The 45,152-nt window shown below is 71.3% G+C and carries 41 protein-coding genes and 1 tRNA gene; 21 read left to right on the top strand and 21 right to left on the bottom strand.

Annotated elements, in window-relative coordinates; genetic code table 11:
• The 5 genes from G3I19_RS09725 to G3I19_RS09705 form a co-directional block, all read left to right on the top strand.
• A partial coding sequence (locus G3I19_RS09725) for an ATP-binding protein (RefSeq protein ID WP_164262112.1) occupies nucleotides 1-1,563 on the top strand: 1,563 nt, incomplete at its 5' end.
• The gene (locus G3I19_RS09720) at nucleotides 1,553-1,987 is read left to right on the top strand and encodes a roadblock/LC7 domain-containing protein (protein WP_164262110.1); all 435 of its coding nucleotides are present in this window, start codon (nucleotides 1,553-1,555) and stop codon (nucleotides 1,985-1,987) included. The genes G3I19_RS09725 and G3I19_RS09720, both read left to right, overlap by 11 nt.
• A gap of 2 nt (nucleotides 1,988-1,989) precedes the next feature.
• Nucleotides 1,990-2,361: a DUF742 domain-containing protein gene (locus G3I19_RS09715; protein WP_164262106.1), complete on the top strand. Its 372-nt coding sequence runs from the start codon at nucleotides 1,990-1,992 to the stop codon at nucleotides 2,359-2,361.
• A complete protein-coding gene (locus G3I19_RS09710; RefSeq protein ID WP_164262104.1) occupies nucleotides 2,339-2,968 on the top strand; it encodes an ATP/GTP-binding protein in 630 nt (209 codons plus the stop codon). Before G3I19_RS09715 ends, G3I19_RS09710 begins: the two co-directional genes overlap by 23 nt.
• Nucleotides 2,965-3,534, top strand: a complete 570-nt coding sequence (locus G3I19_RS09705) for a GAF domain-containing protein (RefSeq protein WP_164262101.1) — start codon at nucleotides 2,965-2,967, stop codon at nucleotides 3,532-3,534. Before G3I19_RS09710 ends, G3I19_RS09705 begins: the two co-directional genes overlap by 4 nt.
• 50 nt (nucleotides 3,535-3,584) lie before the next feature.
• Here G3I19_RS09705 and G3I19_RS09700 read toward each other — a convergent pair whose 3' ends face one another.
• The 5 genes from G3I19_RS09700 to G3I19_RS09680 all read right to left on the bottom strand — a co-directional run bounded on the left by G3I19_RS09700 (nucleotide 3,585) and on the right by G3I19_RS09680 (nucleotide 11,802).
• A complete protein-coding gene (locus G3I19_RS09700) occupies nucleotides 3,585-5,468 on the bottom strand; it encodes a DUF2264 domain-containing protein (RefSeq protein WP_164262098.1) in 1,884 nt (627 codons plus the stop codon).
• A 76-nt stretch (nucleotides 5,469-5,544) separates the two neighbouring features.
• Nucleotides 5,545-7,998, bottom strand: a complete 2,454-nt coding sequence (locus G3I19_RS09695) for a polysaccharide lyase 8 family protein (RefSeq protein ID WP_164262094.1) — start codon at nucleotides 7,996-7,998, stop codon at nucleotides 5,545-5,547.
• Between the two features lie 35 nt (nucleotides 7,999-8,033).
• Nucleotides 8,034-9,455: a M60 family metallopeptidase gene (locus G3I19_RS09690; protein WP_164262091.1), complete on the bottom strand. Its 1,422-nt coding sequence runs from the start codon at nucleotides 9,453-9,455 to the stop codon at nucleotides 8,034-8,036.
• Nucleotides 9,456-9,658: 203 nt separating this feature from the next.
• Nucleotides 9,659-10,753, bottom strand: coding sequence for a LacI family DNA-binding transcriptional regulator (locus G3I19_RS09685; protein ID WP_164262129.1), 1,095 nt, complete (start codon nucleotides 10,751-10,753; stop codon nucleotides 9,659-9,661).
• Between the two features lie 62 nt (nucleotides 10,754-10,815).
• Nucleotides 10,816-11,802 carry a hydroxyacid dehydrogenase gene (locus tag G3I19_RS09680; protein ID WP_203599382.1) on the bottom strand — a complete coding sequence of 329 codons (987 nt, stop codon included), beginning with the start codon at nucleotides 11,800-11,802 and terminating at the stop codon, nucleotides 10,816-10,818.
• Between the two features lie 340 nt (nucleotides 11,803-12,142).
• Here G3I19_RS09680 and G3I19_RS09675 point away from each other — a divergent pair, with 340 nt between their 5' ends.
• The 5 genes from G3I19_RS09675 to G3I19_RS09655 all read left to right on the top strand — a co-directional run bounded on the left by G3I19_RS09675 (nucleotide 12,143) and on the right by G3I19_RS09655 (nucleotide 19,529).
• A complete protein-coding gene (locus G3I19_RS09675) occupies nucleotides 12,143-13,144 on the top strand; it encodes an ABC transporter permease subunit (protein WP_164262086.1) in 1,002 nt (333 codons plus the stop codon).
• Between the two features lie 85 nt (nucleotides 13,145-13,229).
• Nucleotides 13,230-14,090, top strand: a complete 861-nt coding sequence (locus tag G3I19_RS09670; RefSeq protein WP_164262126.1) for a carbohydrate ABC transporter permease — start codon at nucleotides 13,230-13,232, stop codon at nucleotides 14,088-14,090.
• Between the two features lie 83 nt (nucleotides 14,091-14,173).
• Nucleotides 14,174-15,853, top strand: a complete 1,680-nt coding sequence (locus G3I19_RS09665) for an extracellular solute-binding protein (protein ID WP_203599377.1) — start codon at nucleotides 14,174-14,176, stop codon at nucleotides 15,851-15,853.
• Nucleotides 15,850-17,310 (top strand): M1 family metallopeptidase, encoded by a 1,461-nt coding sequence (locus G3I19_RS09660; protein ID WP_164262081.1) that lies wholly within the window; start codon nucleotides 15,850-15,852, stop codon nucleotides 17,308-17,310. The genes G3I19_RS09665 and G3I19_RS09660 overlap by 4 nt, the downstream gene beginning before the upstream one ends.
• Nucleotides 17,307-19,529 carry a right-handed parallel beta-helix repeat-containing protein gene (locus tag G3I19_RS09655; protein ID WP_164262078.1) on the top strand — a complete coding sequence of 741 codons (2,223 nt, stop codon included), beginning with the start codon at nucleotides 17,307-17,309 and terminating at the stop codon, nucleotides 19,527-19,529. The genes G3I19_RS09660 and G3I19_RS09655 overlap by 4 nt, the downstream gene beginning before the upstream one ends.
• A 76-nt stretch (nucleotides 19,530-19,605) precedes the next feature.
• Here the strand turns inward: G3I19_RS09655 and G3I19_RS09650 are convergent, their stop codons facing one another.
• A complete protein-coding gene (locus G3I19_RS09650; protein ID WP_164262075.1) occupies nucleotides 19,606-20,502 on the bottom strand; it encodes a transketolase in 897 nt (298 codons plus the stop codon).
• Between the two features lie 51 nt (nucleotides 20,503-20,553).
• Nucleotides 20,554-21,228, bottom strand: coding sequence for a transketolase (locus tag G3I19_RS09645; RefSeq protein ID WP_164262072.1), 675 nt, complete (start codon nucleotides 21,226-21,228; stop codon nucleotides 20,554-20,556).
• A gap of 136 nt (nucleotides 21,229-21,364) precedes the next feature.
• Between G3I19_RS09645 and G3I19_RS09640 the strand changes: the two genes are divergently transcribed.
• Nucleotides 21,365-21,438, top strand: a tRNA-Pro gene (locus G3I19_RS09640).
• 134 nt (nucleotides 21,439-21,572) lie between these two features.
• On the top strand, nucleotides 21,573-22,433 hold the full coding sequence (locus G3I19_RS09635) for a class I SAM-dependent methyltransferase (RefSeq protein WP_203599376.1): 861 nt from the start codon (nucleotides 21,573-21,575) through the stop codon (nucleotides 22,431-22,433).
• Nucleotides 22,434-22,530: 97 nt separating this feature from the next.
• Here G3I19_RS09635 and G3I19_RS09630 read toward each other — a convergent pair whose 3' ends face one another.
• The 3 genes from G3I19_RS09630 to G3I19_RS09620 all read right to left on the bottom strand — a co-directional run bounded on the left by G3I19_RS09630 (nucleotide 22,531) and on the right by G3I19_RS09620 (nucleotide 25,517).
• On the bottom strand, nucleotides 22,531-23,604 hold the full coding sequence (locus G3I19_RS09630; protein WP_203599375.1) for a hypothetical protein: 1,074 nt from the start codon (nucleotides 23,602-23,604) through the stop codon (nucleotides 22,531-22,533).
• Between the two features lie 102 nt (nucleotides 23,605-23,706).
• Complete coding sequence (locus G3I19_RS09625; RefSeq protein WP_164262069.1) at nucleotides 23,707-24,663, bottom strand: hypothetical protein; 957 nt, start codon at nucleotides 24,661-24,663, stop codon at nucleotides 23,707-23,709.
• A gap of 98 nt (nucleotides 24,664-24,761) precedes the next feature.
• Entirely contained in the window at nucleotides 24,762-25,517 is a 756-nt protein-coding gene (locus G3I19_RS09620; protein WP_164262067.1) for a TetR/AcrR family transcriptional regulator, read from the bottom strand.
• Nucleotides 25,518-25,614: 97 nt separating this feature from the next.
• On the opposite strand from G3I19_RS09620, the gene G3I19_RS09615 reads away from it, so the two are divergent.
• Nucleotides 25,615-26,487 (top strand): SDR family oxidoreductase, encoded by an 873-nt coding sequence (locus G3I19_RS09615; protein WP_164262117.1) that lies wholly within the window; start codon nucleotides 25,615-25,617, stop codon nucleotides 26,485-26,487.
• 96 nt (nucleotides 26,488-26,583) lie between these two features.
• Here the strand turns inward: G3I19_RS09615 and G3I19_RS09610 are convergent, their stop codons facing one another.
• The 6 genes from G3I19_RS09610 to G3I19_RS09585 all read right to left on the bottom strand — a co-directional run bounded on the left by G3I19_RS09610 (nucleotide 26,584) and on the right by G3I19_RS09585 (nucleotide 33,104).
• Nucleotides 26,584-27,933, bottom strand: a complete 1,350-nt coding sequence (locus tag G3I19_RS09610) for an NtaA/DmoA family FMN-dependent monooxygenase (protein WP_164262065.1) — start codon at nucleotides 27,931-27,933, stop codon at nucleotides 26,584-26,586.
• Complete coding sequence (locus tag G3I19_RS09605) at nucleotides 27,930-29,171, bottom strand: LLM class flavin-dependent oxidoreductase (protein WP_164262063.1); 1,242 nt, start codon at nucleotides 29,169-29,171, stop codon at nucleotides 27,930-27,932. Before G3I19_RS09605 ends, G3I19_RS09610 begins: the two co-directional genes overlap by 4 nt.
• A gap of 66 nt (nucleotides 29,172-29,237) precedes the next feature.
• Entirely contained in the window at nucleotides 29,238-30,011 is a 774-nt protein-coding gene (locus tag G3I19_RS09600; protein WP_164262060.1) for a GNAT family N-acetyltransferase, read from the bottom strand.
• A gap of 111 nt (nucleotides 30,012-30,122) precedes the next feature.
• Complete coding sequence (locus G3I19_RS09595) at nucleotides 30,123-31,145, bottom strand: transporter substrate-binding domain-containing protein (protein ID WP_164262057.1); 1,023 nt, start codon at nucleotides 31,143-31,145, stop codon at nucleotides 30,123-30,125.
• Between the two features lie 73 nt (nucleotides 31,146-31,218).
• A complete protein-coding gene (locus G3I19_RS09590) occupies nucleotides 31,219-32,028 on the bottom strand; it encodes an amino acid ABC transporter ATP-binding protein (RefSeq protein ID WP_164262054.1) in 810 nt (269 codons plus the stop codon).
• Nucleotides 32,025-33,104: an amino acid ABC transporter permease gene (locus tag G3I19_RS09585; RefSeq protein ID WP_164262051.1), complete on the bottom strand. Its 1,080-nt coding sequence runs from the start codon at nucleotides 33,102-33,104 to the stop codon at nucleotides 32,025-32,027. Before G3I19_RS09585 ends, G3I19_RS09590 begins: the two co-directional genes overlap by 4 nt.
• A 765-nt stretch (nucleotides 33,105-33,869) precedes the next feature.
• Here G3I19_RS09585 and G3I19_RS09580 point away from each other — a divergent pair.
• Nucleotides 33,870-34,724 carry an alpha/beta hydrolase family protein gene (locus G3I19_RS09580; RefSeq protein ID WP_164262048.1) on the top strand — a complete coding sequence of 285 codons (855 nt, stop codon included), beginning with the start codon at nucleotides 33,870-33,872 and terminating at the stop codon, nucleotides 34,722-34,724.
• 120 nt (nucleotides 34,725-34,844) lie between these two features.
• On the opposite strand, the gene G3I19_RS09575 is transcribed toward G3I19_RS09580, so the two are convergent.
• Nucleotides 34,845-35,162: a helix-turn-helix transcriptional regulator gene (locus G3I19_RS09575; protein WP_164262045.1), complete on the bottom strand. Its 318-nt coding sequence runs from the start codon at nucleotides 35,160-35,162 to the stop codon at nucleotides 34,845-34,847.
• Between the two features lie 77 nt (nucleotides 35,163-35,239).
• On the opposite strand from G3I19_RS09575, the gene G3I19_RS09570 reads away from it, so the two are divergent.
• The gene (locus tag G3I19_RS09570; protein ID WP_164262042.1) at nucleotides 35,240-35,521 is read left to right on the top strand and encodes a muconolactone Delta-isomerase family protein; all 282 of its coding nucleotides are present in this window, start codon (nucleotides 35,240-35,242) and stop codon (nucleotides 35,519-35,521) included.
• 90 nt (nucleotides 35,522-35,611) lie between these two features.
• On the opposite strand, the gene G3I19_RS09565 is transcribed toward G3I19_RS09570, so the two are convergent.
• Nucleotides 35,612-36,124 carry a MarR family transcriptional regulator gene (locus tag G3I19_RS09565; protein ID WP_164262037.1) on the bottom strand — a complete coding sequence of 171 codons (513 nt, stop codon included), beginning with the start codon at nucleotides 36,122-36,124 and terminating at the stop codon, nucleotides 35,612-35,614.
• Nucleotides 36,125-36,266: 142 nt separating this feature from the next.
• Here G3I19_RS09565 and G3I19_RS09560 point away from each other — a divergent pair, with 142 nt between their 5' ends.
• From G3I19_RS09560 to G3I19_RS09535, 6 genes are all read left to right on the top strand, one after another.
• The gene (locus tag G3I19_RS09560) at nucleotides 36,267-37,466 is read left to right on the top strand and encodes an FAD-dependent monooxygenase (protein ID WP_164262115.1); all 1,200 of its coding nucleotides are present in this window, start codon (nucleotides 36,267-36,269) and stop codon (nucleotides 37,464-37,466) included.
• 226 nt (nucleotides 37,467-37,692) lie between these two features.
• Entirely contained in the window at nucleotides 37,693-39,717 is a 2,025-nt protein-coding gene (locus G3I19_RS09555) for a CocE/NonD family hydrolase (protein WP_164262034.1), read from the top strand.
• Nucleotides 39,714-40,619: a glycine betaine ABC transporter substrate-binding protein gene (locus tag G3I19_RS09550; RefSeq protein WP_164262032.1), complete on the top strand. Its 906-nt coding sequence runs from the start codon at nucleotides 39,714-39,716 to the stop codon at nucleotides 40,617-40,619. Before G3I19_RS09555 ends, G3I19_RS09550 begins: the two co-directional genes overlap by 4 nt.
• An 88-nt stretch (nucleotides 40,620-40,707) precedes the next feature.
• The gene (locus G3I19_RS09545) at nucleotides 40,708-41,700 is read left to right on the top strand and encodes an ABC transporter ATP-binding protein (RefSeq protein ID WP_164262030.1); all 993 of its coding nucleotides are present in this window, start codon (nucleotides 40,708-40,710) and stop codon (nucleotides 41,698-41,700) included.
• A complete protein-coding gene (locus G3I19_RS09540) occupies nucleotides 41,697-42,407 on the top strand; it encodes an ABC transporter permease (protein WP_164262028.1) in 711 nt (236 codons plus the stop codon). Before G3I19_RS09545 ends, G3I19_RS09540 begins: the two co-directional genes overlap by 4 nt.
• Nucleotides 42,408-43,061: an ABC transporter permease gene (locus G3I19_RS09535; RefSeq protein WP_164262026.1), complete on the top strand. Its 654-nt coding sequence runs from the start codon at nucleotides 42,408-42,410 to the stop codon at nucleotides 43,059-43,061. It abuts the gene before it with no gap.
• 115 nt (nucleotides 43,062-43,176) lie between these two features.
• Here G3I19_RS09535 and G3I19_RS09530 read toward each other — a convergent pair whose 3' ends face one another.
• The 3 genes from G3I19_RS09530 to G3I19_RS09520 all read right to left on the bottom strand — a co-directional run bounded on the left by G3I19_RS09530 (nucleotide 43,177) and on the right by G3I19_RS09520 (nucleotide 45,122).
• On the bottom strand, nucleotides 43,177-43,434 hold the full coding sequence (locus G3I19_RS09530) for a hypothetical protein (protein WP_164262024.1): 258 nt from the start codon (nucleotides 43,432-43,434) through the stop codon (nucleotides 43,177-43,179).
• A 202-nt stretch (nucleotides 43,435-43,636) separates the two neighbouring features.
• Nucleotides 43,637-44,257: a hypothetical protein gene (locus G3I19_RS09525; RefSeq protein WP_164262022.1), complete on the bottom strand. Its 621-nt coding sequence runs from the start codon at nucleotides 44,255-44,257 to the stop codon at nucleotides 43,637-43,639.
• Between the two features lie 91 nt (nucleotides 44,258-44,348).
• Nucleotides 44,349-45,122 (bottom strand): SGNH/GDSL hydrolase family protein, encoded by a 774-nt coding sequence (locus tag G3I19_RS09520; RefSeq protein ID WP_343235042.1) that lies wholly within the window; start codon nucleotides 45,120-45,122, stop codon nucleotides 44,349-44,351.
• Nucleotides 45,123-45,152 lie beyond the last annotated feature (30 nt).

Raw genomic sequence — 45,152 nt, 5'->3', positions numbered from 1 at the left:
CAGGCCGACCTGCGGGCCGTGGTCGACCGGCTCGCCAGAGGGGAGGCACCGCCCGGCGGAGGGGGCGGTACCGCCGGGCCGCCCCGGGGCGACGCCTTCGACCTGCTCGCCCTGGAACTGAGCCGCGCCCAGGAGGCGGCCGTGGAATCCGTGGTGCGCGCCGCGCGCATCGCACCGCCCGCGGTGACCACGGTCGACGAACAGAAGGTCGAGGTCTTCGTCAATCTCGCCCGGCGCCTCCAGTCGCTGGTGCACCGGGAGATCCAGCTGCTCGACGAGCTGGAGAACCAGGTCGAGGACCCCGAACTGCTCAAGGGGCTCTTCCAGGTCGACCATCTGGCCACCCGGATCCGCAGGCACGCCGAGAACCTCGCGGTGCTCGGCGGCGCCATCTCCCGGCGCCAGTGGTCCAATCCGGTCTCCCTGACCGAGGTGATGCGCTCCGCCGTCGCCGAGGTCGAGCAGTACCCGCGCGTCAAACTGGTGCCGCCGGTGGACGGAACACTGCGCGGCCACGCCGTCGCCGACGTCATCCATCTGCTGGCGGAACTGGTCGAGAACGCCACGGTGTTCTCCGCCCCGCACACCCAGGTGCTGCTGCGCGCCCAGCACGTCACCGCCGGACTCGCCGTCGAGGTCGAGGACCGGGGCCTCGGTATGTCGGTCACCGAGACGGACCGGATGAACGCCCTGCTGGCCGAGCCCGACCAGGTCAATGTGGGCCATCTGCTCCAGGACGGACGGATCGGCCTGTACGTCGTGGCCGCGCTGGCCCGCAGGCACGGTGTCTCGGTCCGGCTGCAGGCCAATATCTACGGGGGAGTCCAGGCCGTACTGGTCCTGCCCGCAGCGCTGCTCGGCGCCGACGAGGCCGGACTCCAGCCACCGACGGCCGCACGCACCTCCCAGACCCACCAGGTCCCTCCGGCCCACCAGGTCCCGCACATCCCGCAGGCCCGCCAGGAGGACCCGCTCGGGCCGGGACCGGGACCGGGGGCGGGGGCGGCGGACGCGCCGCTTCGGCAGTTCCCGCAGCAAGCGCCCGTGCCGGCCACGCCGCCGACCCCGCAGGAGTCCCCCCGGCCGCTTCCCGTACGGGAGCCGCAGGCCGAGCGGCCCAATCCGGCCGCAGCCCTCCCGGGCGCCCACCACGGGCCGCCGCCGGACACCGGCGCGCCGGCCGGCAGCGAGCGGTACGACAGTGCGCGGTACGACAGCGAGCGATACGACAGTGCGCGGTACGACACCGGGCCCGTCCCGCTGATCTCGCCCGCCGACCGCCCCGATCTGCCCCGGCGCCGGAGCCAGCAGCATCTGGTCCCGCAGCTCAAGGACGCGCCCGCACCCCGGACGGACGAGGAGCACCCGGCCGTCCACGATCCGGGCCTGATGGCCGCCTTCCAGCGCGGCATCAGCCTCGCCGAGGCGGAGCCCGAGCCCCACGGCCTCCCCCGGGACTTCCCCCACGACCTCTCCGCACCCGACCTCCCCACACACGGCCTCACCACGAACGACCTCTCCAAGCACGACCTCTCCAAGGAGGAGATGCACCATGGCGAGTGAAGCGCCGACCGCGCATGTGTCCGATCTCGACTGGCTGCTGAGCGGCCTGGTCCAGCGCGTCCCATTCACCCGCAACGCCGTCCTGCTGTCCGCCGACGGGCTGGTGAAGTCCGTGCACGGCCTGGACGCCGACAGCGCCGACCACATGGCGGCCCTCGCCTCCGGTCTCTACTCCCTCGGCCGCAGCGCCGGAGCGCGCTTCGGCGACAGCGGAGAAGTACGGCAGGTGGTGGTCGAACTCGACTCCACCCTGCTGTTCGTCTCCACCGCAGGTTCGGGCACCTGTCTCGCCGTTCTCGCCGGGCGCGAGACGGATGCGGCCGTCCTCGGATACGAGATGGCCATGCTGGTGAAGAGCGTGCGGCCCTATCTGGTGACTCCGGCCCGCAGCCGGGTCGGCGCATCGAGCGCCACGGGGCGCTGAACGTGCCCTTCCAGCAGGACAGCCCATGGCTGGACGAGGCGGCCGGCCGGCTGATCCGCCCGTACGCCGTGAGCAACGGCCGCACCCGCCCCACCGCCCAACTCGACCTGCTCTCCCAGGTGATGGCGACCGGGGCGCCGCTCCCGGCACACCTCGGGCCCGAGCACGCCCAGACGCTCGGGCTGAGCGAGCGGCCCACTTCGGTGGCGGAGATCGCGGCCCATCTGCGGCTGCCCGTCGTCATCGCCAAAGTCCTGCTCTCGGACCTGATGGACAGCGGGGCGGTCACCACGCGCGCGCCCCGGCCCGACGAAGACCCCACCGACCTTTCCTTGCTGGAGGCAGTGCTCGATGGCCTACGACGACGGCTCTGATCTCTTCCCCACCGCGCTGAAGATCCTCGTCGCGGGCGGGTTCGGGGTCGGCAAGACGACCTTCGTGGGGGCGGTCAGCGAGATCTCACCGCTGAGCACGGAGGAGATGCTCACCCAGGCCGGTGAGCAGACGGACAGCCTGGAGGGGGTCGAGTCCAAGTCCACGACCACCGTCGCCATGGACTTCGGCAGGATCACCCTCGACCAGCACCATGTGCTCTATCTCTTCGGCACACCCGGCCAGGAGCGCTTCTGGTTCATGTGGGACGAGCTCTCCGCCGGAGCGCTCGGCGCCGTGGTGCTCGCCGACACCCGCCGCCTCGCCGAGTGCTTCGGCGCGATCGACTTCTTCGAGCAGCGCGGCATCGGATTCATCGTCGCCGTCAACGAGTTCGACGGGGCGTTCCGCTACGGGGCGGACGAGGTCAGGGCGGCGCTCGACCTCAGGGCGGATATCCCCGTGGTGCTGTGCGACGCCCGTATCGCCAGTTCGGGAATCCGCACCCTGGTCACTCTCGTAGGCCATCTGCTCGACACCGCGCCGGAGGCCGGACCCGAACCGGGCCCGGTGGCGGACCAGGTCACCACCCAGGGAGTCCACCCATGACGTACGACCCGACAGGGCGGCTGCTGCTGACCCCCGTCGACCGGGACGCGCCCGTCCGGGCCAGGCGGCTGCGCAGACTCGGCCTCGGGCAACACCCCGACCCGGTCTTCGACGCGTTCGCCCGGCGGCTCGCCGAGGCGACCGGGGCGCCGTACTCGCTGGTCAACTTCATCGACGAGAACCGGCAGTTCTTCGCGGGGCTGCACACCCCGGCCGGTACGCACTCGGGCAGCGACCTGAGCGCGGTGGCCGCGGCCTGTGGGATCAACCGTGTGATGGCCCGCGACCACGGTTACTGCCCGCATGTGGTCGCCCGCCGCAAGGCGCTCGTCCTGGAGGACGTCTGCGACTATCCGCGGTTCGCCGGGAATCCCGTGGTCGACGAGATCGGCATCCGCTCCTATCTGGGCGCGCCCCTCATCGACCGTACGGATACCGCACTCGGCGCGGTGTGTGTCGTGGACACCGTGCCGAGGCAGTGGGGGCTCACCGGTCTGCAGACCATCAAGGCGGCGGCCGCCGAGCTGGTCGCGCAGATCCACCACCGGGAGGATGCCGGGCTCTGACGCCGGGCTTCCGGCGCCGGGTTCCGACGTCCTGGCGAAGGGCGGCGCGGTCAGGCGGTCACGGTCGTCCCGTCCGGGAACACCAGCTCGACCGCGCCGTCCCCGGCCGCGCCATCCCCGACTGTGACCGTGATCGACTCCTGCAGCGCCGCGGGGTGCACCGAGTCCCGGGACAGGGCGACCAGGCTGACGTGCACGGTCCGCCCGCCGGGGTGTCCTGCGCGGCTCAGAACCGGAGTCGCGGAGTGCGGGCCGTACGCGTTGGCCTGCACATTCCGGGCGACCGCCGCATCCGCCGGGTCCCAGCCGTACAGCCCGACCAGCGCGCTGGTCAGACCGTCCGCCGTCCGGGCCAGCGCCCACCCGCCGCCCTCGTCGGACAACGGGCGTTCCCGGGCGGCCACCGGATGGCCGCCCTCGCGTACGGTCACGCCCTGCTCGGCGTCCACCCGGTGCACCCGGATCTCCCAGGGGCCGTGCAGCACACTGGTCGTCTCCACCCGGACCCCGGCGTCCTCGTACCAGGAGGACGCCGTCCGCCCCTCGCAGGCCAGCCGGTTGATGCGCCGCCGCCGCGACGGCACCCCGTCCGGGCCGACCACCGCGAGATGGTTGTCCACGGCCCGCTCCCACGCATGCGGCGCCGACTCGGGCGCGGTGGCCGTCGAGTAGCCGAACGTGGCGTAGTGCGGGTCGTCCGCCGCGTCGCCCTGCGGCGGGTTGTGGTCGCTCCCGTGGTTGACGAGCCGGACGATGCCGTCGTGCCGGGTCCCGTGCAGCAGCCAGCCCGGTGCGGGCAGCGCGGTGTACTGGTCCGACTCCTCGACGGCCAGGGCCTGTTCGCGCTCCGTCCAGGCGGGGTGCCCGGCCGGCAGCAGCAGCCCCAGAAAGCCCTTGGACGCCCAGTACGGGGACGCGGGACCCGAGTACGGCTGGGTGGTGGGCAGGAAGGTGTCGTACCAGCCGAGCGTGAGCAGCCCGCGCTCGTCGGGCACCCCGCGCTCCGCGAAGTGCCGCATGGTGCCCGACGCGAGACGGCGGGTACGGCCGGGGGAGAGCGGGGTGCAGTCGGCCAGCGCGCCCATCCAGACCGGGGCGAGCGCCGCGTACCGGTAGGTGAGGGAGCGGCCCTGGTGCACGGGCGCGCCGTCCGTGCCGAAGAAGTGCTGGTAGCCGTCGAGGAACTGGCGGAGCCGCTCCCGGTAGACCTGGGTGCGCCCGGTGTCCGGATCCTCACCGGCGATCCGGGACCAGAGCAGCGGGTACAGATGCAGCGCCCAGCCGATGTAGTAGTCGAAGTTCTGCCCGTCGCCGTCGGTGTACCAGCCGTCGCCGACGTACCAGTCCTCGATCCGGTCCAGACCTCCGTCGATGTCGGACTGGCTGTACGGGGCGCCGACCGAGGCGAGGAACTGCTCGGACACCACCTGGAACAGCCGCCAGTTGTTGTCCCAGGTGCGGCTCCCGACGAAGCCGGAGAACCAGTCCACGACCCGCTCCTGGACGCGGGTGTCGAGCTTGTCCCAGATCCAGCGGCGGGTCTCGTGCAGCGCCACGGCGACCGACGCCGCCTCCACCATCTGCTGCGAGCACTCGGTCAGCCTCGGCCAGGCTTCGCGGGACGCCGGATCGGTGCCGGTGGCCAGGCCCCGCGCGTACCGCTCCACGAGACGCGGATCCGCCGCGTCGCCCGCCCCCGCGATCCGGAACGCGGCGAGCAGGAAGGAGCGCGCGAACCCTTCGAGGCCGTCCGACACCACCCCCGACCAACTGCCGCGCCCCGGCAGCCGGTACTGCGCGAAACCGGGGGTCGCATACGGCACGAGACCGTCGAGCAGCCGGTCGGCGAGCGTCTCCCAGTGGGCGCGCGTCCAGCCGGTGCGTGAGGAGAGGAGCCGGTCGGTCGGGGGCAGATCGAGGAAGGGCGGGGTCATCGGGGCGGTGCTCCTGGGCTGTGGGATGTGTGCCGGTGCCGGCGGGGCGGGCCCGCCGGCACCGGTCGGACGGGCGTCAGCGGAGTTCGGCGGTGTGCGTATGGCCGCGCGAACCGGCCACCGCGACGGTGAGGACCGGGCGGCGGCCGGTGGTGACGGTCACCGTGGGGTCGGCGTGGACCACCTCCCGTACCCGGAAGGGCAGTTCGAGCGTCACGGCCTGCCGGCCGTGCCCGGGGTCGGCGACCGCGACCGACACACCCCCGCCGTGCCGGCGCAGCAGAACCGACGCCGGGCCGCTGGAGGTGAGGCCCGCCGCGGTCCCCGGCCGCCAGAAGGTGGCAGCGGTCAGCCCCGTCCTGGCCACCTCGACCAGCTGCACCGTGGCGTTGTTGGCCACGATCCGCACCGGCCGGGTGTGCGCCTGGACCGCGGTGGCGGCCGGGGACGCACCGGGCAGCAGGATGTAGGCGTACGAGGCGTCGGCGGGGGAGACTCCGTGGTCGAGCCAGAGCGTCGCGTACCTGCGGGTGACCGGCGTGGTGGAACCGGCGGTGTCCGCACCGGTGTCGAGATCGCTCCAGCGGCCGGTGCGCTCCTCCCGCAGCGCGTGCAGTGAGGTGTCCGGCGAAGGGAACACATACCCGCCGACACCGTCCAGATGGGCCCACCGGGCGCCGTGGAACGTCCTGTTCCAGCCCGGCCCCGACGGCTGGTGCTCGCCGTCGACGGTCAGCCGCCGCTCGCCCGACGTGTGCAGATTGCGGTTCTCCACGACGGTCTCGACCGTGCGGCCGTCGCTCGCGCTGATACCGGCCCCGAGCGCGATCACCGCGTTGTCGACGAGGAACCACGACTTGCGGGCCGTCAGCGTGCTGCCCTGCGCCGCCAGCTCCATGGCGGCCGCGCCGTACCGCCCGTCGAGGACGGCGCCGCCCGCCACGGTGTTACCCGGCAGGTAGGTCCCGGTCCCCGCGCCGGGTGTGATGTCCGCGCGCCGCCGGGTGTCCACGGTGGTTCCGGGCAGCCGGTAGGGGTCGACGGTCGGCCAGAAACCGTCGCCGAACTGGCCCAGGTCGTCGCCGGTGTAGAGGTACGTCATGCCGTCACCGGTGTACCAGCCGTGCAGGTTCTCGCCGTTGCCCGCCTCGTACGCCGCGATCCGCTTCGAGGACAGGGCGAGCGCCAGGGACCAGCCGGGCCGCCGGTGCACCACCCGGTCCATGTCCGCGAAGACATGGTGACCGGTCGCCCGGTCCGCAGCGACGACGCTCCGGTCCGCGAGCAGCTCCTTGGCGAGCGCGACCTGCGGAATCCCGACAAGGCCCAGGTAGGGGTCGGTGCGGTTGCGCTCGATCCAGCCCTTGACCGCAGACCGCCAGCCGTCCGCGACGGAGTCGGGCGCGGCACTGGCCAGCAGCAGAATCGCCGAGATGGCCGCGGCGCCGTCGGTGTGGTCGGCGGCACGCTCCCGCGAGATCGCCCGCCCGCGCACCGCGTCCATCATCAGCCCGTCGAAGATCACCGGAGAGAAGGTCTTGGTGACCGCCTCGTACATCACGGAGATATGCGGATCGCTGACCGCCCAGGGCGAACCCGCGAGCAGCGCGCTCAGATACGCGGCCCCGGCCAGCAGCACCGTGCCGTACGAGCCGGTGTACGCCACCGTGTCGTGCTGGACGAACGAGCCGTCCGCGTAGAAGCCGTCGCCCGAAGTGACGGTCTGGAAAAGGCTGTTGAGCCCCCTGTCGCGTACGTCGGAGAGGCCGTCACGGGCCAGCGCGACCTTCGCCGGGTCCTGGGCGAGCAGCCCGTGCAGCGCCACGATGACGGCCTTGTCGGACCGGTTGGCGCCGGTCTCGGCCAGCGACGGGGAGTTGGTGCGGCGGTCCGGATCCGGCGCGAACTTCCCGACGCTCGCCAGCTGGGCCGTCAGGTCGGCGGCGGGGATCCGGGACCTGAGGAGCACACAGCAGTCCAGCAGCGCGCGCGGCGCCCCGATCTCCCAGAACCACCAGTTGCCGCTCTCGGGCCTGTCCGGGTTGTACGCCGTGTCGTGCAGGAAGCGCAGCGCGGACACCAGCGCGTCCGCCACCTCGTCCTTCCCGCTCAGCGCGGCGCCGGTGGTCGCCCAGGCGGTCGCGAGGGTCCGCAGCCGGGTGTAGCTCTGGCTGAACATCCCCGGGTCCGTCACCGGGACGTAGTCGGGCCACAGCGCGGTCCGTCCTTCGCTGCGGTCAAGACGCTGCCAGAAGTCGGCGGCCGTGGTGTCGAGTGTCTTCAGCGCGGCGGCGAAGTCGGGGTCGGCGGGGTCGAAACCGCCCCCGGTGATGAGCTGTTCGGCGCGGGCCAGCGCGGTCTCGTAGACGTCGGCCGCGTCGGCGGCCTGAGCGGTGGCGGCGGGGGATACGGGCGCGGCGGCGCGCGCCGTTCCCGCGCCCGCGGTCCCGGTGACGACCGGCACGACGACCGACGCGGCCCCGGCGGCCAGGAGCGTTCTCCTGCTGAGCGCGGAATGGGGCTGATCCATGGCGGTTCCCTTCGGTTCCGGAATCGGGGGCGGTGTCAGTCGCTCAGCGAGCTGGGGTCGACGGACGGTTCGGGCAGCCGCAGCGCGGCGATCTCGGCGATCCCGGTGGCATCGATGGGGAAGGCCCATTTCCGTACGAAGAAGTCCGTCAGGTCGTACCCCGCGACCCTGCTCGCGTAGGTGGACAGCGCCCGGTACTGCCTGGCCTCCACGGCCGGGTCGTGGTCGTAGTCCTCGACCGGCGCGTCGTGCTGGTGCTCGGTGCGGACCAGCTGGTGCAGCCTCGGCCAGAAGTCGTCACCGAAGGCCAGTTCCAGCTGGCGCAGCGGCACCAACTGCTCGTACGGGCCGAACGTCGTCTCGTACGCGATGCCGGGCGCGCCGACCTTGGGCGCCGCCGACTGGAACCAGTTGAGCCCGGTCGTCGCGTCCTTGGTGAGCAGGTTGGACGGCTGGCCCAGGGTGCGCTGGGCGGCCAGCGAGTAGATGTTGACGGTGACCTCGGTGAGCCCGCCCGCCTGGTAGGCGGCCTGCTGGTTGAGGTGGCCCAGCTCGTGGTAGAGCCCCCAGCCCCGGGTACGCAGCCCGTCGACGGTGCAGAGGCGGTCCATATAGGCGCGCGGGAAGCCGTTGAAACCGTGCCAGGCGTAGGCGCCGACGCCCTTGGGGACGACGCTCACCTCGTTGAAGTGGTAGCGGCCCGCCTTGGGGCGGTTGAGCGGCTTCGGGCCCACCAGGCCGCTGATTCTGTTGTGCGAGTCGATGATGGTGTCGAAGAGCCGCAGCAGCGCCGCGTGGTCCTCACCGCGGTAGAGCAGCGCGCCCTCCCGGGTCAGCGTCAGGATGGTGTGTCCGGTGGTCAGCTCCACCCAGGGCACATCGGTGATGCTGTCCAGCTGCCGCTGGAACTCCGCCTCGCTGGTGCGGCCCAGCTCGAAACCGGCCATCCTCGCTGTGCCGGAGACGAAGGTGACCGCCGCCTGCTGACCGTGGCCGGCGAAACTGAGGTAGAGGGGGCCTCCGTAGACGTCGGAGACGGTGTTGCGCCCGGCCCGCAGCGGGAACACCCGGGGGGCCTTGAGGTCGGGGTTGGTGTTGTAGTCGTCGAAGGTCCCGATGTGCAGGACGGGCAGCGTCCCGTGCCCCGGCCGGATCCGCACCGTGACCTGCTCGCCCGGGGCCGCGTAGCGGCCGGTGGGGATGAACTCGCTGGCGCGCAGCGACCTGTCGAGCCGCAGCCGCTCGGTCTCCGCGCCGGGGAACGCCTCGATCAGCAGGGTGCTGTCGCCCGCACGGGATGCAGGGGACGCGGGGGCTTCGGGGGCTGTGCGGGAGCCGCCGTCCGCCGCAGCGTTCCCGGCGCCGAGCAGGGTGACGGCTCCGGCGCCCGCCAGTGCGGCGAGCGCGGAGCGGCGGCTGACCGCCGAGCCGGTGAGGGGCAGGTGAGCAGGGCGCATCCGGACTCCCAGGGGGCAAGAGGTGGTGGAGTGGCGTACGAACTGCGCGTCAGCATGTAAGCGGTTGCTATCAACCCGCAAGAGGGCCGGGGAAGTTACTGTCTTTTACTATGGCCAACTGGGGACAGGCCGTAAGCAACCGGTCACGCGGCAACCGGTCACGCGGCAGGTGGTCACGCGGCAGGTGGTCGCGGAGCAACCGGTCACGGCCGGCGGCCGCGCGCGGGCGGCGGTGCCACGGAGTCGCGGACCACGAGATGGGTGCCGAGCCGCACGGTTCCGGTGGTCGGCTCCCGCCACTCGTCCTCGTCGCCGCCGGGCACCGCGAGCCGTACGGCCTGGCGTCCCATCTCCTCCAGCGGGATGTGCACGGTCGTCAGCCGGGGCCGCAGCTCCTGCGCCACCGGGATGTCGTCGTACCCCGCGAGCGACATGTCCTGCGGCACCCGGACACCGGCTTCCTCCAGCGCCTGGGCCGCGCCGGCCGCGACGATGTCGTTCGCCGCGAAGACCGCGGTGAAGTCCGGCCCGTCCCGCAGGAGTTCGGCCATCCTGCGGCGCCCGAAGGCGCGGCTGAAGGAGCCGAGCTGCTCCAGCTCCGGATCGCGGGGCACCCCGCGCAGCTCCAGCGCCCGCCGGTGCCCGGCGAGCCGGTCGCGGGTGGTCGAGAGGGCCGGCGGGCCGCCGAGGTAGAGGATCCGCTCATGGCCCTGGGTCAGCAGATGGTCGGTGATGGAGAAGGCGCCGCCCTCGTTGTCGTACTCGACGGCGGCGCCGCGGGTCTCCTGGCCCAGCGGCGGCCGCCCGCACAGCACCAGTTTCGATCCGCCGGACTCCAGATCGCGGGCCCTGCGGCCCAGTTCGGCGGTGTGCGCGCGGTCGGCGACGCTGCCGCCGACGACGACCACGGCGTCGGCTCGCCGCTCGTGCATCAGCTCGATGAAGGCCAGCTCGCGCTTGGGGTCGCCCTGGGTGCAGCAGACCAGGCAGAGGCGTCCGCCGAGGCTTGCCTCCCGCTCCACGCCGCGGGCGATATAGGCGTAGAAGGGGTCGATCAGCTCGTTGACGATGATGCCGACCGTGCGCCCCGACACCCCGGCCAGCGCACGGGCGTGCGCGTTGACGACATAGCCCAGCTCGCGCATCGCCTCCTCGACCCGCTCCCGGGTCGCGGCGGCGACCGGGTAGTTGCGGTTGAGCACGCGCGAGACGGTCGCGGTCGAGACCCCCGCCAGCCGTGCCACGTCCGTGACGGTCGCGCGTCGCCGGCTGTCGGCTGCCGAGGTCTGGCGGCGCATCGGTCCCACCCCCTGGTTGTCGTCCTGTGCCGCTGAGCTTATGGCCTGCGGGGCAGGGCCGTTCATGCGATCCGCTCCAAGTCGGCGAGGTGCACGGGGTGATTGAACGGCAGGCCGCCGGCGTAACGGCAGAGTTCGTCCACGGCGAGCGCTCCGAGCCTGCCGACCTCGTTGCCCTGGGCGCCCGCCATGTGCGGGGTGATGAAGACGTTCGGCAGGTCCCACAGCGGGTGGTCCGGCGGCAGTGGCTCGGGGTCGGTCACATCGAGTACGGCGTCGAGCCGCCCGCTGACCAGGTGTCCGGTGAGCGCCTCGGTGTCGACCAGGCGCCCGCGCGCCGTGTTGACCAGCAGGGTGCCGGGGCGCATCAGCCCGATCCGCCGGGCGTCGAGCAGCTGCCGGGTCGCGGGGGTGTCGGGCGCGTGCACGGTCACCACGTCGCTGGTGGCCATCAGTGTGTCGAGGTCGGTGGAGACGGCCCCCAGCAACTGGGCCTCGGCCGAGCCGACATACGGGTCGTACAGCAGGATGTCCGCGTCGAGCACCCGGAGCAGTTCGATCACCCGGCGGCCGATCCGGGAGGCGCCGATGACGCCGACCGTCAGGCCGTGCGTCCCGATCCAGTGCTGGCGGTCGAGGTCGGCGGCGGTGCGGTGGGTGCGGCGGTCGCGGAAGAGCCGGGCGAACGGGAAGGCGCGCTTGGCGCCCATGATGATCGCCGCCAGGGTGAACTCCGCGACCGGCACCGCGTTCGCGTCGGCCGCGGACGACACGGCGACCCCGCGTTCGTACGCCTCGGGCGCGAGGAACGTCTTGACGGTGCCCGCCGCGTGAATGACGGCCCGCAGCTTCGGCGCCCGCTCAAGGAGCCCGGCGTCGATGGGCGGGCAGCCCCAGCCGGTGAGCAGCACCTCGGCGCCGGCCAGCGCGGCCGTGGCGTCCGGGGAGCCGAACTCCCTGATGACATAGGGCGGATGGAGATCGGCCGACTCCTCGAGACGGGTCCGCACTCGTGGCGGGAAGATGTCGTCGATCAGTCCGGGGTCCATGGCCAGCACGGTGCGAGGGCGCCGCGGGGGCGGGTCCGGCTCGTCCGTACCGGTCTGGGCCGGTGCCTCGTCGGTGGTTCGCACCCTGCCTCCGGACAGTAAACGCGTTCTATTGATGAGCGGCACGCTAGGGAGCCAAGACGCCACACGTCAAGCGATCTGCCTGGCCATCTGACCGGTTTGCGACGCTATTTGAGGACCTTTCGGGGCGATCCCGCCGACAGAAACATCGAGTAACGCAGACGTTTCTCCGGATCTCTTGACGGTGGGGTTAACCGCTTACTACGTTGCGGCGGCAGAAGGCTCGCTCTGCGCCACCCCAGCCGAACAGGACTGCACCATGGCTGAAACAGCACCTCCGATGCCGCTGGACAAGCGGCGCAGGAAGTCCCAAGCACCCTCTCCACCCGTCGTCGCCCAGCACCGGCTGTCCCTGCGGCAGCGGATCAAGCGCGACAAGGTGATGCTGCTGCTGACCCTGCCCGGGCTGCTGTACTTCGTGGTGTTCCACTACATTCCGCTGCTCGGCTACATGGTGGCCTTCCAGGACTACCAGCCGTACCTCGGCTATATGCACAGCGCGTGGACGGGCTTCGCCAACTTCTCCAGCGCCTTCGCCGACCCGGCCTTCTGGTCGGCGACCGTGAACACGGTGGAGATCGCCTTCGTCCAGCTGATCTTCTTCTTCCCGGTGCCGATCGCGCTCGCGCTGCTGCTCAACAGCATCGTCAGCGACAAGCTCCGCCGGTTCATCCAGAGCGTCGTCTATCTGCCGCACTTCATCGGCTGGGTCATCATCGTCTCGATCTTCCAGCAGGTCCTGGGCGGCGCCGGGCTGCTGCCCGACCTCCTCGGCGATCTGGGGCTGCCCCGCTACGACATGATGAGCGACCCCAACGCCTTCCCCTGGCTGATCGCCCTCCAGTCCATCTGGAAGGACGCGGGCTGGGGGACGATCATCATCCTGGCCGCGCTGCTGGGGATCGACAAGCAGCAGTACGAGGCCGCGGCCATCGACGGGGCGAACCGCTGGCGCCGGCTGTGGCACGTCACGCTCCCCGGTATCGCACCGGTGATCATCCTGCTGCTGATCCTGAACCTCGGCCAGATCCTCTCCGTCGGCTTCGAGCAGATCCTGCTCCAGCGCGACGCGGTCGGCCCCGGCTCCGGTGAAGTGCTCGACACCTACGTCTACTACCACGGCATCAAGGACAACCAGTGGGGCATCTCGGCGGCTGTCGGCCTGGTGAAGGCAGTCGTGGGAACCGTCCTCGTCCTGGGCGCGAACAAGTTCGCCCACCGTCTCGGCCACGAAGGGGTGTACCGCGGTGCGGACAGCTGAGAAGTCACCGGCGAAAGCCCCCGTCACGGCAGCGCCGCTCGCGGCCGCGCCCGTGATCAGGCCGTCGGACGGCCGCCCGCCGTGGATGGAGCGGCCGACGCGCCTCGGCCTCACCGGCAAGGGCATCGTCCTGGTCCTGGTCGTGGTCGCCGTGGCCTATCCGCTGCTCGGCGTGATCGGCACGAGCTTCGCCTCGCAGACCGACATCATCAAGTCGACCGGTCTCGTCCTGTGGCCCGACCACCCCACGCTCGACGCCTACCGCACCATCTTCACCGGCGGTGTCGTGTCCCGGGCGCTCCTGGTGAGTGTGGGCATCACCGTCTTCGGCACGGCGGCCAGCCTGCTGGCCACCATCGGCATGGCGTACGGGCTCTCCCGCCGCAATGTCACAGGATCCCGCTTCATCCTGATGACGGCCCTGTTCACCATGCTCTTCAACGCCGGCATCATCCCGAACTTCCTGCTGGTCAACCAGCTCGGCCTCTACAACACCTATGCCGCTCTCGTCATCCCCACCCTGATGAGCGCCTTCAACCTGGTCGTGCTGCGCGCCTTCTTCATGAACCTGCCCGAGGAGCTGTACGACGCGGCGCGCGTCGACGGTGCCGGGGACTTCCGGATCCTGCTCCAGGTCGTCCTGCCGCTCTCCAAGGCGGTCATCGCGGTCGTCGGCCTCTTCTACGCCGTGGCGTACTGGAACGCCTTCTTCAACTCGCTGCTGTACCTCCAGGACTCCGACAAGTGGCCGCTGCCCATGGTGCTGCGCACCTTCGTCCTCCAGGGCCAGAGCCTCAGCGGCGCGGCAGCGGGCGAGAGCGTCGCCCCGCAGGAGGCCGTGCAGATGGGTGTCCTGGTGGTCGCTGTCGTACCGATCCTGCTCGTCTACCCGTTCGTCCAGCGCTACTTCACCAAGGGCGTGCTCACCGGCGCCATCAAGGGCTGAGCAGCCCCGTGGGCCGGGCAACCGGCCCTCGTCGGCCGAGCAGCCCCGCCACCCCCCGGCCTTCCCTCCCTTCTCTCAAGGAGATGTCCGTGCCGAGCTCCACCTCGATCAACCGCAGAGCCCTCTTCCGCATGGGCGCGGGTCTTGGCCTCGGCCTCGCCGCGACCCCGCTGCTCGCCGCCTGCGGCGACGGCGGTACCGCGGCCGAGGCCGAGACCAAGAGCGCGAGCCTGCTGCCGGCCACCGCGGTGCGCAACATCGGCCTCAAGCCCGACCTGCCGGGCACGGCCGCGGGTGTGCCGCAGGCGTTCTACAAGTACCCGGCCACGACACCGCGCGCCACCAAGGGCCAGGTGCTCAAGGGCGCGAAGCCGATATCGGCGGCGATGGAGACCTTCTCGCCGCCCCCTCCGGCGCGCGGCAAGAACGCCGCCTGGCAGGCGATCGAGAAGCTGCTCGGCGGGAAGGTCGACGTCACCGCCGTCCCGACGGACGACTACTCGACCAAGTTCACCACCATGGTCGCCAGCGACACCCTGCCGGACCTCTTCATGTATCCGGAGACCGGCGGCGTCGACAACAAGGCGGCCTTCTTCGCGGCCAAGTGCGCCGATCTGACGCCGTTCCTGGCCGGTGAGAAGATCAAGGACTACCCGAACCTGGCGGCCATCCCGCAGGCGGCCTGGCAGGGCGGCATCTTCGGCGGGAAGCTCTACGGCATTCCGATCTCCCGGATGGGCACCGGCGGCGCGGGCTTCTACCGCCACGACCTCTTCGCCGAGGTCGGAGTCTCCAGCCTCGACGAGATCTCCAGCCTCGACAAGTTCGTGGAGGTCTGCAAGGAGCTGACCCGCCCGAAGAAGGACCAGTACGCCATCATCGCGGGCGCCAACAACCTGCTCGCCATGTCGGCGGGGGCGCCCTGCTACTGGCGGATGGACGCCAAGACCGGCAAGTTCGTGACGGACCTGGAGACGGACGAGTTCCGTCTGGCGATCGACACGGCGCGCAAGCTGTACAAGGCGGGCTGCTACTACCCGGGCACGATCGGTATGTCGGGCGCGCAGAAGTCCCAGTACACCGACATGTTCAAGAACGGCAAGGGCGCCTATGTGTACGACGGGATCCCGTCGTACTACACGCCCAGCACCGGGTACGTGGCGGCGATGGCGGCCGTCGACAAGAAGTTCGACCCCCGGCCCATGACCCCGTTCAGCGACCAGGCCATCGCCTGGATGGACAACGTCGCCCTCCAGAACACGCACATCAAGAAGGCGTCTCCCGAGCGGGTGAAGCAGATCCTCGCGCTCGCGGACTTCGCGGCGTCGCCGTTCGGCAGCGAGGAGTACACCCTCATCATCTACGGCGTCGAGGGCACCGACTTCACCCGCGACGCCAACGGCAACCCGATCCTCACCAAGAAGGGCAGCCAGGACGTCACCGTCCCCTGGAAGATGTTCGCCTCCGCCGTCCCGGCCGTGTTCAGCACGGACACCGAGAAGGGCGTGCGGTACGTCCACGAGGCGTACGCGAAGATGATCCCGGTCATGGAGCAGGACCCGACCCTCAAGGTCTCCTCGCCCACCTGGGACTCCAAGGGCTACGGCAGCCTCTACACCCTCAAGCAGGACGGCCTCAAGGACATCGTGTCCGGCCGCAGGCCCATGTCGTACTACGGCGAGCTGACGAAGGAGTACCTGGCGAAGGGCGGCGAACAGGCCCGCCACGAGTTCGAAGAGGCCGTCCAGAAGGGGAAGAAGTGACCAGTCGACGCACCGTACTCCAGCTCGGCGGCGCCGCGGTGGCGGCCGCCGCGGCCGTACCCGTACTCGGCACCCCCGCCCTGGCCCGCTCCTTCGATCCCGAGCCCGGCTCCAGCGGTGTCGGCGACCCGCTCTTCCCGACCCTCGGCAACGGCGGCTACCAGGTCACCCACTACGACCTGACCTTCGACTTCACCCCGGTGACCTACGACTTCACCGCGGCCGTACGGATATCGGCGGTGGCCACCCAGGACCTGTCCGCCTTCAACCTGGACACCGACGGCCACACCATCGACAAGGTCACCGTCGATGGCCGGGCCGCCCGCTGGGCGCTGTCGGCCGGCAGCAGCGGCCAGGAGCTGACGCTCACCCCGGCCCGCCCCCTGCGCGACGGCAGGCCCTTCACCGTCGAGATCCGCTACCACGGCAACGGCAAGGACAAGCGGCTCGGCCTGAACGGCTGGGTCTTCGGCAGCGAGGGCGGCTTCGCTGCCGCCGTGCAGTCCTCGCGCGCGGACACCTTCCTGCCCTGCAACGACACCCCGTCGTCCAAGGCCACCTGGGCGTTCCACATCAGCGCACCGAAGGGGTATGTGGCGGCCGCCAACGGCGAACTGCTGCACCGGACCCCGCGCGCCGACGGCTCGGCCGTCTGGCACTTCGCGCTCCGCGAGCGGATGCCCACCGAACTGCTCGGCATCGCCGTCGTCAAGGGCACCTATCTGTACGGCAGCAGCCACACCGGGCTGCCGCTGCGCCACATCGTGCCGCAGGGCCACGAGGACACCTACGCGCCGGTCGTCGCGCGCACCGCCGACCATCTCGCCTGGCTGGAGGCGAGGTTCGGGCGGTTCCCGTTCTCCACGTACGGGGTGCACATCTACGACGGCTACACCGACGCGCTGGAGAACCAGACCCTCACCCTCATGGGTACCAACTGGTTCAAGCCCAGCGCCGACGGCAACCCGACGTACGAGAACACCATGGTCCACGAGCTGACCCACCAGTGGTTCGGTGACTCCGTCACCCCGCACGACTGGCAGCAGGCATGGCTCAACGAAGGGCCGGCCACCTACTACGCCGCCGTGTACAGCGAGGAGCGCGGCTGGTCGGTCGTCGCGGACAAGATGAAGGCCGTCTACGGGACGCTCGACGCGGTCCGCGCCGCGGACGGCCCGCCCGGACTGCCCAAGGCGCTGGGCGGCACCAACATCTACGACGGCGGGGCGCTGGTCCTGTACGCGCTCAACCAGCAGGTCGGGCAGCGTACGTTCGACCGGATCATGCGCGAGTGGGTCCGGCGCTTCAAGGACTCGACCTACACCAGCGAGAAGTTCATCCGGCACACCGTCGACGTCACGGGCGACCGGAGCCTGGACCGCTTTCTGCGCGACTGGCTGTTCGGCGCCACCAACCCGCCGATGCCGGGCCACCCCGACTGGAAGGCCGCCGCATGAACCGCCGCACCACCCACCGACCGGCCGGTCACCGGCCCACCGCACGGCGTATCGGCACCGCACTCGCGGCCGTCGCCGCGCTGCTCACCACCGCACCGCTCGCGCAGGCCGCCCGCCCCGCCCACGGCGACACCCTGTACGCGGCCCCGCACGGCGCCGGAGCGTCCTGCACCCACAGCCGCCCCTGCTCCCTGGACGGCGCCCGCGACAAGGCCCGCACACGGCACGGGCAGGACGTGACCGTGCAGCTCGCCGGAGGTACGTACACCCGCGGCGCGGCCCTGAAGCTGACCGCCGCCGACTCCGGCACCACCTGGACGGCCGCGCCCGGCGCCCGCCCCGTGCTGTCCGGCGGCCGTACCGTCACCGGCTGGACGAAGACCTCCGGCGGGGCCTGGACCGCCCGGGTGCCCGACAACATCACCCCGCGCCAGCTCTTCGTCAACGGTGTGCGGGCCACCCCCGCCCGCGGCGCGGCCTGCGCCGCCAGTGTCTGCGACGCGACCAAGACCGGCATGACCGGCGCGAAGGCCACCGGGATCGCCGACTGGAAGCGGCCCACCGACGCCGAAGCCGTCATCAAGGTCCGCTGGCGCAACTACCACTGCCGGATCGCCGGGGTCAGCGGCGACACGATGACCTTCGCCCAGCCCTGCTGGACCAACTCGGCGAGCGGCACCGACCGCACCGGCCCCGCCTGGGACTCCACGGCGGTCGACTCCACGCGCTACTCGGGCGTCGCGTTCTTCGAGAACGCACCCGAACTCCTCGACCAGCCGGGTGAGTTCGTCCACGACTCGGCCACGCACACCCTCACGTACCTGCCGCGCAAGGGCGAGGACATGCGGCGCGCCACGGCCGTCACGCCCGCCACCGAGCAGCTGGTGACGGTCGACGGCGCGCGCGACGTCCGGCTCCGGGGGATCGGCTTCGCGTACGCCGCCTACCATCAGCCGGACACCGACGAGGGCTACGCCGGGATGCAGGCCGGACTCACACTCACCGGAGCCACCGGACCCGTCGATCACTCCGGCCGCTACTACACCAAGCCGTCGGCCGCGCTCACCGTGCACGGCGGCCGCCATGTCACCGTCGACGGGGCGTCGTTCACCCACCTCGGCGGCGCCGGCGCGATCCTCGAAGCCGGCACCAAGGACTCCTCGATCACCCACTCGGACTTCAGTGACCTGTCGTCGGGCGCCGCGTACATCGGCGACACCGATCCGACGCCGGCGCCCGAACTGGCCGGTGAGCGCAACACGTTCGCCTACAACACGGTCACCTGCGCCGCCGTCGAGTACACCGACGCGGCCGCGGTCTGGGCGGGTTACGAAGCCGGACTCACGGTCGACCACAACACCCTCGACCAGCTTCCCTACTCGGGCATCTCGGTCGGCTGGGGCTGGAACCAGCCCGAGGCGCAGAAGTCGGTCCTGCGTGACAACCGGATCACCGACAACCGCATCACCAACGTCATGCAGGTCAAGGACGCCCAGCACGACGGCGGCGCGATCTACACCCAGGGCGCCCAGCCCGGCACGGTGGTCTCCGGGAACTACATCAACCGCTCGGCGTACGGCAACACCGAGCGCGACGGCAACGGCATCTACCTCGACGAGCAGTCCTCGTACATCACCGTCGAGAACAACGTCCTGACCAGGCTCGGCTACAAGTGGGTCTCCAACTGGGCGGACTACGGCATCCAGAACACCGCCCGCGGAAACTGGACCGACACCGACGCGCCCGCCATCGCGGGGACCGGCTCGACCATGAGCGACAACCACACCCGGCTGGAACAGCTCCCGGCGGCGGCACTGAAGATCGCCTCGGCAGCCGGTGCGCACCGCGGCCCCGTCGAGCAGCTCAGCCCCGACCTGGCCCGTAACGGCACCGCCACCCAGTCGTCCACCGACGGCGCCGCCGCCGCACTGGCCATCGACGGGGACACCTCGACCGACACCAGGACACTCTCCGAGCAGGGCTCCTGGTGGCAGGTGGACCTCGGATCCGTGCGGCACGTCGGGCGGATCGAGATCTGGAACGACGCCTCGACCACGACGGCCGACTTCGACGTCCGTACGGACAAGAAGACCGTGCACGTCACCGGCAAGGCGCTGCGGCCCACGGTGCTGGACCTGAACACCCGCACCCGGTACGTGAAGATCCAGCTCACCGGCGCCGGACGGGTCGGCCTCGCCCAGGTCGCCGTCCACCCGTAGCAGGCCCGGATGCCGCCCGGCAGGCCCCCTCCCAGGGGCTTGCCGGGCGGGCCGGGATCCGGGGGAGCGGCGGTCCTCAGGCCAGGAACCCGCTGATGCTCCGGTGCAGCGAGGCGGCGTCCAGGCCGTGCGCGGCGACATGCTCCTCGATCTGCCCGTACCGCCGCAGCTCCGCCCTGCCGACACCGAGGCCGAGCACCCGGTGCGGCCGGTCGGCCAGGGCGTCGTTCGCGGCCGCGGTCGACGTGCCGGCCAGATACGGCTCGACCAGCACCACATCGGCCCGGCCCGGCGCGTCGGTGGCCCGGCGGAGGGCGGCGCCGTCGAAAGGCCGCACGGTCGCCGCGTACAGCACGGTGACGTCCATCCCCTCGGTGGCCGCCAGGACCGCGTCCAGCATCGGCCCGACCGCGATCACCACCCCGCCGCGGCCCTCCCGCACGGTGCGGAACCCGGCTCCTGTGACCTGCCGCGGGTGCTGGTTGGCCTGCAGCGACAGCCGTACGTACACCTTGTCGTCCCCGCGCACCGCGTGGCGCAGCAGGGCCTCCGCCTCGTCGGGGTGACCCGGTACGTGCACGGTCCAGCCGTCGAGCGTGTCCAGGAGCGCCACATCACCCGGCGCCATATGGGTGAAACCGCCGGCGGGCCAGTCGTACGACCCGCCGGCGCTCACCAGTACGGCGCCCACGCCCTGGTGGCCGAAGTCCAGCTTGACCTGCTCGAAGGGGCGCTCGACCAGGAAACTCGCGAAGGTGTGCACGACAGGGCGCAGCCCCGTCAGCGCCATCCCGGCGCCCGCACCGATCAGCAGCTGCTCCCGGATCCCCACATTGACCACCCGGTCGGGGTGGGCGCGTGCGGCGTCGGCGAAACCGTCGCGGGTGATCTCGGCCAGTACGACCGCGACCCGTGGGTCCTCGTCCAGCAGCCGCGAGGTGGTGGCGGCGAAGCGTTCACGCATGTTGTCCATGACAAATCCCTCTCGGAAGATCGTCGGAAGGCAGGGTGTCGGAAGTCCCGCTCAGGCGTTCTTGGGCTCGACACGGGCGACCACGGCGTGCGGACGGCCCGGATGCGGTGCGGTGAACGCCGCGTACAGCTGCTCGTGGTCCCGCCCGTCGACGGTCTCGACCGACCACCCGCCCGCCTCGAAACGGGCCGCGATCCCCCCGGGGGCGCCGTAACTGGCGGACGCGTTGTCGATCACCACGGTGTGCAACTGGTCGAGCCCGGCGGGCCCGGCGTAGGCGATGGCCTCGTGCACCGAGCCCTCGTCCAGCTCGGCGTCCCCGATCAGCACCCACACCCGCGGATCGGTGAGCCCCTGCGCCCGCAGCCCGAGCACGGTCCCCACACCCAGCGGCAGCCCGTGCCCGAGGGACCCGCTGCCGATCTCGGCCCCGGGCACGAGCAGCCGGTCGGGGTGGTGGCCGAGCGGCGATTCGTACGAGCCGAAGCCCGCGAGCAGCTCCTCGGGGAGGAATCCCTTCGCGGCGAGGACCGCGTAGTACGCCATGGGGCCGTGCCCCTTCGACAGCAGAAAGCGGTCGCGGCCGGGCGCCGAGACGGTCTGCGGGGTGACCCGCAGCACCCGGTCGTACAGCACCCAGAGCGCGTCCAGCGTCGAGGTCGCCGCCGGCCCGTGCTTCTCGTCGCCGGTCATGAGGGCCATCAGCCGGTTCAGGTCTGTGTTCATGCGGCCGACGATCCAACATCAAGCGCACTTGAGGTCAAGCGGTCGGCCGGGGGAAACGGGTTCGTGACCACCGGGTGGAGTGCGGTATTGTTTCGGTGCGCGTTCGGCCGGGGAAGCCCCGGGTCCGAAGCGGCACCGGGACGTGGCGCAGCTTGGTAGCGCACTTGACTGGGGGTCAAGGGGTCGCAGGTTCAAATCCTGTCGTCCCGACGGTGCAGTAGGGCTTCGAGCCCAGGTCAGGGCCTCGTATCACTTCGGTGGTACGAGGCCCTCGATCGTTTTCCGGAGCCGTGGGGACCCAGCCCGGCGCCCGTGTCCGGGGCTCGGCGGCCTAGGCTGAACGCATGGCTGATGGGGCGGGACGGGCCGAGCCGTTCGGAGTGTGGGCCACTGCCGTGGGCGTGGCCCGGGTACGTGCGAAGGAGACGGCACGCGAGCAGCCGCTGTTCCGGGACCCGCTGGCGTCGGCCTTCGCCACGGCCGGCGGGATCGGCCCCGGGGTGCCGTCGCTCCCGAGCGCGGACGAGGCGGCCCGACGCCGCCGGCTCGGCGTGGCCTTCTCGATCGTCATCCGGACGAAGTTCCTGGACGATCTGCTGGACCGGGCGGTCACGTCGGGTGTCCGGCAGGTCGTGCTGCTCGGGGCCGGGATGGACAGCAGGGCCTTCCGGATGGACTGGCCTGCGGGGACCCGGCTGTTCGAGGTCGACACGGCCGAACCGCTGGGCTTCAAGGCCGCGGTGCTCCGCCAGGAACAGGCCGTTCCGCGCTGTGAGCGGATCACCGTCCCGGTCGACCTGCGCGATGACTGGCCCGGCGCCCTGGCCGCGGCCGGACACGATCCGGCGCAGCCGACAGTGTGGATCGCCGAGGGGCTGCTGATCTATCTGCCCGATGACGCGGTGCAGTTGCTGCTCGAACGGGTCGGCGAGCTGTCGGCTGCGGGCAGCAGGATGGGCCTGACACTGGCCCCGCGCGGTGTGGTCGACCGCTTCCGCGGGGACGCCGCTCCGGGAGCGGCGGCGTCGATGTGGATCTCGGAGATGCCGGAGGACCCGGTCGGCTGGCTGGACGGCCTCGGCTGGGAGGCGGAGACCTTCACCTTGCGTGAGCGCGCCGAAGCCTACGGACGTCCGGTGCGCACCCCGCCGCAGCAGGACGAGGGCCCCGGCGGGCTGGTCTCGGCGGTGCGCGCGGCGCACTGAGAACGCCGAGGGCCGGCCCCCGCGTGTGACGGGGGCCGGCTCTCTCCGGCCGTCTCTCTTGGTACGGCCCGCTAGCGGACGGCCCGTTCGGCGCCGCTCACGCCCGCTGGGCCACGTCGTACAGCGGCTCGGTGATCGCCGAGCTGAACCGCGGGCCGACGAGGTAGCGGACGCAGTTGTCCTGGGACTCGACCGGGCAGGGGACGCCCGCGCTGTCGAAGAACGCGCTCTGCGTGTTGTCGCCGACCACCGTGCCCACACCGGTCACCGGGTGCAGGCCGGTGATCCGCGGCCCGCCGCTGGAGCCGCCGCCCATAGTGCACGGCAGGCCGAACAGGCCGGGTGGCTCGGGGAATTCGGGCGTACCGGGGTATTCCCTGCCGGTCCCCGAGCAGTACGCGAGACGCTCACCCGTGTACTCGGGGAGGCCCTCGCGCGCGGGGTCGTTGGCGGCGCGCGGGTAGCCGAAGGAGTCGCTGGGCACGTCGCCGGGCTGGTCGAAGCCGATCTCCTGTGCGGCGCCGACCGCATCCTGCAGCTTCTGGCCCCGCTCATTCGGGTTCAGCACGACGAAAGCCTGGTCGTAGGCGTCGTACTTCTCCGCGTGCTGCTGGTCGTTGGCCAGCCAGGTGGCGTCGGCGACGCCCGTACGGCCGACGAATTTGCCGTAGGGCGCCTGGCCGTCGTGGTATCCGGGCACGAACATCTCGTTCGTCGCCCACTGGTTGTTCTCACCCAGCAGGTCGGTGTTGTCCACGCAGTGGCCCGCGGTCACCACCGTGCTCCGGTTGGCGCTCCGGATCACGGTGGCGGTACAGCTGATGTCCTCGCCGTGGTCGGTGAAGAACAGCCGTCCGACGGTCTTCGACAGCGCGTTCCCGGAGGTCCAGGGCGCGCCGTCGGGGCCGCCCGCGGGCGGCTTGCCGGACGCCGGGGTGGTGAGCGCCGCGATGCGCTCCGGTGTCCAGTACTGGAGCACCGCCTGCTGCTGTGCCGCGGTGACCGCCTGCTGGTGGACGGCCACCTGGCCGGCGGCGGGGTGTTCCGCTGCCGGAGCCGGGGCGGCGGCCAGCAGGGACACTCCTGCTGCCGCCGCCACGGCTGCCGCGATGATGTGCCGCGGCGGCGGACGGAACAGGGAACCACGGAAGGGATTCGACAGATATCGCATGGGTCAAAGGGTGCGGGACCGCTGTCAGCTTCTTGTCAGTTTCCTGTCAGCCGGTGATGTCGGCCCGTACGCCTCGACGGAAGGGCGCCGACGGGGCCCGCGTCAGCCCTTGCAGAGCGGCAGGGCCTGTACGTATCCGCCGAGGTTCTCGTCGTCCGTGCCGAGGAGGGCCTCGGTGGTCCCCGGCAGGCACTCCACCCCCTCGATCTTGTGCTGGGGGAAGGTCTTGAGCACGGTCGGTGAGGCTGCCGGCGTGACCCGCACCTGGCCGGTCCCCGACACGGCGACCCGGCCGGCGTCGCTCACCGCGGAGTCGAAGGGGCCGTCGTCGCCCGCGTCCGCCGCCGAACTCACCAGGATCCGGCCGGAGTCGGTCACCGAGATGTCCGAGATATGCCTGGTCTCCTGGTCGGTCGGGTACGCGGCCCGGTACGCCTGGTGGGCCACGCCGCCGAACTGCGCCTGTCCCCACTCGTCGAAGCTGAGGGACGCCGAGTACAGCGTGGCGGGGCGGTCCCGGCCCGCGCCGCGGTCTGCCCACAGGGCGGCGAGGTGGTTGTTACGGGATACCAGTGCGAGGCTCTCGAAGTTGTCGCCCTGGCCGATCGCCGGGAGCGGCGCGTAGTCGAGGACCTTCGCTGTGGAGCCGGTGACCTCGAGGTGGTAGACGATGCCACGGCTGGCGAGCGCCAGATACTCCGATGGCTGCCCCGGGACGGCTTCTACGGCCTCCAGGTCCACGGGCTCCGGCCCGTCCCAGGTGACCGGAGAGACGCGGTCGGAGTCCTTGCGCAGAGTGATCCGGGACAGGCGCTGCTGCCCGGTGTCCTTGTTGTCGTGCACGACCAGGGCGCTCACGCCCGCTCCGTGCGTGGCGTGCCCTTCGTACGCGATGCCGCTGACACCGCTGAGGGCGTCGCCGCCCACCTTCTGCCAGCCGGCCGCCGCGTCCTGCCCGCCGGCCGTGCCGGCCGCTCCGGCCGGGGCGATGCCGAGCGTCGTCAGCAGCGCCGTCGCCGCCGTGAGCCAGACCATCCGCTGCACCATGGGGAGTTTCACTGGGGTTCGCTCGCCTTTCTCTCCGGCAGACGCGAGGTCACGCGTCTGCCGACAGACTATTGATCATGGTGAGCGAAGGGCGGTTCCGGTGCGGCGTTTCAGTCGTCGGACGTGAGGCGGGCCAGCCACTCCCTCAGCAGATGCTGCTCAGCGCCGCTGAGCGTCGTCTGGTCGGGGAGCGTGGCCAGCAGGGCGCGGGCGGCGCCCGCCGGGCCTGCCGTCTGCACGGCCGGCTCGTCGTAGGTCACCGCGGTCACCATGGACTCCCGCAGGGTGGTCAGCAGCGCCGGGTCGCGCCGCTCCTCGGGCAGTGACAGCCAGGTGAGCACCGCGCCGCGCGCCGTGGCGTGGATCAGCGCGGCCGCGAGGTCCTCGTCGACGCGGAGCCAGCCGTCTGCGGCGAGGCGCCTGATGCGGCCCATGAGGATCTTCATGCCGGCCTGGAAGGCGGCCGAGGTGCCCCTGGTGGGCTCGCTGTACATCAGGGTGTAGAGGGCCGGGTTGGCCAGGCCGAACTCGACCGCCAGGTCCCAGCCGGCCCGCAGGCCCTCGATGGGGTCCTTCGGCTCGGGTGCGGCGTGCTCGCCCTGCTTGGTCGCGAGGAAAGTGGCGAAGCCGTACTCCGACACCGCGTCGAGCAGCCCCGCCTTGTCGCCGAACAGCCGGTAGATGGCCGGGGGTTGCAGTCCGGCCGCGACCGCGACCGCGCGGGTGGTGACCGCGTCGCGGCCCTCGCGCGCCAGCAGATCGGCGGCTGCCTCGATGACTCGCTGCCGGGGCTCCTCCCGGTCCGCGGCCGGGGTGGTGGGGTCGACGGCGGTTGCGCCGTCCCTGTCGGATGGGCGTGGTGACATGTGTCAACGATACCGCTGATACCACTCGGGCTGTTCCCTCGGAAATATCAATGTTACCGTAAAGGTGATTCCAATGGAACTATCGCTGGAGAGATTCATGATCATCGTGACCGGAGCCACCGGGAAGCTCGGACGCCAGGTCGTCGAGAGGCTGCTGACGCGCGTCCCGGCCGGCCAGGTCGGCGTGAGCGTCCGGGACCCGCAGAAGGCCCAAGCGTTCGCCGACCTGGGCGTCCGGGTGCGGCGCGGTGACTTCACCGACGCGGACAGCCTCGCCCACTCCTTCGAGGGCGCTTCCCAGGTGCTGATCGTGTCCGTCGACAAGATGGGCGAGGAGACCGTACGGGACCACCGCGCCGCGATCGACGGTGCCGTCGCCGCCGGCGCCCGCCGCATCCTCTACACCAGCCAGATGGGCGCGGGCGCCACCTCGCACTTCCAGGCGTGCCGCGACCACGCCGCCACCGAGGATGCCCTGCGCGCGTCCGGCGTGCCGTTCACCTCCCTGCGTAACGGCTTCTATGCCGCCAGCGCCCTCCAGCTGGCGGGCCCGGGCCTGGCGGCGGGCGAGATCGCGCTCCCCGCGGACGGCGCCGTCACCTGGACCGCGCATGCCGACCTCGCCGAGGCCACCGCCGTCATCCTGGCCGACGAGGGCCGCTTCGACGGGCCCACCCCGCCGCTCACGGGGGCGCAGGCGCTGACCTTCGGCGACATCGCGCGCCTCGCCACCGAGGTCACGGGCCGCACCATCACCAGGACCACCGTCCCCGACCCGCAGTACCGGCAGGACCTGCTGGGCCATGGAGCCCCCGCCGAGGTGGCGGGCCAGCTGCTGGGCATCTTCGCGGCGAGCCGGGCGGGTGAATTCACCGCCGTCGACCCGACGTTGGCCACCCTGCTCGGCCGCGAGCCCCTCGGGCTGCGCACGGTCCTGCGCGAGCACCTGGCACAGGAAGCCGTGCGCTGAGCACAGGAAGCCGTGCGCTGACCAGCCGTCGCCTGGAGGGCGTGCCCAGGCCAACAGGGCATCCCACAAAGCGTGTTGGCATCGGCTCGGGCCGTCTCAGGCGCCCGGTGTGCTAAGCCCGAGATGGTCGCGGAGCGTCGTCCCCTCGTACTCCGTGCGGAAGACCCCGCGCTCCTGGAGGAGCGGCACCACGGTGTCGGCGAACTCGTCCAGGCCGCCGGGGACCAGATGCGGGGCCAGGATGAAGCCGTCGGACGCCTCGCTCTGCACGGCGGCGTTCACCGCGGCGGCGACCGTGGCGGGCGAACCGATGAACGTCTGCCGGGCGCTGGTCTCGATCACCAGCTCCCGGATGGACAGCCCCTCCGCCTTCGCCCGCTGCCGCCACTCGGCCGCCGTGGCCAGCGGGTCACGCACCATCCGTACGCTCGCCCGGCCCCGGGCCACCGTGTGCTCACCCGTATCGGGGTCGATGTCGGGCAGCGGCCCGTCCGGGTCGTACGCCGACAGGTCCCGGTTCCAGACGTGTTCCAGGAACTTGATGGCGGTTCGGCCGCTGACCTGGCTGCGCCGTACCTCATGGGCGCGCTCCTCAGCTTCGGCGTCGGTCTCGCCCAGTACGAAGGTGGCCGCGGGCAGGATCAGCAGCTCATCCGGTGACCTTCCGTAGCGGGCCAGCCGCCCCTTCACATCGCGGTAGAAGACCCGTCCGGCCTCCGGCGCCGAGTGCCTGCTGAAGATCGCGTCGGCGGTCGCGGCGGCGAACTCCCGGCCCTGGTCGGAGTCGCCCGCCTGGAAGATCACCGGCCGGCCCTGCGGCGAGCGCGGCACATTGAACCGGCCCGCGATGTCGAAGTGCTGGTCGCGGTGGGCGAACGTACCGGCGTCCGGCGTCCGCAGGAACCGCCCGCTCTCCCGGTCGGCCGGCACGTCCCCGTCGGCCCAGGAGTCGAACAGCTCCCAGGCGGTACGGAGGAACTGCTCGGCTCGGGTGTAGCGGTCCGCCTCCGGGAGGAAACCGCCGCGCCGGAAGTTCTCCCCGGTGAAGGCGTCCCAGGAGGTGACGACGTTCCACGCGGCCCGGCCTGCCGACAGATGGTCGAGCGAGGCGAACTGCCGTGCCACCTCGTACGGTTCGTTGAAAGTGGAGTTGATCGTGCCGGCGAGACCGATCCGGTCCGTGACGGCGGCGAGCGCGGCCAGCACCGTGAACGTGTCGGGGCGCCCCACCACGTCCAGGTCGTAGATCTCGCCGCCCTGCTCCCGCAGGCGCAGCCCTTCGGCCAGGAACAGGAAGTCGAACCTGGCCCGCTCCGCGGTGCGCGCGAAGTGGCTGAAGGAGGCGAAGTCGATCTGGCTGCCCGCCTCCGGGTCGCTCCAGACCGTGGTGTTGTTGACCCCGGGGAAGTGGGCCGCGAGGTGGATCTGCTTCTGGGTGTCGCTCATGACTGTCCTCCGGCCCGGACCCGGGCGTAACGGTTGGCGGGCCGCGTCAGGCCGAGCAGCCCGCGCAGCGATCCGGCCTCGTAGGCGCGGCGGAAGGCGCCCCGGCTCTGGAGTTCGGGGACCAGGCCCCGAGTGATGGCGGGCAGGTCGTGGCCGGTCACGGCGGGGCGCAGCCGGTAGCCGGTCAGGCCCGCGCGCTGCCGGTCGAGCAGCAGGTCGGCCAGTTCGGCCGGGGTGCCGGTGAACACCTCGGCGTCGCTGGTCAGCGGGGCGCCGGCCGTCTCGTCCAGCCGCTGCCTGCGGGCCTTCGCGGCGGTGGCGGTGTCGTCGAGGAAGACCACCAGATCCCCGAAGACATGGACGGTCTCGCCGCCCCGCCCCGCGGCGTCCCGGGCGGCCAGGATCTCGTCGGTGACGGCCCGCGCACCGGCGGCGTCGTGCGGCGTGACGTACCCGACGTCCGCGGAGCCCGCCACGAGCGCGTACGGCACGGGCCCGTGGGCGAGCGCGGTGACCAGCGGCTGCCCCTGCGGCGACCGCGGGGTGATGGACGGCCCCTTGACGCTGAACCGCTCGCCCTCGAAGTCGATGTAGTGCAGCTTCGTACGGTCGATGAACCGCCCGGTGGCGGTGTCACGTATCTCGGCGTCGTCCTCCCAGCTGTCCCAGAGCCTGCGCAGCACCTCGACGTAGTCGGCCGCCTCACCGAAGAGTTCACGGATCAGCTCCTGCGTGGCCGGGTGCCCGAGGTCCCGCGGCCGGAACTCCGGCAGGTCACGGCGGCCGAAGTGCGCCGCCTCGTGCGCCGAGGCGGAGACCCGGACCCGGACGCCCGCGCGCCCCCCGCTGACATGGTCCAGCGTGGCGATGGCCTTCGCGAGGTGGAAGGGCTCGGTGTGGGTGACCACCGCGGTCGGTACGAGCCCGATGTGCCGGGTCAGCGGCGCCACGGCGGCGGCGGTCAGGACCGCGTCCAGCCGGCCGCGCACCTGGTCGGTGCGCCGGTCGTCACCGGACGGGTCGGTCGACTGGAGGGACAGCGCGTCCTCGAACGTCACGAAGTCGATGAGGCCGCGTTCGGCTTCCTGTACGGCGTCCAGCCAGTAGCCGGCGGTGAAGAGTCCCTCCGGCCTGGACCGGGGATCACGCCAGGAGGCAGGGTGCCAGCCCGCGCCGTCCAGCGCCACGGCGAGATGAAGGGGTCCGGGAGGAGCGGAAGGGGTGGGAGAGGGTGACATGTCCGCGGGGTGCCTTTCCTGAGGGGCGGAGGTGCGGGGGGAGCGGGGGAGGAGCGGCAGGTCCGGTCAGGCCCCAGGTGCGGCCGGGGCGTCACCTCCCGGGACCCGGACCACGACGAACAGATTGCGCAGACGCAGCGTGAAGCCCATCGACAGATACAGCCGGATGGCGTTCTCGTTCTCGCCCGCCGCGTGCAGGAACGGGGTGTCCCCGCGCTCCCGGATCCCGTGGGCCACATGGCGAACCAGCCGGGTGGCGAGCCCCTGGCCCCGGTGTCCGGCGTCCGTGCAGACGGCGCTGATCTCGGTGTGGCCCGGCGGGCGCAGCCGCTCGCCTGCCATCGCCACCAGCCGCCCGCCGCGCCGGATCCCCCAGTACGCGCCCAGTTCGATCGTGCGGGGGAGGAAGGGGCCCGGCCTGGTGCGGCTCACCAGGTCCAGCATCTCCGGTACGTCCGCCGGGGTCAGCCGGACCGCCTCCGGGTCGCGGGCCGTACGCAGGGCGGTGGCGATGAGCTGGACGCCCGAACCGCTGCGTACCGTCTCCCAGTTGTCCGGCACCGACGTGACCCCGGTGACGGCGGTCTCCCCGCCGCGGCCGACCAGTACGGCGAGGTCGTCCCAGGCCGCGGGGGACGCCGGATCGGCCAGTGCGACGAAGGGCGCGACATCCGGCTGATAGCGCGCGGCGGCACCCACCGTCTCGGCGAAGCGCCGGTGCGGGCCGGTGAGCGCGGCCCAGGCGGCGTTGTCCAGCAGATGCGGAGCGGCCCGTCCGGTGGACGGTGCGGGAGCGGGCAGCGGGAGGGGCGGCCGCGGTGGCTGGAGTTCGGTGGACATGCGGCGCCTTCTCTTCTCTGCGGGGAATGTTCTCGGACGGGCTCTTCCACCGGGTCGCCGCCCTCGGGCCGGAAGTCGGTGACCGGGCTCGGGGGTCGGCGGTGCCACGGCTCAGGAGTTGCTGACCGGCAGGCCCGGCGGGTTCACCCCGGCGGTCTTCACGGCCTCGTTCTCGAGGTTCCACGCCTGCAGCCACTTGGCGTACTGCCCCTGCTCGATCAGGTAGTTGAGGGCAGCGGCCAGTGGCTTCGCGAGGCCGCTGCCCTTCTTGGCGGTGGCGCAGATCAGTCCCTGCAACGAGGCCCCGGCCCCCGAGAAGGTGCCCGCGCTGCGGGTCGCCTGCGGGGTCGATGCGGTGCGGGTGATGTGGTACGAGAGACTCGGGTTCGGGCCGAAGTACGCGTCGATCTTCTTCGAATTCAGCGCCAGATAGGTGCTGTTGCTGTCCTGGTAGTACTTCACCGTCAGCTTCTTGCCCTCGGCCGCCAGCTTGCCCCGCCATTCGAGCAGGAGCTTCTCCTGGTTGGTGCCCGCTCCCACCGCGACGGTCTTCCCCGCCAGGCTCTTGTACGTGCCGTCGAAGTTCCAGCCGGAGTCCTTGCGCACCTCGAAGCCGAGGTTGTCCTCGCGGTAGCAGGCGAACTCGTACTTCTTCTTCCGCTCCTCCGTGTCCGTGATGTTGGAGAAGCCCGCCTCGGTGCGGCCGCTGTCGATCCCGACGAACAGGTTCTCCCAGGTCGAGTTCTTCAGATCGGGCCGGAGGCCGAACACCGAGGCGACCAGCCGGCCGAGATCGGGCTCGGATCCGGTGAGGGTCTTCTGGTCGTCTCCGACATACCCGAGCGGCGCGGAGCCGGCCGGGAGCATACCGAGCCCGATGGTCAGTTTCCCGTCCGCGGTGACGGACTTGGGCAACTGGGCCCGGATGGAGTCCACTTCGGGGACGTGCAGAGTGGTCTGCCTGGCGGCGCCGTTCGAGACCGCGCCGATGACCACCGACCCCTTGGCGGCGGCTGTCGGCGAGCCGGTCCCGTCCTTGGCGCTGCCGGCACCGCAGGCGCTGAGTCCGGCGGCCAGGGCGAGCACGGTGCCGGCGGCGGCGAGAGCGGACAGAGGTGAGCTGCGGCGGAACATGTCGGATTCCTCGATGGTGGGTGCGGGTGATGTCGGGAGGCGGGACGGGGCGGGGCGATGCGGACGGTGCCGCTCAGGGCACCTTGCCGAGGAACTCCCTGGTCCTGGCCTCGCGGGGATGGTCGAGCACCTGTCCTGGCGGCCCCTGTTCGACGATCCGCCCGTGGTCGAGGAAGACGACCTGGTCGGCCACCTCGCGGGCGAACCCGATCTCGTGGGTCACCACGATCAGCGTCGTTCCGCCGGTCGCCAGCTCCTTGATGACAGCGAGGACCTCGCCGACAAGCTCCGGGTCGAGCGCCGATGTCGGCTCGTCGAAGAGGATCACCCCTGGTTCGAGGGCCAGCGCCCGTGCGATGGCCACCCGCTGCTGCTGGCCGCCGGACAACTGCCGTGGATACGCACCGGCCTTGTCCCCGAGACCGACCCGCTCCAGCAGAGTGCGGGCCAGGGCCCGGCCGCCCTCCCGGTCGGTACGGCCGATGGCGGTCGGCGCCGCTGCGACGTTCTCCAGCACCGTCAGGTTCGGGAACAGGTTGAAGTGCTGGAAGACAAAACCGATACGGCTGCGCTGGGCCCGGATCGTACGCTCGGCCAGCTCTTTGAGCCGGCCCCGGAAGTGCCGTACGCCGATGGGCTCGCCGCCGACCGTCACATGGCCGATGTCCAGCTTCTCCAGATGGTTCACGGCGCGCAGCAGTGTCGACTTGCCGGACCCGGAAGGCCCGATGACGACGGTGACCGAGCCCGGGGCCACGGTCAGATCGATGCCGCGCAGGACCTGGTGGTCCCCGAACCACTTGTGCGCGCGGTGGATTTCCACGGCGACCGGCGCGGAGCGGACGGACTCCGCGCCCTGCGGCGGTGTGGTGCCGAGGCTCATATGCCCGCTCCGATCGCGATCCGGGCACGCGCGCTGCGGATCCCGGCCCTGACCTTCTGCAGGGGAGTGGGGGGTACGGTGCGCAGCGCACCGCGTGAGTAGTGGCGCTCCACATAGAACTGGACGACCGAGACGGCGCTCGTCAGGACGATGTACCAGCAGGTGGCCACGAGCAGCAGCGGTACGACATCCCCCGGATAGGTGCTGCCCAGGCTCTGCACCGTGCCGAAGAGGTCGAGCAGGGAGACGTAGAAGACCAGCGAGGTGCTTTTGACCAGGCCGATCAGCTGGTTGACATAGGTCGGCACGATGACCCGCAGGGCCTGCGGGAACACGATGCGGCGGAACCGGAACCCGCGCGGCAGCCCGAGGGCCGACGCCGCCTCGTGCTGGCCCTGGTCGACGGAGAGCACACCGGACCTGACGACCTCGGCGGCGTACGCGGCCTCGTTGAGGCTCAGACCGACGACGGCGACCACCAGGTCGGTGGCGAGATGGGACTCGTCGAACCGGAAGAAGGCGGGCCCGAACGGGATGCCCAGACTGAGCGTCCGGTACAGCGCGCTGAAGTTGTACAGGAAGAGCAGGACGACGATCAGGGGGACCGAGCGCAGCAGCCAGATGTAGACCCAGGAGGCCGACCTGAGTACGGGGTTGGGGGAGAGCCTGCAGAGCGCGAGGACGATTCCGCCGATGAGCCCGGCCACCGCGCTGAGCGCCGCGACTTCGAGGGTGATGAGCAGTCCTTCGAGCACGACCGGGCGGAAGAGCCAGTACGAGAACCGGCTCCACTGGTAGAACGGGTTGCTCACAAGTCCGTGCAGGAACTGGGCGACCAGGACCACGACCACGGCCGTCAGCACCCAGCGCCACGGGTGACGCAGCGGCAGCACTCGCTCGGCCGCGAGCCGGGGGTCGCGCACCGGGGCGGCCGGACCGGCGTCCGCTCCGGTATCCGACCCGGCGTCCGGTCCGGCATCCCGTCCGGACGCCGAACCGGACCGTGGAGGTCCGGGGGGAGCGGGCAGCGCGCCGGCGGTCACCGGCTCGTCCGGGGGCGCGGACGTCTCGGGCATGGGTACTCCAGAGATCAAGAGGTCGCCGGGCGGCGGGGGCCGGCACGGCCGGGGCCGAGCCGGCGCCCCGGGCAAGGTGCCGGGAACGGCGGTACGGGAGAGAGCGGGGACCTTGGGGGAGAGCGGGCCGGGTTCTGTCCGGGGTGTCAGCGGCCGTGGCGCGGAGCGCCGGCCGGCAGCCCGGCGGTACACGAGCGACACCCGCCGGTACACGAGCGACAGGGGTGGGCCGCTGACGACGGCGTACGCGCGGAGCCGGGGTGCGGCAGGGCGCAGCGGAGGCGGCGTACGGCTGCCGTCCTCTCCGGTGCGCGTTCCATGCTGGTCACCCTGGTTCTCTCCGCCGTGCGGGCGCCGCCGGGGGCGCGCTCGGTGAAACGGGCGGCACACGGGAATCGGGGCCGCCGGACCGGCGGGGGATCACCGGGCCGGTCCGGCGTCAGTAACCCACGCCGGGAAGGGGGCGTCAATGCGCGTCCAGGGAGTGTGAACGGCCGCGGGCCGCGGGCCGCCGACCCCGGGGCGGGACAGCCGCCCCCGCTCTGAGCAGGGGAGACGCCGACCGGATACGGGCGGGGTGTGCGTGCTGCCGGGGTGCGGGCCGGGCTGCCGGCCGCCGTTCATTTCGCGATGCCGTAACACGGGCTTCATCCCCGACAGGATTTCGGCCCCGAAGGCCGTGAACCCGCGGCCCGCCGCGGTCAGTAGGATCCTTCGCTGCACGACTGAACGAGACTGTCGCCCAGCGAGGTAAGGGAGGCCGCCATGTCGGCTGCGCCGGTGCCACCCCGATTCCGCACCGCGTACGGCGAGATCCTCGCCCAGTGGCCCCTCCCGGTGGACAGCCGTGACGTCCCCACTCCGTACGGGCTCACCCGCGTCAACAGCTGTGGGCCCCGCACCGCCCCACCCGTGGTGCTGCTGCCGGGCGGCGGCGCCACCTCGCTGGTCTGGCGTGCGGCGGTCGCCGCGGGGCTGGGCGGGGCCCAACGGGTGCACGCGGTGGACCTGGTGGGCGAGCCGGGGCTCAGCGTGCCGGCCGACGGGCGGCCGATCCGGACCACGGACGATCTGACCGGCTGGCTCGACGAGGTACTGGACGCTGTCCTCGACGCGCCGGACATCTCCGGCCCCGTGACCCTGGCCGGACACTCCTACGGCGCCTGGATCGCGGCCCATTACGCCGCCCGGCACCCCGCACGCCTGGCCCGCCTCGTCCTCTTCGACCCCGTACAGGTCTTCGCCGGGCTCAGGCCGGGCTATGTGCTGCGGGCCCTGCCCATGCTGCTGCGGCCGACTCCCGTACGGATCAGGCGATTTCTGGCCTGGGAGACCGGCGGCGCCGACCTCGACCCGGCCTGGATGCGGCTGCAGGACGCGACGGCCGCTTTCCCCACCGTCCGTCCCGTCACCGGTCCGCGCCCCGTCCTGACCGGAACCGGCCGGCCGTCCACGGTCCTCTGCTTCGCAGGGCGGGCCCGCTGCCATGACGCGGCCCGGGTGGCCGCGGCCGCGCGTACGGCGCTGCCTGAGGCGCGGACGGATGTGGTCCCCGGGGTCTCGCACCACTCGATGCCGCTTCTCGCGGCCGACGCCATCGCCCGGAGCCTGGCCGTCTGACGCCGTCCGCCGTCCGCCGTCGGACAGGTCCTGGGGAAGCTGAGGGCGAGACGTCCGGCCGCTCCACTCCACGAGCCGGCCCCCCCCAGGCGGGGACCCGCGCGATCACAACCCCACACATCAATGCGTGTCGATGGTGTCGAGGGACTCAAGGATGCCCGTCAGCGCCGCGGAGAAGCGGTCGAGGGTGTCCTCCCGCAGCGAGACGAAGCAGCGGGTGCCCTCGAAGCGGTGGAGAGTCAGACCGGCTTCTCGCAGGATCCGCATGTGGTGGCTCACCGTGGATGGCCCGAGGCTCACGGAAAAGTCCTCACGCTGGTGCTCGGCGTGGTCCGCCAGTACGGCGACGATCGCGAGCCGGGCCGGATCCCCCAGGGCAGAGAGCAGCCTTGCAAGCTGAACGTCCCCGAGATCGGGGTGGTGCGGACTCTTCGGCATGAGGACAAGGCTACTATTTCGAAGTTCTATAATGTTCGATGTAATCTTCCTGGCGGCACATCGATCAAGGAGGTCCCATGGAGTTTCTCGTGCAGGTCGACGGTTCCCGTGCCTACACGCTGCCCGCCGACGAACGCGACGATCTCATCCGCCGGGAACGGGAGCGGGGCCGTGAACTGCTGGACGAGGGAGTGATCCAGCACTTCTGGCGGATCCCTGGCCGGCGCGGCAACGTCGGCATATGGTCCGCTGTCGACGCCGACGCACTGGAAGAGGCTCTGACCAGCCTGCCCATCTGGCCGTACGCCGACATCGAGGTCACCGCCCTGGCCACGCACCCCATGATCCGGGAACGCTGACCCGCCCGCACCGGCCGGGCGTCCGCGTCGGCCCCGGCGCCGGTCTCCGCTGGATCCGGCACCTCGCATCACGATCTTGATCGCAACTCCCTAGGAGGGCGCCGTGTCGTCCAGGGCCGCCAGCCGGGCCGTCACATCGTCGGTGAAACGGGTCAGCAGCCGGCCGAGGTCCCTGCGGTCCTGTTCCGGCCAGTGCGCTACGGCCCCCGTGAACCACCCGACGAGCGTGCGCGCGTAACGGTCGGCGGCCCGGGCCCCTTCGGCTGTCGGCTCGATCAGGCTGACGCGTCCGTCGTCCGGGTCGCCGATGCGGTGCACCAGCCCGCGCCGCTCCAACTGCTGAACCTGGCGCGTGGCGTGGGGCTGGACGACCTGCACCTGCTCCGCGATCTCCTTCACCCGCAGCGGCCTGCCCGCGAAGTGCAGGGCGAGGAGTACGGAGAAGGCGGGCCGGTCCACCGTGGCCCCGGCCGCCTCCATGGCGTGGTGCACCAGCCGGCCGCGGCTGATGGCATTGCTCAGCTGGGCCAGGCGGGGCATCACGGCCAGTACGTCGTCCTGGTTGCCGGCCTGCTCGGGCTCACCCGGTGTTGGCGTGTTCATCCCAGCTCCATTTGCATACTTAACACAGGTATCTATATGGTGGTCTTGCTCGTCGGTGTCCGAGGCCGTACTGCGTCCGCAATAAGGATACCTAAAGTAGGCATCTACTGCCCGGGTGGGAACCCGGACGAGGAGATTCATGATGAACCCCAAGGTCAACCGCACGATCCTCATCTCCGGGGCCAGCATCGCCGGCCCGTCCCTCGCCTACTGGCTCGACCGGTACGGCTTCGAGGTCACCGTGGTGGAGAAGGCTCCCGCGCTCCGCGGCGGCGGATACGCGATCGACGTCCGCGGCACCGCCCGAGACGTGGTCGACCGGATGGGGCTGCTGCCGCAGCTCCGGCGGGCCCATGTGGACACACAGAAGATCTCCTTCCTCGATGCCGACGGCGATGTCGTGGCCGCCGTGCGGCCCGAGGCCGTCACCGGCGGGGCGGAGAATCTCGATCTGGAGGTGCGCAGGGGAGACCTGGCCGACTGTCTCCACGGCCTGGTCCGGGACAGGGTCGAGTTCCTGTTCAACGACTCGATAGCGACCCTCGACGACCGCGGCGACGCCGTGGACGTCACTTTCGACAGCGGCACCCGGCGCACCTTCGACCTGGTGATCGGCGCCGACGGTCTGCACTCCAACACCCGCCGGCTTGCCTTCGGTCCCGAAGAGCGGTACCACCGCTACCTCGGTTACTGCTTCGCCGGCTTCACGCTGCCCAATGACCTCGGTCTCGCGCACGAGGCCCGTATGTGGAACGTCCCGGGCAGGGCCGCGACGCTCTACGCCCACGACCCCGCCGACACCCTGCACGGGTTCCTGACGTTCGCTCAGGACGAGGCCCCCTTGGGCGCGTTCCGCGACCCGTGGGCCCAGCGTGAGCTGGTGGCATCGGAGTTCCCCGACGCGCAGTGGGAGATTCCCCGCATGGTGGCGGCGATGCGGAGCGCCGACGACCTCTTCTTCGACGTCGTGAGCCAGATCCATATGCCGGCCTGGTCCACCGGGCGTACGGCGCTGGCCGGGGACGCCGCCCACGCGACCTCCTTCCTGTCCGGCCAGGGGTCGAGCGTCTCGCTGGTCGGGGCGTATGTGCTGGCGGGTGAGCTGGCCACTCATGCCGACCACACCACGGCCTTCGCGGCCTACGAGAAGACGGTCCGTGAGTTCGTGGAGCTGAACCAGGCGCTGGCCCTGGGCGGCAGTGCCACGGTCACCCCGCGCACCCGGGAGCAGCTCGACGCGCGCAACGCCGCTCTGCGCGGCGGTACCGCTCTTTCGTCGGAGAGTCAGGGCCGCACGGCCAGTACGGCTCTCGTGCTGCCCGAGTACGGTCACGCCGGATAGGTGCCGGTCTTTCACGTGCCGGTCTTTTGGGTGGTCGCGGGGTGGTCGCGCGGCGGCCGCGGGGAGGGGCTATTACCGCCGGTACATGCACACGGGCGTGCAAATATGGGGTGTTTACCCATAATGACACGCCCTATGCCTGTGCTCTTGTTCACGGTTGAACAAGTGTGTAATACACGGGCACTCGGGACAAACGGAATATCAGGCTCCTCTAAGGTGCCGGAACATGAGCACTGCCACTACTCACCGCACCCCCGCACAGCATTCCGTACGCGTTCTGCGCCATGTCTGGATCCCCCTCGAGGACGGGACCCGTCTCGCTGCCCGGATCTGGCTTCCCGCCGACGCCGAAGGGCCGGTCCCCGCGGTCCTGGAGTACATCCCGTACCGGAAGAACGACGGGACGGCCCCCCGCGACGTGACGCTGCACGGTCAGTTCGCGCGGGCCGGCTATGCCGCTGTGCGGGTCGACTGCCGTGGCAGCGGTGACTCCAGCGGCATCATGCTCGACGAGTACCACGCCACCGAGCTGTCCGACGCGCTCGAAGTCCTCGCCTGGATCGAGCGCCAGGACTGGTCGGACGGCCAGGTGGGCATCATCGGCAAGTCCTGGGGCGGCTTCAACGGCCTCCAGATAGCCGCCCTCCAGCCGCCCCAGCTGCGCTGCGTCGTCACGGTCTGCTCGACCGACGACCGGTACGCCGACGACGTGCACTACGCGGGCGGCTCGCTGCTCGCCTCCGAGATGCTGCCCTGGGCCGCGACGATGCTCGCGTACAACGCCCGCCCGTCCGACCCCGCCGTCATCGGCGAGTCCTGGCGCGACGAGTGGCTCGACCGGCTGGAGAAGACCGTCCCGTACGCCGAGGAGTGGCTGACCCACCAGCGCCGGGACGCCTACTGGCAGCACGGCTCCGTCTGCGAGGACTACTCGGCCATCAAGGTCCCGGTCTACGCGGTCGGCGGCTGGCTCGACCCGTACCGCGGCGCGGTCTTCCGGCTCATGGAGAACCTGCGGGTCCCCGCCAAGGCCATGCTCGGCCCCTGGGCGCACACCTACCCCCACCAGGCCGAACCCGGCCCCGCCATCGACTTCCAGGGCGAGTGCGTGCGCTGGTTCGACCACTGGATGGGCGGCGCCGACAACGGCATCATGGACGAACCCGCCCTGCGGGCCTGGATACCCGACCCGGCCCCGGTCGGCTCCGACCGCGAGGAGCGCCCCGGGCGCTGGGTCGCCGAACCCTCCTGGCCGGCCCCCGGCGTCGAGGCGGCCGTCACCCCGCTCGGTGCGCTCGGCGGCGAGCCGGGCACGGCCGTACTCCGGTCGCCGCTCGCGATCGGCGCCTCCGGCGGCGACTTCCTCAAGTTCGGCGACATACCGGGGCAGAACGGCGACCAGGCGCCCGACGACGGCCGCTCCCGGACATTCACCGGCCCCGCCCTCACCGAGCGTCTCGAGATCCTCGGCGCCCCCGAGGTGACCCTGCGGGTCACCAGCGACCGGCCGCAGGCGCAGCTCGCCGTGCGGCTCTGCGAGGTCTGGCCCGACGGCAGCTCCAAGCTGGTCACCACCGGCTTCCTCAACCTCACCCACCGGGACGGCCACAGCGACCCGCAGCCACTGGAGCCGGGCCGCGCCTACGAGGTGGCGGTGCCGCTGTTCGCCATCGGCCACGCCTTCGGCGCAGGCAACCGGATCCGGATCTCCGTCTCCGCCTCGCTGTGGCCCTGGGTCTGGCCCTCGCCCGAGCAGGTGGCGCTGGAGCTCGACACGGCCCACGGCGAGCTGACCCTGCCGGTGCGCGCGCCCCGCCCCGCCGATGAGGCGGAACTGCGGCCGTACGGACCGCCGCTCGATGTCCCGCCGCACAGCATCGAGCTGGCCTCCATCCCCGGGGACAGGAAGGTCAGCTTCGACTACGAGACCGGTGAACAGATCATCGTCACCACCCCGGCCGACGGCACCATGACCGACCGGGCCGACGGCCTCACCCGCACCGGCAGCGACCTCAACCGCTTCCGGCTGGTCGAAGGTGACCCGCTGTCCGCCGCGGTGGAGAGCGAGCGCGAGGAGTCCATCAGCCGGGGCGGCTGGGCGACGCGCATCAGCACCAGGTCCCGGATGACCGCCGACGCCACGGACTTCTGTGTGGTCAACCAGCTGTCCGCGTTCGAGGGCGCGGGCGACGACGAGCGTGAGGTCTTCAGCCGTACCTGGTCCTTCAGCGTCCCCCGGGACCAGGTGTGAAGGCCCTCCGGCGCGTACTGGCCGGCTGTCTGGCCCTCCTGGGTGTGGCCGCGCTGTCCGGCTGCGGCGCGGTGTCCGAGACCACCGGCAGCAAGCCCACCGTGGTCATCGGGGCGAAGGAGTTCACCGAGCAGTGGATCATCGGTGAGCTGTACAAACAGGCCCTGACCAAGGCCGGCTACAACGTCGAGCTGAAGTCGAACATCGGCAGCACCACCGTCATCGACGGGGCACTCACCTCCGGCCAGATCGACCTGTACCCCGAGTACACCGGGGTCATCCTGCAGGTCCTGGCCCGCAGCAAGACCATGCCGCACTCCGCCGCCGGGACCTACCGCGCGGCCAAGGCGTACGAGGAGACCCGCGGGCTGACCATGCTGCCCCCGACCCCCTTCCAGAACCGCGACGCGGTCGCCGTCAAGCCCGCGTTCGCCAAGAAGCACGGGCTGAAGACCATCAGCGATCTGAGGAAGGCGGGACACGTCGTCTTCGCCGAGTACCCGGACAACATGGAGGGCGCGCTCGGCTACCACGACATGGTCAAGACCTACGGGCTGCACAACACCGAGGTGAAGACCCTCAACATCGGCCTGCAGTACTCCGCACTCGACCACGGACAGGTCGACGCGGCCGACGTCTTCACCACCGACCCGCAGCTCGCCCGCGGCGGTTACACCCTCCTCGACGACACGAAGGGCTACTACGGCTTCCAGAACGTGGCGCCCGTCGTACGCAAGGGCGTCCAGGAGAAGCAGGGCCCGGAATTCGCCAGGACGCTGAACAAGGTGGACGCGCTCCTCACTGACCAGGCGGTACGCGAGATGAACCGCGCGGTCGACACCGTACGGCTCGCACCCTCCGAAGTCGCGGCCAAGTTCCTGAAGGCCAACGGCATCAGCTGACGCAGGCAGCCGCCGCGCGACGACCCGCGGCGGCGTCCCGCCACCCATCCGCGACCCCCCGGTCGCTCTCCAGGAGAAAAAGCCCCCAATGAGCCAGGAAAGCCATAAAATTTCCACCTCCGCGCAGGAGATCGTCTTCGACCACGTGGTCAAGATGTACCCCAACTCCGCGACGCCCGCGGTCGACGACCTGTCGCTGACCGTGCCGGCGGGGGAGATCTGTGTGCTGCTCGGCCCGTCCGGCAGCGGCAAGACCACCGCGCTGATGATGGTGAACCGGCTCGCCGAACCGACCGGCGGCGACATACGCATCGGCGGCCGGTCCATCCGCGACCTCGACCCCATCCAGCTGCGCCGCTCGATCGGCTACGTCATCCAGCAGACGGGGCTCTTCCCCCATCTGTCGATCGCGGCCAACATCGCCACGGTCCCCAAAGTCCTCGGCTGGGACCGGAAACGCACCAAGGACCGGGTGGCCGAACTGCTCGACCTGGTCGGCCTGCCGGTCGCCGAGTACGGGTCGCGCTACCCCACTCAGCTGTCCGGCGGCCAGCGCCAGCGCGTCGGCATCGCCAGGGCCCTCGCGGCCGACCCGCCGGTCATGCTGATGGACGAGCCGTTCGGCGCGCTCGACCCCATCACCCGTGAGCATGTCCAGGACGAGTTCCTGGCGCTGCACGAGCGCATCCGCAAGACCGTGATCTTCGTGAGCCACGACATCGACGAGGCCGTGAAGATGGGCGACCGCGTCGCGATCCTCCGCGAGGGCGGCAGGCTCGCGCAGTACGACCCGCCCCGGACCCTCCTGAAGAAGCCGGCCGACGAGTTCGTCGCCCGGTTCCTCGGCGCCGACCGCGGACTGAAACGCCTGTCCCTGGTCAGGCTCAGCGATCTGGAGCTCACACCCGCCCCGGACACCGGCGGCGGTGAACTCCCCGGGCTCCCCGGCGACGCCACGCTCCGCTCCGCGCTCTCCTTGATGGTGGCCGAGGGCGCCGACGCCGTACGGGTCACCGGGGACGGCGGCGCCGTCCTCGGCACCGCGTCCATGGACGCCGTACGGAAGGCGGGCGCGGCATGAGCGCGGGACCCGTCATCCCGGACTACGGGAGCCCCAGCGCCTGCGTGGCGAACAACTCCACCTTCTGCGTGGACTGGTTCACCGCACACTGGTCGACCCTCTTCTGGCCCGCGCTCGTCCAGCACATCGAACTCACCCTGATCGCGGTCGTCGCCGGCTTCGTCATCGCCTTCCTGATGGCCGTACTCGCCCACTTCCAGGGCTGGTTCGCGATGCCGGCCTCCGCCCTCTCGTCCTTCCTCTACACGGTGCCGCCGCTGGCGCTCTTCCAACTCCTGGTCCCGGTCACCGGGTTCTCCGTGCTCACGGTGGAGATCGCCCTCATCGCGTACAGCCTCTATCTGCTGTTCACCACCATCCTCACCGGGCTGCGCGAAGTCCCCGAGGACGCGGTGCGCGCGGCGCGCGGCATGGGGCTGACCAGGCGGCAGATCCTGTTCAAGGTCGAGCTGCCGATGTCCCTGCCGTCCCTCATCTCCGGACTGCGGGTCACGACGGTCATGACCATCGGGACCGTCGCCATCGCGGCGTACGTCATCGACTCCGGCCTCGGCTCGCTGATTCTCAAGGCGCTGCAGTCACCGTTCAACACCCAGTTCATCGGCGCCGGCGCCCTCGCGGTCGTCCTGGCGCTCACCGCCGACGGACTGCTGGTACTCGCCGGACGGCTGCTCACCCCGTGGGCCCGGAGCAGGAAGGCCGCGTAAATGGACACCTTCATCGGTTCGTTCACCTTCATGCACGACCGGATATCGCTGATGCTGGAGAAGACGGGGCAGCACGTCTGGATGTGCGCGATCGTCATCGCCGTCTCGCTCGTGGTCGCCGTTCCCGTCGGGCTCTGGCTCGGCCATCTGCACCGCGGTGAGTTCCTCACCACCAGCATCTCCAACGTGGGCCGGGCCCTGCCCAACCTCGCGGTCATCGCGATCGGCCTGGGCATCTTCGGCCTCAACTTCGTCAACATCGCCGTCGCGCTGCTGATCACCGCCATTCCGCCGATCCTCAGCCAGGCGTATCTGGCCGTCGACCAGGTCGACCCTGACATGGTCCGCGCCGCACGCGGGATGGGCCTGACCCCGCTGCAGGTCCTCCTCAAGGTGGAGCTGCCCCTGGCCCTCCCGCTGCTCTTCTCCGGTATCCGGATCGCGGTGGTGTACGTCATCTCCGCGGCCACCCTGGCCACGGTGGCCGGGGGCGGCGGGCTCGGGGACATCGTCCTCGGCCAGGCCAACTACGGCCTTGAGGGCGTGATCGCCGCGGCGCTGTGGGTGGCGGCGCTGGCACTCGCGGCGGACGGGCTGATCGCGCTGATCCAGCGGCTGCTGGTCCCGAAGGGGCTGCGCGTGTCGCGCGCCTAGGCCGTCCGGCCGGTCTTTGCCGGGCCCGGGGCCTGACGCCGTATCCGCCCCCGTCCGGACAGACCGCCGCCCCCGGCGCCGCGCAGTCGCGGTACCGGGGGCGGGGGGCGCCTGATCAGTGAGCCATGAACCCGAACCAGCCCTCGCTGGCGTTCTTGTAGGCACCGGCGTCCGTGATGCCCGCCGGGCCACCGAGGTTGTGGTAGTAGATCCCGCCGGCCTCCTTGTGGAAGCTGCCCGCCGCGGCGATGCCGTGGTGGCCGTGGTGGTGGCCGTGGCCGTGACCGTAGTCGTGGGCCGAGGCGGACGCGGCGCCGCCCAGCACCGCGGAGGCGGCGAAGGCGCTGGCGACGAGCATGCTGCGAAGACGCATAGAGACTCCTAATTCGACAACTACATGGGCAAGCACATGCATATCGGTTAGGGGGTGCATCCGGAAGCCGCCCCGCCCGGCCCCAGCCGAACGGACGCACCTGTCCGGGAAACGGGGTACCGGACGGGTTCTGGCATGGGGACACGGGTGCGGTTCTCGTACGTTCCGGCGCTGTCCCGGGCCCACTCCTCGAAGCCCTGGCTCACTCCTCGAAGTACGTGTCCAGGACAGTATCGAGCCGCGCCGACCATTCCTTGAGCTCGCCGCGGCCGGGGGCGGTGACATCGGCCTGGTAGGTGTGGCGGTTCGGCAGATGGACGAAGACGGTCAGCCGGCGCCCGTACTTGGACGTCTGGAACTCGACGGCACCGATCTCGGTCCAGTCGAACTCGGCCTCCTGGTCGTCCAGCCTGAGCACCATGCCCGCGCGGTTCGCGATGATCACCGAACGGCGGTCGGAGACCTCGAAGGCCGGGTCGTCCACAGCCGCGCGCTCGTCCTCGCTCTCCCGCGCGGTGTCCGCCGGTGCCGGTGCGGCCTCCGGCCCCGGCGTGCTCTCCGGCTCCGCTGCGTCGCCGTCCGGTGCGGCGCGCCCGGCCGACCCCGGCTCCGACTGCGCCGGCTCCGACTGCGCCGGCTCCGGCTTCGGCTGCGCAGACTCCTCCGTACGCTCCGGGGCTGCCCCCTCGGCCGGTCCGGCCGGTTCCGGCGCATCGGCGGCCGGAGTCTCGGCGCGCGGCGGCATCAGGCCGGGGACGTACGACGGATCGGTCGCGGCGGCCGGCACGGGAGGGGGGCTCTTCGGGCCTATGTGCTGTTCCACGGTGCGCAGTATGGACGATGGACCTGTGTGACAGCCAGTGGCCCCGAGCACCGTCCCGCGGGCCGCGTGGACCGCGGGACCGGGCGGCCGGTCAGTGCGTCAGCCGGGCGAGGATCACGTCCGCGTACGCCTGCTCGCCCCGTGCGTTGGGGTGCAGCGGCGCCGCCGGTGCGGTGGGCAGGAAGCCCTCCACCCATTTGGCGCGGGGCGACCGGCAGGCGTCGTGCCCCCGGCTCGGGGTGCGGACGTCGACGTACTCGGCGCCGTGGGCGGCGGACGTGGCGGCGATCACCCGGTTCATCCGGTCGATGCTGCCCTGCAGCCAGTCCGCGTCGCTGCCGAGCAGCGGGACGGCCGGCCAGCACCCGCCCGCCCTGAGGTAGTCGCCGTATCCGGTGACCAGCACCCTGGCCACCGGGGAGCGCCGGTGAACGGCGTCCAGTACGGCGGCGAGCTTCGGGCCCAGGCCGTCGATGCGGGCCGCCTCCACATCCACACCGTCCTTGAGGTACGTGTCCCGGCAGCGCCCGCCGAGCGTGCTGAGCCGGACGCAGCTGCCCGCGACGCCGACCAGACCGGCGTCGTTGCCGCCGATGGTCAGGGTGACCAGCGTGGTCCCCGCGCTCAGCGCGTCGAGCTGGGGCGGTGCGGTGCCCGCGTCCGCGCCGAGGACCGAGAGCTGCTGGGGCGCGGTCATGTCGCCGGTCACCGCGCCGCTGCAGGTGACGTCGCGGAAGACACCGGCCTTGAGCCGGGCGGCCAGGACGTGCGGGTAGTTGCGGGTCGAGCGGCCGCAGGCGAAGGGGCCCGTGCCGCGCGGTACGAAGGGGGCCGCCGCCATCGAGTCGCCCAGCGCCACATACACCTGCCGGCCGCCCGGCGGGCCCGCGCTGTC

It is taken from the genome of Streptomyces sp. SID10853 (genome assembly GCF_010548145.1).
In the GTDB taxonomy this organism is placed as follows: domain Bacteria; phylum Actinomycetota; class Actinomycetes; order Streptomycetales; family Streptomycetaceae; genus Streptomyces.
Note: the sequence above shows the minus strand (reverse complement) of the source record. Positions and strands in the feature narration are given on the sequence as shown.

Bases quoted from the DNA above. Each gene is read 5' to 3' on its own strand.
- G3I19_RS09720 (WP_164262110.1), top strand. From the start codon at position 1,553: ATGGCGAGTGAAGCGCCGACCGCGCATGTGTCCGATCTCGACTGGCTG.
- G3I19_RS09710 (WP_164262104.1), top strand. From the start codon at position 2,339: ATGGCCTACGACGACGGCTCTGATCTCTTCCCCACCGCGCTGAAGATC.
- G3I19_RS09705 (WP_164262101.1), top strand. From the start codon at position 2,965: ATGACGTACGACCCGACAGGGCGGCTGCTGCTGACCCCCGTCGACCGG.
- G3I19_RS09700 (WP_164262098.1), bottom strand. From the start codon at position 5,468: ATGACCCCGCCCTTCCTCGATCTGCCCCCGACCGACCGGCTCCTCTCC.
- G3I19_RS09695 (WP_164262094.1), bottom strand. From the start codon at position 7,998: ATGGATCAGCCCCATTCCGCGCTCAGCAGGAGAACGCTCCTGGCCGCC.
- G3I19_RS09690 (WP_164262091.1), bottom strand. From the start codon at position 9,455: ATGCGCCCTGCTCACCTGCCCCTCACCGGCTCGGCGGTCAGCCGCCGC.
- G3I19_RS09685 (WP_164262129.1), bottom strand. From the start codon at position 10,753: ATGCGCCGCCAGACCTCGGCAGCCGACAGCCGGCGACGCGCGACCGTC.
- G3I19_RS09680 (WP_203599382.1), bottom strand. From the start codon at position 11,802: ATGGACCCCGGACTGATCGACGACATCTTCCCGCCACGAGTGCGGACC.
- G3I19_RS09675 (WP_164262086.1), top strand. From the start codon at position 12,143: ATGGCTGAAACAGCACCTCCGATGCCGCTGGACAAGCGGCGCAGGAAG.
- G3I19_RS09670 (WP_164262126.1), top strand. From the start codon at position 13,230: ATGGAGCGGCCGACGCGCCTCGGCCTCACCGGCAAGGGCATCGTCCTG.
- G3I19_RS09665 (WP_203599377.1), top strand. From the start codon at position 14,174: ATGTCCGTGCCGAGCTCCACCTCGATCAACCGCAGAGCCCTCTTCCGC.
- G3I19_RS09655 (WP_164262078.1), top strand. From the start codon at position 17,307: ATGAACCGCCGCACCACCCACCGACCGGCCGGTCACCGGCCCACCGCA.
- G3I19_RS09650 (WP_164262075.1), bottom strand. From the start codon at position 20,502: ATGGACAACATGCGTGAACGCTTCGCCGCCACCACCTCGCGGCTGCTG.
- G3I19_RS09645 (WP_164262072.1), bottom strand. From the start codon at position 21,228: ATGAACACAGACCTGAACCGGCTGATGGCCCTCATGACCGGCGACGAG.
- G3I19_RS09635 (WP_203599376.1), top strand. From the start codon at position 21,573: ATGGCTGATGGGGCGGGACGGGCCGAGCCGTTCGGAGTGTGGGCCACT.
- G3I19_RS09630 (WP_203599375.1), bottom strand. From the start codon at position 23,604: ATGCGATATCTGTCGAATCCCTTCCGTGGTTCCCTGTTCCGTCCGCCG.
- G3I19_RS09620 (WP_164262067.1), bottom strand. From the start codon at position 25,517: ATGTCACCACGCCCATCCGACAGGGACGGCGCAACCGCCGTCGACCCC.
- G3I19_RS09615 (WP_164262117.1), top strand. From the start codon at position 25,615: ATGATCATCGTGACCGGAGCCACCGGGAAGCTCGGACGCCAGGTCGTC.
- G3I19_RS09610 (WP_164262065.1), bottom strand. From the start codon at position 27,933: ATGAGCGACACCCAGAAGCAGATCCACCTCGCGGCCCACTTCCCCGGG.
- G3I19_RS09605 (WP_164262063.1), bottom strand. From the start codon at position 29,171: ATGTCACCCTCTCCCACCCCTTCCGCTCCTCCCGGACCCCTTCATCTC.
- G3I19_RS09600 (WP_164262060.1), bottom strand. From the start codon at position 30,011: ATGTCCACCGAACTCCAGCCACCGCGGCCGCCCCTCCCGCTGCCCGCT.
- G3I19_RS09595 (WP_164262057.1), bottom strand. From the start codon at position 31,145: ATGTTCCGCCGCAGCTCACCTCTGTCCGCTCTCGCCGCCGCCGGCACC.
- G3I19_RS09590 (WP_164262054.1), bottom strand. From the start codon at position 32,028: ATGAGCCTCGGCACCACACCGCCGCAGGGCGCGGAGTCCGTCCGCTCC.
- G3I19_RS09585 (WP_164262051.1), bottom strand. From the start codon at position 33,104: ATGCCCGAGACGTCCGCGCCCCCGGACGAGCCGGTGACCGCCGGCGCG.
- G3I19_RS09580 (WP_164262048.1), top strand. From the start codon at position 33,870: ATGTCGGCTGCGCCGGTGCCACCCCGATTCCGCACCGCGTACGGCGAG.
- G3I19_RS09575 (WP_164262045.1), bottom strand. From the start codon at position 35,162: ATGCCGAAGAGTCCGCACCACCCCGATCTCGGGGACGTTCAGCTTGCA.
- G3I19_RS09570 (WP_164262042.1), top strand. From the start codon at position 35,240: ATGGAGTTTCTCGTGCAGGTCGACGGTTCCCGTGCCTACACGCTGCCC.
- G3I19_RS09565 (WP_164262037.1), bottom strand. From the start codon at position 36,124: ATGAACACGCCAACACCGGGTGAGCCCGAGCAGGCCGGCAACCAGGAC.
- G3I19_RS09560 (WP_164262115.1), top strand. From the start codon at position 36,267: ATGAACCCCAAGGTCAACCGCACGATCCTCATCTCCGGGGCCAGCATC.
- G3I19_RS09555 (WP_164262034.1), top strand. From the start codon at position 37,693: ATGAGCACTGCCACTACTCACCGCACCCCCGCACAGCATTCCGTACGC.
- G3I19_RS09545 (WP_164262030.1), top strand. From the start codon at position 40,708: ATGAGCCAGGAAAGCCATAAAATTTCCACCTCCGCGCAGGAGATCGTC.
- G3I19_RS09540 (WP_164262028.1), top strand. From the start codon at position 41,697: ATGAGCGCGGGACCCGTCATCCCGGACTACGGGAGCCCCAGCGCCTGC.
- G3I19_RS09535 (WP_164262026.1), top strand. From the start codon at position 42,408: ATGGACACCTTCATCGGTTCGTTCACCTTCATGCACGACCGGATATCG.
- G3I19_RS09530 (WP_164262024.1), bottom strand. From the start codon at position 43,434: ATGCGTCTTCGCAGCATGCTCGTCGCCAGCGCCTTCGCCGCCTCCGCG.